The organism is Streptomyces sp. SCPE 10 (assembly GCF_051980735.1).
Classification (GTDB): domain Bacteria; phylum Actinomycetota; class Actinomycetes; order Streptomycetales; family Streptomycetaceae; genus Streptomyces; species Streptomyces misionensis.
In genome coordinates this window covers 7,108,648-7,166,318 of record NZ_CP197069.1, presented here as the reverse complement: position 1 = coordinate 7,166,318, position 57,671 = coordinate 7,108,648, and the positions used below count along the sequence as shown (strand labels likewise).

General features: G+C 74.7%; 36 protein-coding genes (2 of these 36 only partly in view). 11 read left to right on the top strand and 25 right to left on the bottom strand.

Features of this window, described 5'->3' with window-relative positions; all coding sequences use genetic code 11:
• Positions 1-116: the 5' end (the start) of a protein kinase domain-containing protein gene (locus ACSP97_RS32580; protein ID WP_440555593.1), read on the bottom strand. 2,107 nt of this gene lie to the left of the window's left edge; 116 of the gene's 2,223 nt are visible here — the first part of the coding sequence; the start codon lies at positions 114-116; the stop codon falls past the left edge of the window.
• 329 nt (positions 117-445) lie between these two features.
• Between ACSP97_RS32580 and ACSP97_RS32575 the strand changes: the two genes are divergently transcribed.
• From ACSP97_RS32575 to ACSP97_RS32560, 4 genes are all read left to right on the top strand, one after another.
• Complete coding sequence (locus ACSP97_RS32575) at positions 446-4,702, top strand: HAMP domain-containing protein (RefSeq protein ID WP_440555591.1); 4,257 nt, start codon at positions 446-448, stop codon at positions 4,700-4,702.
• Positions 4,703-4,811: 109 nt separating this feature from the next.
• The gene (locus ACSP97_RS32570; protein WP_355530798.1) at positions 4,812-7,190 is read left to right on the top strand and encodes a SpoIIE family protein phosphatase; all 2,379 of its coding nucleotides are present in this window, start codon (positions 4,812-4,814) and stop codon (positions 7,188-7,190) included.
• 166 nt (positions 7,191-7,356) lie between these two features.
• Positions 7,357-7,596 carry a DUF5133 domain-containing protein gene (locus tag ACSP97_RS32565; protein ID WP_358269891.1) on the top strand — a complete coding sequence of 80 codons (240 nt, stop codon included), beginning with the start codon at positions 7,357-7,359 and terminating at the stop codon, positions 7,594-7,596.
• A gap of 164 nt (positions 7,597-7,760) precedes the next feature.
• On the top strand, positions 7,761-8,798 hold the full coding sequence (locus tag ACSP97_RS32560; protein ID WP_358269890.1) for a C40 family peptidase: 1,038 nt from the start codon (positions 7,761-7,763) through the stop codon (positions 8,796-8,798).
• A gap of 105 nt (positions 8,799-8,903) precedes the next feature.
• On the opposite strand, the gene ACSP97_RS32555 is transcribed toward ACSP97_RS32560, so the two are convergent.
• From ACSP97_RS32555 to ACSP97_RS32545, 3 genes are all read right to left on the bottom strand, one after another.
• Positions 8,904-9,614, bottom strand: coding sequence for a hypothetical protein (locus ACSP97_RS32555; RefSeq protein ID WP_440555588.1), 711 nt, complete (start codon positions 9,612-9,614; stop codon positions 8,904-8,906).
• Between the two features lie 251 nt (positions 9,615-9,865).
• Positions 9,866-10,258 (bottom strand): (2Fe-2S) ferredoxin domain-containing protein, encoded by a 393-nt coding sequence (locus tag ACSP97_RS32550; protein ID WP_440555587.1) that lies wholly within the window; start codon positions 10,256-10,258, stop codon positions 9,866-9,868.
• Positions 10,255-12,237, bottom strand: a complete 1,983-nt coding sequence (locus tag ACSP97_RS32545; RefSeq protein ID WP_440555585.1) for a heavy metal translocating P-type ATPase — start codon at positions 12,235-12,237, stop codon at positions 10,255-10,257. Before ACSP97_RS32545 ends, ACSP97_RS32550 begins: the two co-directional genes overlap by 4 nt.
• A gap of 103 nt (positions 12,238-12,340) precedes the next feature.
• Between ACSP97_RS32545 and ACSP97_RS32540 the strand changes: the two genes are divergently transcribed.
• Positions 12,341-12,742, top strand: coding sequence for an ArsR/SmtB family transcription factor (locus ACSP97_RS32540; protein ID WP_355330071.1), 402 nt, complete (start codon positions 12,341-12,343; stop codon positions 12,740-12,742).
• A 183-nt stretch (positions 12,743-12,925) separates the two neighbouring features.
• Here ACSP97_RS32540 and ACSP97_RS32535 read toward each other — a convergent pair whose 3' ends face one another.
• The 11 genes from ACSP97_RS32535 to ACSP97_RS32485 all read right to left on the bottom strand — a co-directional run bounded on the left by ACSP97_RS32535 (position 12,926) and on the right by ACSP97_RS32485 (position 27,916).
• Complete coding sequence (locus ACSP97_RS32535) at positions 12,926-15,565, bottom strand: hypothetical protein (protein WP_440555583.1); 2,640 nt, start codon at positions 15,563-15,565, stop codon at positions 12,926-12,928.
• 72 nt (positions 15,566-15,637) lie between these two features.
• Entirely contained in the window at positions 15,638-16,561 is a 924-nt protein-coding gene (locus ACSP97_RS32530; protein ID WP_440555582.1) for an aKG-HExxH-type peptide beta-hydroxylase, read from the bottom strand.
• Positions 16,561-17,520, bottom strand: coding sequence for a JmjC domain-containing protein (locus tag ACSP97_RS32525; protein ID WP_355154421.1), 960 nt, complete (start codon positions 17,518-17,520; stop codon positions 16,561-16,563). The genes ACSP97_RS32530 and ACSP97_RS32525 overlap by 1 nt, the downstream gene beginning before the upstream one ends.
• A gap of 1 nt (position 17,521) precedes the next feature.
• Positions 17,522-18,790 carry an MFS transporter gene (locus ACSP97_RS32520; RefSeq protein WP_355154423.1) on the bottom strand — a complete coding sequence of 423 codons (1,269 nt, stop codon included), beginning with the start codon at positions 18,788-18,790 and terminating at the stop codon, positions 17,522-17,524.
• 2 nt (positions 18,791-18,792) lie between these two features.
• Positions 18,793-19,926 (bottom strand): hypothetical protein, encoded by a 1,134-nt coding sequence (locus tag ACSP97_RS32515; protein WP_355154425.1) that lies wholly within the window; start codon positions 19,924-19,926, stop codon positions 18,793-18,795.
• 127 nt (positions 19,927-20,053) lie between these two features.
• Positions 20,054-20,206 (bottom strand): hypothetical protein, encoded by a 153-nt coding sequence (locus tag ACSP97_RS32510; protein ID WP_167381455.1) that lies wholly within the window; start codon positions 20,204-20,206, stop codon positions 20,054-20,056.
• Between the two features lie 100 nt (positions 20,207-20,306).
• Positions 20,307-22,595, bottom strand: a complete 2,289-nt coding sequence (locus ACSP97_RS32505; RefSeq protein ID WP_440555581.1) for a lantibiotic dehydratase — start codon at positions 22,593-22,595, stop codon at positions 20,307-20,309.
• A 53-nt stretch (positions 22,596-22,648) separates the two neighbouring features.
• Positions 22,649-22,915 carry an acyl carrier protein gene (locus tag ACSP97_RS32500; RefSeq protein WP_355154429.1) on the bottom strand — a complete coding sequence of 89 codons (267 nt, stop codon included), beginning with the start codon at positions 22,913-22,915 and terminating at the stop codon, positions 22,649-22,651.
• Complete coding sequence (locus tag ACSP97_RS32495; RefSeq protein ID WP_440555578.1) at positions 22,912-24,102, bottom strand: threonine ammonia-lyase; 1,191 nt, start codon at positions 24,100-24,102, stop codon at positions 22,912-22,914. The genes ACSP97_RS32500 and ACSP97_RS32495 overlap by 4 nt, the downstream gene beginning before the upstream one ends.
• The gene (locus tag ACSP97_RS32490; protein ID WP_440555576.1) at positions 24,099-25,592 is read right to left on the bottom strand and encodes an amino acid adenylation domain-containing protein; all 1,494 of its coding nucleotides are present in this window, start codon (positions 25,590-25,592) and stop codon (positions 24,099-24,101) included. Before ACSP97_RS32490 ends, ACSP97_RS32495 begins: the two co-directional genes overlap by 4 nt.
• Positions 25,592-27,916 carry a lantibiotic dehydratase gene (locus tag ACSP97_RS32485; RefSeq protein WP_440555574.1) on the bottom strand — a complete coding sequence of 775 codons (2,325 nt, stop codon included), beginning with the start codon at positions 27,914-27,916 and terminating at the stop codon, positions 25,592-25,594. Before ACSP97_RS32485 ends, ACSP97_RS32490 begins: the two co-directional genes overlap by 1 nt.
• A 305-nt stretch (positions 27,917-28,221) precedes the next feature.
• Here ACSP97_RS32485 and ACSP97_RS32480 point away from each other — a divergent pair, with 305 nt between their 5' ends.
• From ACSP97_RS32480 to ACSP97_RS32470, 3 genes are all read left to right on the top strand, one after another.
• A complete protein-coding gene (locus ACSP97_RS32480) occupies positions 28,222-28,410 on the top strand; it encodes an MbtH family protein (RefSeq protein WP_440558504.1) in 189 nt (62 codons plus the stop codon).
• Positions 28,403-29,314 carry a 4'-phosphopantetheinyl transferase family protein gene (locus ACSP97_RS32475; RefSeq protein ID WP_440555572.1) on the top strand — a complete coding sequence of 304 codons (912 nt, stop codon included), beginning with the start codon at positions 28,403-28,405 and terminating at the stop codon, positions 29,312-29,314. Before ACSP97_RS32480 ends, ACSP97_RS32475 begins: the two co-directional genes overlap by 8 nt.
• A 139-nt stretch (positions 29,315-29,453) precedes the next feature.
• Positions 29,454-30,194 (top strand): peptidase E, encoded by a 741-nt coding sequence (locus tag ACSP97_RS32470; RefSeq protein ID WP_355150550.1) that lies wholly within the window; start codon positions 29,454-29,456, stop codon positions 30,192-30,194.
• Positions 30,195-30,225: 31 nt separating this feature from the next.
• On the opposite strand, the gene ACSP97_RS32465 is transcribed toward ACSP97_RS32470, so the two are convergent.
• Both ACSP97_RS32465 and ACSP97_RS32460 read right to left on the bottom strand, forming a co-directional pair.
• Positions 30,226-30,837 (bottom strand): helix-turn-helix transcriptional regulator, encoded by a 612-nt coding sequence (locus ACSP97_RS32465; RefSeq protein ID WP_355150552.1) that lies wholly within the window; start codon positions 30,835-30,837, stop codon positions 30,226-30,228.
• Entirely contained in the window at positions 30,834-31,436 is a 603-nt protein-coding gene (locus ACSP97_RS32460) for a helix-turn-helix transcriptional regulator (protein WP_070027716.1), read from the bottom strand. Before ACSP97_RS32460 ends, ACSP97_RS32465 begins: the two co-directional genes overlap by 4 nt.
• 496 nt (positions 31,437-31,932) lie before the next feature.
• On the opposite strand from ACSP97_RS32460, the gene ACSP97_RS32455 reads away from it, so the two are divergent.
• The 3 genes from ACSP97_RS32455 to ACSP97_RS32445 all read left to right on the top strand — a co-directional run bounded on the left by ACSP97_RS32455 (position 31,933) and on the right by ACSP97_RS32445 (position 38,382).
• On the top strand, positions 31,933-35,040 hold the full coding sequence (locus tag ACSP97_RS32455; RefSeq protein WP_440555569.1) for a type 2 lanthipeptide synthetase LanM family protein: 3,108 nt from the start codon (positions 31,933-31,935) through the stop codon (positions 35,038-35,040).
• A gap of 91 nt (positions 35,041-35,131) precedes the next feature.
• Entirely contained in the window at positions 35,132-35,329 is a 198-nt protein-coding gene (locus tag ACSP97_RS32450) for a hypothetical protein (RefSeq protein WP_355531867.1), read from the top strand.
• A gap of 137 nt (positions 35,330-35,466) precedes the next feature.
• Positions 35,467-38,382: an AAA family ATPase gene (locus ACSP97_RS32445; RefSeq protein WP_440555566.1), complete on the top strand. Its 2,916-nt coding sequence runs from the start codon at positions 35,467-35,469 to the stop codon at positions 38,380-38,382.
• Between the two features lie 83 nt (positions 38,383-38,465).
• Here the strand turns inward: ACSP97_RS32445 and ACSP97_RS32440 are convergent, their stop codons facing one another.
• The 8 genes from ACSP97_RS32440 to ACSP97_RS32405 form a co-directional block, all read right to left on the bottom strand.
• On the bottom strand, positions 38,466-39,713 hold the full coding sequence (locus ACSP97_RS32440) for an MFS transporter (RefSeq protein ID WP_440555564.1): 1,248 nt from the start codon (positions 39,711-39,713) through the stop codon (positions 38,466-38,468).
• A gap of 40 nt (positions 39,714-39,753) precedes the next feature.
• Complete coding sequence (locus ACSP97_RS32435) at positions 39,754-40,980, bottom strand: cytochrome P450 (protein ID WP_358305450.1); 1,227 nt, start codon at positions 40,978-40,980, stop codon at positions 39,754-39,756.
• Positions 40,977-48,242 carry an amino acid adenylation domain-containing protein gene (locus ACSP97_RS32430; protein ID WP_440555561.1) on the bottom strand — a complete coding sequence of 2,422 codons (7,266 nt, stop codon included), beginning with the start codon at positions 48,240-48,242 and terminating at the stop codon, positions 40,977-40,979. The genes ACSP97_RS32435 and ACSP97_RS32430 overlap by 4 nt, the downstream gene beginning before the upstream one ends.
• A 58-nt stretch (positions 48,243-48,300) precedes the next feature.
• Complete coding sequence (locus ACSP97_RS32425; RefSeq protein WP_440555559.1) at positions 48,301-54,594, bottom strand: amino acid adenylation domain-containing protein; 6,294 nt, start codon at positions 54,592-54,594, stop codon at positions 48,301-48,303.
• A gap of 242 nt (positions 54,595-54,836) precedes the next feature.
• Entirely contained in the window at positions 54,837-55,880 is a 1,044-nt protein-coding gene (locus tag ACSP97_RS32420) for a branched-chain amino acid aminotransferase (RefSeq protein WP_355531877.1), read from the bottom strand.
• A gap of 16 nt (positions 55,881-55,896) precedes the next feature.
• Positions 55,897-56,250 (bottom strand): nuclear transport factor 2 family protein, encoded by a 354-nt coding sequence (locus ACSP97_RS32415; protein WP_355150568.1) that lies wholly within the window; start codon positions 56,248-56,250, stop codon positions 55,897-55,899.
• Positions 56,247-57,407, bottom strand: a complete 1,161-nt coding sequence (gene ispG, locus ACSP97_RS32410; RefSeq protein WP_355150570.1) for a flavodoxin-dependent (E)-4-hydroxy-3-methylbut-2-enyl-diphosphate synthase — start codon at positions 57,405-57,407, stop codon at positions 56,247-56,249. The genes ACSP97_RS32415 and ispG overlap by 4 nt, the downstream gene beginning before the upstream one ends.
• A 54-nt stretch (positions 57,408-57,461) precedes the next feature.
• On the bottom strand, positions 57,462-57,671 hold the end of the coding sequence (locus tag ACSP97_RS32405) for a 1-deoxy-D-xylulose-5-phosphate synthase (RefSeq protein WP_440555557.1). Its footprint extends 1,605 nt past the window's final position; 210 of the gene's 1,815 nt are visible here — the last part of the coding sequence; the start codon falls outside the window, past its right edge; its stop codon occupies positions 57,462-57,464.

Sequence of the window (57,671 nt, the reverse complement as noted above, 5' to 3'; positions counted from 1 at the left end):
ACCTCGCGCCCGGAACGCGCCCGGCCCCGGTAGACCATGCCCATGCCGCCGGCCCCGAGCCGGTCGAGCAGCCGGTAGCCGCCGATGGACCTCGGGTCGTCCTTGTGTAGCGGCACGCGCCCCTCCCTCGGTCGCCCGGCAGTGCCGGGCGCCACAATACGGAACGGGCCGTGACCCTCGACGGGCCGCTCCGGGGCCCCGGCCGGCTCGCGGTGCGGCGGGTCCGGCCGGGCGGCTCCCGGCCGGCGTCCGGCCCGGCGGGCGCCGGTGGCCGGTCCAACACTTTGTGCGAGCCCGCGCAACTGGGTTAACCTGCGGCGTATTTTCCCCGTCGGGTAAATCCGTGAACTGGGGAAATGCACACCAATCGTCGGGTCAGGCCGCGTGCCCGGCGCTGGTTCCGGGCCCCTCCATGGGGCTCTTGGGGAGCGGAATGAGGGTGCGCATGGCCGGCAAGGCGACCGGGACGACCGACGCGGTCCCCGGCAACGAGGAACTGAGAAGACTGCTCGCGGGGCTGACCGCGGTCCGGGACGGAGACTTCGGCACCCGGCTGCCGGACGACTCCTCGGGGCTGATGGGCGACATCGCCACCGTCTTCAACGGCATGGTCGACCAGTTGTCCGTGTTCACCTCCGAGGTCACCCGGGTGGCGCGCGAGGTGGGCACCGAGGGCACGCTCGGCGGGCAGGCGCAGGTGCCAGGGGTCTCGGGCACCTGGGCCGTGCTGACCGACTCGGTCAACGCCATGGCGGGGAACCTCACCACGCAGGTCCGTGACATCGCCCAGGTGGCCACCGCGGTGGCCAAGGGCGACCTGTCGCAGAAGATCGACGTGCCCGCGCGCGGTGAGATCCTCCAGCTGAAGGAGACCGTCAACACGATGGTCGACCAGCTGTCCGCGTTCGCCGACGAGGTCACCCGCGTCGCCCGCGAGGTCGGCACCGAGGGCCGCCTCGGCGGTCAGGCGCAGGTGCCGGGCGTGGCGGGGGTCTGGCGTGACCTTACGGATTCGGTCAACTTCATGGCCGGAAACCTCACCGCCCAGGTCCGCAACGTCGCCCAGGTGACGACGGCGGTGGCACAGGGCGACCTCTCCCAGAAGATCACCGTCGACGCCCGCGGCGAGATCCTGGAACTCAAGAGCACCATCAACACGATGGTCGACCAGCTGTCCGCCTTCGCCGACGAGGTCACCCGCGTCGCCCGCGAGGTCGGCACCGAAGGCCGCCTCGGCGGCCAGGCCGACGTCAAGGGCGTCAAGGGAACCTGGCGTGACCTGACGGACTCGGTCAACTTCATGGCCGGAAACCTCACCGCCCAGGTCCGCAACGTCGCCCAGGTGGCCACGGCGGTGGCGCAGGGCGACCTCTCCCAGAAGATCACCGTCGACGCCCGCGGCGAGATCCTGGAACTCAAGAGCACCATCAACACGATGGTCGACCAGCTGTCCGCCTTCGCCGACGAGGTCACCCGCGTCGCCCGCGAGGTCGGCACCGAAGGCCGGCTCGGCGGCCAGGCGCAGGTGCGGGGGGTGGCCGGCACCTGGAAGGACCTCACCGACAACGTCAACGTGATGGCCTCCAACCTCACGGGCCAGGTGCGTTCCATCACCCAGGTCGCCACCGCCGTCGCCAAGGGCGATCTCTCGCAGAAGATCACCGTGGAGGCCAAGGGCGAGGTCGCGGCGCTCGCCGACGTCATCAACACCATGGTCGACACCCTCTCGGCGTTCGCCGACGAGGTGACCCGGGTGGCGCGCGAGGTCGGCACCGAGGGCCGGCTCGGCGGCCAGGCCCATGTGCCCAACGTGGCCGGCACCTGGAAGGACCTCACCGACAACGTCAACTCCATGGCCAACAACCTCACCGGCCAGGTGCGCAACATCGCGCTGGTGACCACGGCCGTGGCCAAGGGCGACCTGTCGAAGAAGATCGACGTCGACGCCCGCGGCGAGATCCTCGAACTGAAGACGACCATCAACACGATGGTCGACCAGCTGTCCGCCTTCGCCGACGAGGTCACCCGCGTCGCCCGCGAGGTCGGCACCGAAGGCCGCCTCGGCGGCCAGGCCGAGGTCGAGGGCGTGTCCGGCACCTGGAAGCGGCTCACCGAGAACGTCAACGAACTCGCCGGGAACCTCACCCGGCAGGTCCGTGCCATCGCCGACGTCGCCAGCGCCGTCGCCGAGGGCGACCTGACCCGGTCCATCACCGTCGACGCCTCCGGCGAGGTCGCCGACCTCAAGGACAACATCAACTCCATGGTGGAGTCGCTGCGCGAGACCACCCGGGCCAACCAGGAACAGGACTGGCTCAAGACCAACCTGGCCCGGATCTCCGGCCTGATGCAGGGCCACCGGGACCTGCGCGTGGTGGCCGAGCTGATCATGGACGAGCTGGTGCCCCAGGTGTCCGCCCAGTACGGCGCCTTCTACCTCGCCGAGGACGGCGCCGCGGGGCCCGAGCTGCGGCTCGTCGGCTCGTACGGACGCCCCGACGAGGACGACCGGCCCGAGCGGATCTCCTTCGGCCGCTCCCTGGTCGGCCAGGCCGCGCGCAGCCGCCGCACCATCGCGGTGGACGAGCTGCCGCCCGGGTACGTCACCATCTCCTCCGGTCTCGGACAGGTCGTGCCGACCGCGCTGCTGCTGCTGCCCATCCTCTTCGAGGAGCAGGTGCTCGGCGTCATCGAGCTGGCCTCCGTCACCCGGTTCACCGCCGTCCAGCGGGACTTCCTCCAGCAGCTCGTGGACACCATCGGCGTCAACGTCAACACGATCGTCGCCAACGCGCGCACCGACGAACTCCTGGAGGAGTCGCAGCGCCTGACCAGCGAACTCCAGGCCCGTTCGGCCGAGTTGCAGGCCCGGCAGGAGGAGTTGCAGCGCTCCAACGCCGAACTGGAGGAGAAGGCGTCGCTGCTCGCCGAGCAGAACCGCGACATCGAGGGGAAGAACCTCCAGATCGAGCAGGCGCGGCAGGAACTGGAGGCGCGCGCCCAGCAGTTGTCGCTCGCCTCCAAGTACAAGTCCGAGTTCCTCGCCAACATGAGCCACGAGCTGCGCACCCCGCTCAACAGCCTGCTCATCCTGGCCCAGCTGCTCGCCCAGAACCCCTCCCGCAACCTCACCCCGAAGCAGGTGGAGTACGCGGGCATCATCCACTCGGCGGGCTCGGACCTGCTCCAGCTGATCAACGACATCCTCGACCTGTCCAAGGTCGAGGCCGGCAAGATGGACGTGACGCCGGAGCGGGTCCCGCTGCGCCAGCTCATCGAGTACGTCGAGGCCACCTTCCGGCCGATGACGTCCCAGAAGAGCCTCGGGTTCACCGTGACCACGTCGGCCGGCGCGCCCGCCGACCTGCTCACCGACGACTCCCGGCTCCGCCAGATCCTGCGCAACCTGCTGTCCAACGCGGTGAAGTTCACCGAGCAGGGCGGGGTCGAGCTGCGCGTCGAGCCCGCCGCCGACGACGAGGTGCCGCGGGACGTGGTGCGCGGCGGCGCGGTGGTCGCCTTCCGGGTGAAGGACACCGGCATCGGCATCCCGGAGCAGCAGCTGGAAAGCATCTTCGGCGCGTTCCAGCAGGCGGACGGCACCACCAGCCGCAAGTACGGCGGCACCGGGCTCGGCCTGTCCATCACCCGGGAGATCGCCCATCTGCTCGGCGGCGCCGTCACCGTCGACAGCACCCCGGGCAAGGGCAGCACCTTCACCCTCTACCTGCCCGTGGCGCGGCCGGACTTCGACGAACACCTGCACGGCGTGCGCGACACCGCCGAACCGGACGGGCAGGAACAGGAGACCGCCACGCCCCCGCGGGAACTGGAGGCGTCGGCACCGCGTGTCGCGGCCAAGCGGCAGCGCGCCCGCAGGCTGCTCGTCGTGGAGGAACGCCCGCGCGGCCTGCTGACCCTGGTCGCCGAGAGCGTCGTCGGCGACATGGACCACGGGCATGCCGACGGCATCCCGGTCGACATCATCACCGCGGTCGGCGCCCAGGAGGCGGCCGGTGCCCTCGCCGCCGAGCCCTGCCACTGCGTGGTCGTGGAACTGGGCGCCCCGGACGGGGAGTCGGCCCGGTTCCTGGCGGCGCTGCACGGCGACTCGGCCCTCGCCGGCGTCCCCGTGCTGGTGCACAGCTCCCACCGCGCGGAGTACCCGCCGGTGGAGCCGGGCGGCTCGCTGGAGTACCTCTCCAGCCTGGACGAGCTGCGGGAGCGGATCGCCCTCCACCTGTCGGCCGAGGAACCCGGCGAGGTGCTCACCTTCGTCCGCGGCGAGGAGTTGCAGCACGCTCCGGCGGAGCTGGTCGACGAGCAGACCCGCGGTCGTACCGTCCTGGTCGTCGACGACGACGCGCGCAACCTGTTCGCGCTCAGCGGCATCCTCGAACTGCACGGCTTCCGCGTCCTGCACGCGGAGAACGGCCGCAAGGGCATCGAGACGCTGGTGAACAACCCGGACGTGGAACTGGTCCTGATGGACGTGATGATGCCCGAGATGGACGGGTACGCCGCCACCGCCGAGATCCGCCGCATGCCGCAGTACGCCGACCTGCCGGTGATCGCCGTGACGGCGAAGGCGATGCACGGCGACCGGGAGAAGAGCCTCGCCTCCGGCGCCAGCGACTACGTGACGAAACCGGTGGACACGCGCGATCTCATCGCCTGCGTCCGGCGCTGGCTGCCCGCATGAGGCCCGCAGCGGCACCGCGCAACCGTCCGTCCGCAGGCCGAGGAGTACCCGTCCGGTGAACATCCAGCCATCCGCCGAGCCCGGTACCGAGACCGAGGCGGCGAGCGGTGTGCCCGCACCGCTGCCGCCGGTGGACGACGTGGCGGTCGATGTACCCGCCGGCTCCCCGGTCGGCAGGCTCGCCGCCACCGTGGAGCGGCTGCGCCACGAGGTGCGCACCGCGCAGGCCGAGGCCGAGGGCCGGGCGCTGATCGAGCTGGCCAAGGGCATCCTGGTCGAGCGGCTCGGCTGCGGTCCGGCCCAGGCCGGCCGGCAGCTCGCCGAGCTGGCCGAGCAGGCGCAGGTGACGTCGCTGGAACTCGCGGTGGACGTCATCAACCAGGCGGCCAGGGACCGGGTCGCGGAGGTGACCGAGGCCTTCCTGTCCACGGCCGCGGCGCCGTCCGGGCAGACCGAGGAGTCCCCGGCCGTGCGGCTGCGTGCCGCCGAGAGCGGTGTCCTGGCCGCCCACGACGCCCAGGCCATGGCCGACTCGCTGCTCGAACACGCCCTGCGCCCGCTCGGCGCCGTCGCGGTGGCCATCTGGGCGGCCGGTTCGGACGGTTCGCTCGCCCTGGCCGGCAGCGCGGGCTTCACGCCCGCCGAGGCGGCCCGTTGGTGCTATGTCCCGCCCGACGTGGCCACCGTGGCCCGGCGCGGGCTGACCGAACCCGACGGGCAGTGGCTGCCCTCCATCGCCGAGTCGGGGCTGCCCACCATCGGCCGGCGCGACTACCCCGACGGTGCCCGGATCGCCGTACCCGCCGGTGTGGGCGGCCGGATCCACGGCGTTCTGGAGATCGCCTGGCCCGGGTCCGAGGAGCCGCTGCCGCGGCCGGTGGTGCGCCAGGTGGAGACGCTCGCCGAGCTGTGCGCGCACACCCTGGAGGACTTCGTGCCCTCCGCCGGGACCAGTTGGGGGCCGCGGGTGGTGCCGGACGTGGCGGAGCTGATGGACCTGGCGGACGGGCTGCACGACCCGGCGCTGGTGCTGGTGCCGCACCTCGACGACGAGGGGCGGCTGGTCGACTTCCGCATCCAGCACGTCAACAGCCGTTTCCTCGACCCGGCGGGCAGGTCGCGGGCCGTCGTCGGCGGGGCCCTGCTGCTGGAGGCCTACCCGATGGCCGCCGGCGCCGGCGAGCTGTTCCAGCGCGTGGAGCGGGTCTACGCCACCGGCGAGCCGTTCCGCGCGCACCGGATGCGGCTGACCGCGCTGGTCGACCAGGTGCCGCTGTCCGCGGTCGCCGACATCAGCATCAGCCGCCACGGCTCCAGCGTGCTGCTCATCTGGCGGATCGAGGACGAGACGGCGCGCCTGGCCAGTCTGCTCCAGCACGCCCAGCGGCTCGGCCGGATCGGCGGCTTCGAGGAGAACCTGCTCACCAGCGAGATCACCTGGAACAGCCAGCTGTTCGACCTCTACGGGCGCCCGCCCACGAGTTCCCCGGTGCCGCTGGAGGACCTGCCCGCCTACTCCCACCCGGACGACGCCGTCCACATCGGGCGGTTCCTGCGCACCCTGCTGCACCAGCACCGACCGGCGTCCGCCGCCTTCCGGCTGCGGCGGCCGGACGGTGTCACCCGGCACATGCGCGTGGTCGCCGAACCGGTCCTGGACACCGCCGGGCAGCTGTTCGGCGTGCGCGGCGCCTACCAGGACATCTCCGCCCAGCACTGGACCGAGGTCGCCCTCGCCGCGACCCGCGACCAGCTCGCCCACACCGAGCAGCAGGCCGTCGAGCGCAACCGGCTCACCCTCCAGCTCCAGCACGCCATCATGCCGCCCACCCAGGCGCCGTTGCGCGTGCCGACCCTCGAGGTGGCGGTGCGCTACCGACCGGCCGAGACGGAGCATCTGGTCGGCGGCGACTGGTACGACGCGGTGGTGCTGCCCTCGGGGCTGGTGCTGCTGTGCGTCGGCGATGTGGCCGGGCACGGGATCGAGGCGGCCACCAGCATGGTCGTGCTGCGCAACGCGCTGCGCGGACTGGCCGTCACCGGGGCGGGTCCGGCGCAGCTGCTGTCCTGGCTGAACATCGTCGCCCACCATCTGACGGGCGCGGTCACCGCGACCGCCGTGTGCGGTCTGTACGACCCCGAGCGCCGTACGCTGCGCTGGGCGCGGGCGGGGCATCTGCCGCCGGTCGTGATGCGCACCGGCGAGGCCACGGCGCTGCCCCGGCTCAAGGGCCTGCTGCTCGGTGCCCTGCCGGAGGCGGAGTACGAGGAGACCGAGGTGCGGCTGGCCGCGGGCGACACCCTGCTGATGTACACCGACGGGCTGATCGAACGCCGGGACCGCTCGGTGGAGGAGTCCCTGTCCCATCTGCTGGAGACGGCGCGTTCGGCCCCCCGGACCCTGGACCAGCAGCTGGACCGGCTGCTCACGTACAGCAGGTCGGACACCGACGACGACACCTGCATCGTGGGCATCAGGGTGGGCTGACGGCGTACACCCGGTAGCGCGCCGGGGCCCGGGACCTGCCTTGGTGGCACAGGGGTCCGCTCTCGATGCATACGGTGATCGTTCGGGGGCACACGAAGCGCCGGAGGATCCGTTCGCGGGGTCCGGCCGGGGCCGTGTGCCCGCCCACCGAGAGAGGGATGTCGCTGTGTTGCTGCCTGCGGAGAAGGAACTGCGCGCGTTGCTGGCCCGCTTCGCCGAAGCTCGTTTCCGCCATGACCTCCAGCCCACCGGCCACTCCAGCCGGGAGCTGGAGGACACCTCGTACACGCTGTGCGTGATGACCGGCACCCGGACGGTGGACGAGGCCCTCGCCGCCGCCGACGCCATGCTGGAGCGGCTGCGCACCGAACGCGGGGAGGGCACACGGCCCGTCCTGGCCGCCTGACCCGCACGAACAGGCTCTTCCATGCAAACATTTGATCTAAACGAGAGGAAGTCATTAAGGTCTAGCTCCAACCCCCGTTGGTGATCACTCAGAGGGAGTGACGGCGGCGGGCCCCGCCCACCGATGTGCCGGCAGGCGGCTGAAGGAGCAAGGAGCTCGCCCCTGTGGCGTCCCATCGTCGACCCAAGCAGCCGAGCCGCACCCGTGTCACCGTACTGACCACCGCGGCCGCCGCCGCCGTCGCCCTCAGCGCGAACGCCGCCAACGCCGCACCGAGCGAGAAGCTCGGCAAGGACGAGGTCAAGGCGAAGGTCGACAAGCTGTACGAGCAGGCGGAGCAGGCCACCGAGAAGTACAACGGCGCCAAGGAGAAGCAGGAGAAGCTCCAGAAGGAGATCTCCACGATCCAGGACAACGTCGCGCGGGGCCAGGAGGACCTGAACAAGCTGCGCGACGGCCTGGGTTCACTGGCGACCGCGCAGTACCGTTCCGGCGGCATCGATCCCTCGGTGCAGCTCTTCCTGTCCGCCGACCCGGACGACTTCCTGGACAAGGCGTCCACGCTGGACCAGTTGAGCGGCCAGCAGGTCGAGGCCCTGAAGAAGATCCAGGCCAAACAGCGCGAACTCGCCCAGCAGCGCGCCGAGGCCACCGAGAAGCTCAAGGACCTCGCCGCCACCCGCACGGAGCTGGGCAACAAGAAGAAGGAGGTCCAGGGCAAGCTCGCCGAGGCGCAGAAGATCCTCAACACCCTGACCGCCAAGGAGAAGGCGGACCTCGCCGCCGAGCAGCAGCGCGCCAACCGCTCCTCCACCGAGCGGGTGGACCTCGGCAACGACGGCTCCGCCTCCGGCCGGGCCGCCGCCGCCTTCTCCGCCGCCCAGAGCCAGATAGGCAAGCCGTACGTGTACGGCGCCACCGGCCCCTCCTCCTTCGACTGCTCGGGCCTGACCTCCTGGGCCTACGCGCAGGCCGGCGTCTCCATACCGCGGACCTCCGAGGCGCAGTCGGGCATCGGGACCCGTCTCACGCGCAGCCAGCTCCAGGTCGGCGATCTGGTCTTCTTCTTCAACGACCTGCACCACGTGGGCCTGTACGCGGGCAACGGCCAGATCCTGCACGCACCGCGCACCGGCACGGTCGTGCGGTACGAGTCGATGGACACCATCGGCGGCCCGTTCATGTTCGGCGTCCGGGTCTGACCGCATCCGGCTTCGCGGACCCGTCGGTCCACGTTCGCGATGTGCACCCCGGCATCACCGCCGAGCCGGTGCCGAACCCGGTCTGCAGGCGGGACCCGCCCGAACTCACCGGACCGGCCTTCGGCGGTTGGCGGCAGGCGCCGCCGTGGCGGTGGCGTAGACGCCTTCGGCGTCCGGCCCGTCCCATGCGAGGTGCTGGGCCGGGGTGCAACCGGGCGGACCGGGCGGGCACGAAGGTTCGCCGCCGCGGGGGTTGCCGTCCGTCGGCAGGCCCTGATCACCACCCGGCCAGCCGATGATCACGGCAACCCAGCGTCCGCTCGGCGGAGGCTGGGCGACTGTCCAGGTGACCTGCCACTCGCGGTCCGTGACAATCTCCGCCTGGGGCGAGACAAGCCACTTCGCTCCCTTCGCCTGCCTGGTACGCGCAGCGGACGGCGTACCAGGCAGCTGGACGACGACATGGATCTCGGCAAGGTCCGGTAGATCCGACACCGTGCCCGAGAAGACGTACGTCTTGGCCGACGATGTGGCAGCACTCTCGGTCCACGAGGTGATGCTGACCCTGGGCGCCCGGGACGACGTCGACGCGGACGGCACGTGCGAAGACTGCTCAGGGCGCGCAGTGGACACAGCCGGGGGCGCCGCCGCGGACGAGCCGGGGTGTCCGTCATCCCGGTCGTCGCTCCATACGACCGGAACGAACGCGGCGATGACGGCGAACACACCGGCCAACACGGTACTCACGAGCGTGAAGAAACCACCCGCGATGGCGACCTTGGCGGCTTGGCTCCGTCCCCGGAACACGTTGTGCACCCGGCGCCACACCGAGGTCCGCCGCGCCCCCGGTCGAGGCGGCCGGGCAGGCGGAGGGCCGGGAGTGTCACTCGGAGGGGGCGGCGCGGTGGACAACGAACCTCCCGACGGTGCGGCGAATCAGAGGGCAAGCGTAGAGCTGTGACGGTCCTCCAGGGCATCGGCAAGCTTCTTCCGCCCGGCGACCGGGCCGCGTGGCGCGAGCCCCGTCCGGGCTCGGCCCCGCATGCGCGCCACCCGAACGTACGGGTTCACCGGTTCCGAGCGAACTCGTACAGGTCGAGCACGCCGGGCGGGTCCGCCAGGCCCGGGCCGCCGGCGGCGACCCACGCGGCGATGTCGGCGGCGGCGTCGATGTCGTTGACCAGGCCGAGCCACACCGGTCGGCCGCCGGCGGCCCGCCCGGCCGGGGACGGCTGCACCACGATCACGTCGGCGTGCTCGCAGGCGTCGAGGCAGCCGGTCACCCGGACCCGTCCGGTGCCGGACAACGCCTCGCGCAGCAGGCCGAGTTGGGCGGCGTGATCGACGCCGGGGAGCTTCTCGGTGCCGCAGCAGCAGCCGCGGCACACGGTCACGGTGCAGCGGTCGGGCCCCCCGGCCGCATCCGCGCCCCGGCCGGTCCCCCGGCCCCGGCGGCTCACCGGAGGCTCCCGCCGCGGGCACGGCGCCAGGCGCCGTCGGCGAGCAGCCGCAGGCCGTTGAGGCCGACGATGACGGTGGAACCCTCGTGGCCCGCGACGCCCAGCGGCAGGGGCAGGTTCCCGGCCAGGTCCCAGATCACCAGGCCGGTGATGAACACCGCCGCGACGACCAGGTTCTGCACGACCAGCCGGCGCGCCCGGCGGGAGAGGCGGACGAGTGCGGGGATGGTCGCCAGCTCGTCGCGGACCACGACCGCGTCGGCGGTCTCCAGGGCGAGGTCGGAGCCCGCGCGCCCCATGGCGATACCGGTGTGGGCGGCGGCCAGCGCGGGGGCGTCGTTGACGCCGTCGCCGACCACCAGCACCTTGCGCCCCGCCTGCTCCAGCTCCCGCACCACGGCCACCTTGTCCTGCGGCAGCAGCCCGGCACGGACGTCCGTGATGCCGACCTCGCCGGCCAGCCGGGCCGCCGCGCGCGGGTTGTCGCCGGTGACGAGGACCGGGGCGGTGCCGGTCAGTTCCGCCAGGGCGGCGACGGTGGCGGCGGCCTCGGCGCGCAGCCGGTCGGCAACGCCCAGCACGCCCACCGGCTCGCCGTCGAGGGTGACCAGCACGGCGGTGCGGCCCTCCTCCTCCAGGCCCGCGGCCACGGTCAGGGCCGGATGGCCCGGGTGGGCGTCGCCGAGGCGGGCGGGGCTGCCCACCGCGACGGTCCTGCCCTCGACGGTGGCGCGCACTCCGGTACCGGGCGCGGAGTCGAAGTCCCGCACCGGGGGGAGGTCCAGGCCGCGGGTGCGGGCGGCGGCCACGAGTGCGCGGGCCAGCGGGTGTTCGCTGGGGTGCTCGGCCGCCGCCGCCAGCCGCAGCACCTCGTCCTCCGTCAGCCCGGAGGCGGCCAGCGGGCGGATCTCCGTCGTCCTCGGCGTGCCCTCGGTCAGGGTGCCGGTCTTGTCCAGCGCCACCGCGTCGACCTGTCCGAGGCGTTCCATGACGACGGCGGACTTGACGAGGACGCCGTGGCGGCCGGCGTTGGCGATCGCGGACAGCAGCGGCGGCATGGTGGCCAGTACCACCGCGCACGGCGAGGCGACGATCATGAACGTCATGGCCCGCAGCAGGGTCGGCTGGAGCGCGGCTCCGAAGGCGAGGGGCAGCAGGAAGAGCGCGAGGGTGGCGGCCACCATGCCGAGGGAGTAGCGCTGTTCGACCTTCTCGATGAACAACTGGGTCGGCGCCTTGGTCTCGGAGGCTTCCTCCACCATGGCCACGATCCGGGCGATCACCGAGTCGGACGGGTCCCGCTCGACCTTCACCCGCAGCGCGCCGGTGCCGTTGAGGGTGCCGGCGAACACCTCGTCCCCGGCTTCCTTCGGCACCGGCAGCGGCTCGCCGGTGATGGTGGACTGGTCGACCTCGCTCGCCCCCGCCAGCACCCGGCCGTCGGCGCCGACGCGCTCGCCGGGGCGCACCAGGACGGTCTCGCCCACCGCGAGCCGCTCGGTGGGCACGGTCTCCTCCTCGCCGTCGTCGGCGACACGGGTGGCCGTGGCGGGGGCGAGGTCGAGCAGGCCGCGCACGGAGTCGGCGGTGCGGGCGGTGGCGATCGCCTCCAGCGCACCGGAGGTGGCGAAGATGACGATGAGCAGCGCGCCGTCGAGCACCTGCCCGATCGCCGCCGCCCCGAGCGCGGCGACCACCATCAGCAGGTCCACGTCCAGGGTCTTCTCCCGCAGCGCCTGGAGCCCGGCCCAGCCCGGTTCCCAGCCGCCGGTCGCGTAGACGGCCGCGAACAGCGTGCCCCAGGTCCATGACGGCGCCCCGGTGAGGTACAGCGGCAGCGCGACCAGGAACAGCACCAGGGCGGCGGTCGCCCAGCGGGCCTCGGGCAGGGCGAGGATCCGGGTGCGGCGGCGGGGTGCGGCCGCCTCGTGCGCGGTGCCGTCCGGCGCCGGGCGGGTGAGCGTGGATGAGTTCGACATGGGTCCTTCACGGTGGGCGGCACGGTGTCCCGACCCGACCACCGTAGCAGGAATGAATGAAGAGTCATTCATGCGTTCATGAATGGTGTCGTACCATGAACACATGGGTCATGGAGCCGCACAGCCGTCAGGACGCGTCCCGCGCAGGAGTCTGGACGCGGCGAGCGCCACCAAGGTGGCCACCACCCTCCAGGCCCTGGCGACCCCTTCGCGGCTGCTCATCCTCGCCCGGCTGCGCGAGGGCCCGCTGCCCGCGACCGAACTGGCCGCCGAGGTCGGCATGGAACAGTCCGCCTGTTCCCACCAGTTGCGGCTGCTGCGCAACCTCGGTCTCGTCGTCGGCACCCGCAAGGGCCGCTCCATCGTGTACTCGCTCTACGACAACCACGTCGCGGAACTGATCGACCAGGCCATCTACCACGTGGAGCACCTCCGCCTGGGCCTGACGGACACGGCCGCCCTCACCGAGCCGGAAGCGGAAGCGGCGGGCCTGCCGAGCGCCTGACCACACGCGCCGTTTCACCCGATGCGGTGACCCGGCCCCCTTGACCGGCCCCCTGCGCGCCCGCCGGCCTCGTCGACGCCGCCCCCGGCGCCGGCCGCGGGCGGCGGGGCGAGGTCCGCCGCCCGCTGCCCGACGGCGGCCGTCAGGGTCGTAGGACGCGGGCCCGCCGCAGGACCCTCCCGGCTACGCGGGCTCCGCGGGGCCGAACACCGCGACCTCCCGGCCGAATCCGGCCACGAGCCGGCCGGTCGGGGTCACGGCGAGCGCGCCGACCGGGAAGGGCAGCACCAGGTCGGGGCCGCTCGGGGTGCGGGTCGTCAGGTCCCAGGTGCGCACGATGCCGTCGTGGCCGCCGGTGAGGAGCAGGGGGCGGCCCTCGATCCGGGCGGTGGTCAGCGCGGTGAGGCCGTCGGCGCGGACGGGCTCGCCGACCGGGGCGCGGGTGGTGAGGTCCCGGAGGTGGACCAGGCCGTCCTCGCACCCCACCGCCAGCACCGGGCGTCCGTCGACCACCGCCGTCGCCAGCATCTCGATGGCCGGCGGCAGCTCGTCCTCCGGCTCCGCCGCGGATACGGCCCCGGCGGACGGTGCGAGCACGATCGGCGGGCCGAGCGGGGCGCCGGAGGCCGGGTCCCACAGCCGTACCGTGTCCTCGTCCGCGGTGACCGCCACCGGGCGTCCTTCGAGTTCCGTGGTGACCACGGCGGTCACGCCGGACTCGTGTCCGCTCAGCGGCCCGTGCAGGTCCTCCCCGGTGCCGAGGTCCCAGATCCGGACCGCGCCGTCCGTGCCGCCGGTGACGGCGACCGGACGGCCGTCCAGTGCCGTCGTCGCCACGGCGTGCACGTCGGCGTCGTGGTCGAGCCCGCCCCGCTCCGCTCCGCCGACGGGGTCCCAGAGGCGGGCCGTGCCGCCGTTCCCGGCGACGACCACGAGGGGTCGGCCGTCGACCACCGCGGCCGCCGTCCCGTACACCGGGTCGCCGGAGCCGGTGAGGGGCGTGCCCGCCGCGGCGCCGGTGGCCAGGTCCCACAGGCGGGCCGTGCCGTCCCAGCCGGAGCTGACGACGAGGGTGCCGCCGTCCGCCTCGATCGTCGTCACGGAGGTCACCGTGTCGCCGTGGCCGGGCAGCGGGTCGCTCACGGGGCGTTCGGTGTCCGGGTCCCAGCGGTGGACCCTGCCGTCGCCGGTGCCGATGAGCACCACCGGCCGCCCGTCCACTGTGGTCGCGGCCAGTGTCCGCACGCGGCCGAGCGGGCCGGCGAAGGCCTGGGCGCTCTGCCGTCCGGTGGCCGGGTCCCACAGCCGCACCATGCCGGTGGTGTCGCCGGTCACCACCACCGGACCAGCCCCGCCCGTCACCGCCGCCACGGTCTGCGGCCATGTGGTGGAGCCGCCGAGGCGTTCGCCGACCCGGGCACCCGACGCCAGGTCCCAGAGGGTGGCCGAGCCGTCGGAGCCGCCGACGACCACGACCGGACCGCCATCGGCCGACACCGTGGCCAGGGCCTCCACCGCACCGGTCCCGGTGGCCAGGGGCGCCCGGAGCCGGCGTCCCTTCGCGAGGTCCCAGACCCGGACGGTGCCCCCGAAGTCGCCGGTCACCGCGACCGGCCGCCGGTCGAGCACCGTCGTGGCGACCGCGGCCAGCCGGTGCGGGTAGGCGCTGCCGGGGCCGGCCGGCTCGCCCATCGGAGCGCCGACCGGTTCCCCGGTGGCCAGGTCCCAGACCCGCACGCTCTGGTCATGGCCGCAGGTGACGGCAACCGGGCGGTCGCGCACCGTCGCCGTGGCCACCCCGGTGACCCAGTCGGTGTGGCCGGTCAGGGGCGCGTGCCGGAGCCGTCGGGTGCGCAGGTCCCAGATCCGTACGGCCTTGTCGGTGCCGGCCGAGACGGCCAGCGGGCGGCCGTCCAGGTCGGCCGTCGCCACGGCGAGGACCCGCCCGGTGTGCTCGGCGAGCGGTTCGCCGACCGGTTCGCCGGTGGCCAGGTCCCACAGGCGTACGGTGCCGTCGTCGCCGCCGGTGACCACGACCGGGCGGCCGTCGACGGTGACCGGTCCCGCGGCGACCGCCGACACGCCGTCCGGGTGACCCAGCGTGCTCCAGCGGCAGCCGCCGAGCTGGACGCCGCTCGCCCACTCGACGCGCCGGCGCGCGGCCGGCTCGTCCGGCACCGGTACGGCATCGATCCGTGCCGCCAGGTCGAGGTCCCCGTAGCGGGCGGCGTCGAGTGCCAGCAGGTGGCGGCGCACGGCGGCGGGGGCGTCCCGGTGCCGGTGGGCCGAGGCCTGGTACACCGCGGCGCCGAGACGTCCGGGCCCCCAGGCCCTGGGCAGCAGGGTGAGCATCGTCGCCGGGTCGGCGTGCACCAAGAACCCCGGGTCCGCGAAGGGGATGGAGCCCAGGTAGACCTCCACGGCCTGGCGCAGCCCGGGGTCCGGTCCCTCGGCGGCGCGCAGCCACAGGGCGATGGCCTCCTCGGCCTCGCCGTTCTCGGACAGCAGTGTCCCGAGCCGTTCCTCGGCGAGCTGGCGGTAGGGGTCGACCGTCGACCCGACCGCGCCGCGCAGCAGTTCCTCGGCCTGCTCCCGGTCACCGCGCTCGCGTGCCCGGTCGGCCTCGTCGATCAGCGCCGCCGTGGCGATCATGTCCTCCGCCACGTGCGGCGGGAGGGAGGACAGGTCCACCAGTTCCTCGGGACGGGCCCACGCCCTGGGGTCTTCACCGGCCGGGCGGGCGGGTGCCTGGCGCTGTGGGCGCGCACGGCGCCCGCCGAACAACTTGCCTATCCAGCCGCGGTGTTGCTTCGAGTCGGTCATCCCTCTCCCCACGCTCCGGTCCGGTGGGGCTCACCCTACTGACCGGGCGGCGGGGGCAGTGGGTGGTGGTGGTCAGGGCTGGTGGGCGGTGGTCAGTTCCTTCTCCCAGTGGAGGAGGTCGTCGAAGTACCGCCGGCCGTCGTCCGTCCACTCGGCGGCCGGTTCCAGGGCCTCGATGGTGCCCCGCAGGCGCCGCAGCGCGTCGTCGCGCCGGGTGGCGACCTCGGCCGGAGCCGTGGGTTCCGCCGCCCAGCGGGCGAGGCCGTGGGCCATGCGGGCCAAAACGTGGGCGGCGTGCACGGCGCCGGAGACCGGACGCGGGTCGGGGCGCAGCGGGTGGCTGATCATGAGGTCGCCGTTGGTCACCAGGGTCGCGAAGAAGTTCCGCAGGTAGAGCGCGTGGTGGCCGGTCTCGTGCAGGAGTGCCTCGAAGGCGGCCGGGGTGCTCGCGATACTGGAGGAGCCGAGGTAGATGGCGCCGAAGGTCGGGCGGAGCGTGGCCGAGCGGAAGGCGCCGCCCTGGACGTGCACGATGACCCGGATCAACAGGTCCATTTCCAGGGCGGCTTCGGGCCAGACCCGGCGCAGGGTCGCCCGGGCGGCCGCCAGGTGGGCGATCCCCTCGGTGAGGTCCGGTGCGCCGAAGTCGGCCTCGCCGATGCCGTGGGTCTGCCGGATGTCGGCGAGCAGCTGGCCGGTGCCCCATCGGCACCAGTCGGGCAGCGCGTCCGGCCCGCCGGGCGCGAGGTGTTCGAGCGGCGGCATCAGGCCGGCGTCCGCCAGCGCGCCGGCCAGCTCCGCCACGTGGGCGGGGTCGGCGTCGTCGCCGGAGGTCGCCGCCCAGACCAGGCCGGGGTGCAGACAGGCGGGCTCGGTGCCGGCGGGCAGGGCGGATCCCAGGCGCCGCAGGATCTCCCGGTGGTGGCCGCGGACCAGGCTCATGGTGCCGGCCGGGGTGATGCCGACCCGGACCGCCTCGTCCTGCCCGGCCCCCATCAGGCGTCACCCGACGGGGAGTCCACCGCGAGGATCGTGCCGAGCGAGGCCGCCTCCGCCTTCTTGAGCTGCTGTTCGCGGGCCTGGAGGCGCCGCACCACCAGCGCGGAGATCAGCTCGTCGCTCAGTCCCTCCAGGGTGCGGAAGACGTCCTCCCGGACCTCCTTCCAGATCTCCTTGGAACCGCCGCTCAGCGCCTCGGACTTGCGAGGCAGCCGACCGCGCAGCGCGGGGCTGCGTTCGGCGGCGAGGTCGAGGACGTCGTGCAGGATCTGGGTCCAGGTGTCCTCGACGCCGTCGGAGAAGGCGATGTGGACGGAGCCCTCCGCTCCCGTGGTGCCCTCGTGGTAGAAGCCGCGGGGCAGGTAGAGGCAGTCGCCGGCGTGCAGGGTGACTTCGAGGCGGAGCGGGGTCTGCGGGGTGACGCCCGGCTTGGAGCGCTTGAGGGGCCACTTCATCGGCGGCTCGTGCAGCCGCCAGGTCTTGGAGCCGGCCAGCTGGCGGATGAAGATGCTGGCGAGGTCGTAGTGCGCCTCGGCGCCCTTGGAGTGCGGCGGGGTCAGGAAGGCGTTGGCGGCGACGGGCACCCCGAGGTCCTCGGACAGTTCGGAGCAGAACGCCTCCACCTCGGGGCAGTACGTGGACATCGCCTGGTAGACGAGGGTCGCGCCCTGCCGCATCTGGTCGACGACGTACCGGGGGTCCGCGAGCCCGGACAGCACCCGGCGCTCGTCGGAGCCGTCGTCACCGGGCTTGGCCGCGTGCCGGACCCCGATGTCCTTGCCGTGTTTCCAGAGCCTGATGTACGGGGTCCGCAGTCCTCGCTCGAACAGGAGCCGCTGGGCGAGGTCGGTCGAGAACACGTGGTCCAGCTCGCCCATGTCCCGGCTGACGTACGGCTCGGTGTCCCGGATGGACACCAGCTTCGACGGATCGTCGAGGAGCTTCTCCACGGCCATGTCATACCTCCACGTCTCCGAGAACCGGCTGTTCTTCGTGTTCTTCCTGATGGAAGTCGCGCACCCCGGGCACGGCCAGCACCAGCAGGGCGGCGCCGAGCTGTACGACGGCGGCGGCGACGAGTACGGTCGTGCGCCCCACCGCGTCCGCCAGCGGTCCGATGACGGCCAGGCCGAGCGGCAGCAGCGCGAGGCTGCACAGCCAGTCGACGGAGCTGATCCGGCCGAGGAGCGAGGGCGGGAACTGGCGTTGCAGGGCGGTGTGCAGAAGGGTGTTGAAGGGCATCATCGCGAAGCCCGCGATCATGTATCCGGCCACCACCCACCACAGCGAGAACGGGGTGAGCAGCACGAGCGGCACGAGCGTGAAGAGCGCGTTGAAGATCATCGCGCTGGTGCCGGGGTGCTTCAGCCTGATCCGTCCGACGACGATCGTGCCGATGAAGCCGCTGAGGCTGAACATGGCGATGACCAGGCCGTAGGCGGAGGGTCCGGCGAACCTCTCCTGTGTGATGACCGGCAGCAGCACCATGTGGGGCGCGACGACCAGCATGGTCTGTACCGCGGTCATGGTGAGGATGGCCGCGGTCCAGCGCACGCGGCGCACCGCCGCCAGTCCTTCGCGGATCTCCTGGACCATGGAGGAGCGGGACACCTGCCGCCGCATCGGCGGTTCGGTGACCGCGAGGACGCACAGCAGGCTGATCGCGAAGGTGGCCGCGTTGGCGGCGAAGGCCACCCGGGTGCCGACGGTGGCCACCAGTACGCCGCCGAGCGCGGGTCCGACGACTGCCGCCGCGCTCTCCATGCCGCCCCGCCAGACGTTGGCGCTGAGCAGCCGGTCCTCGGGCACGAGCGAGGGCACCAGACCGCCGTAGGCGGGTCGGAAGAACGCCTCTCCGCTGCCGACGAGGAAGGTCGTCACGGCGAGCGAGAGGGTCGCGGTGTCGAACGCGCCGAGGACCACGACGGTGATGGCCACCAGCCGGAAGCCGTCGGCGAGCATCATCGCGCGGCGCCGGGGCACGCGATCGGCCCAGACACCGCCGATGAGCACGAACAGGACGGTGGCGAGCATCCGGGCGCCGATCACCAGACCGACGTCGCCCGCGTCCCCGCCGCACTCGATCACCCGGAGGGACACGGCCACGTTGAAGAGCTGGTCGCCGACGGCGCTGACCGCCTGTCCGGCCCACAGGTACCGGAAGTCGCGCAGTTCCATGGCGCTGCCGGCCAGCCGGCCGGTCAACAGGGTTTTCGCGTTGGGCATGTTCAGATGATCGCGCTCGCGGCGGCGGGGTCGGTCAGTTCGCCGTAACCGAACCCGCAGCAGTCGCCCGTGATGTCCTCGTCACGCACCAGCCGGGGGTGTTCGTCCCCGGTGAGCGGGAGGTCGGCCAGGTCGACGGGTTCGGGGTCGTCGTCGATGTGGAGTTCCGCGCCGTCGGTGATGAGGTCGAGGTGCACCTTCTCTTCGTAGTCGACCACGGCGCGGTCCTGGTTGTGCTGGCCGAACCCGATGTGCACGCCGATACGGCGCTCGTTGATGTGCGAGTTGGCCGGGATGAACCGGTCGATGCCGTTGTTGGTGCCGAAACCCAGCTCGCCCACGCGCATGCCGTGCGGTTGCTTGAAGCAGAGTTCGACGAGTTCGCGTACGTCGTCGTCGCCGCCTGTGAAGCCGGTGGCGCGCCCGTCCGCGATGTCGACCGTGAGCGGGTGGTCCGCCAGCCGGGTGTCGATGCGGGTGATGACGTTGCAGTTGAGTGCCCCGTCCGCCACCAGCCGGCCGTCGATCCCGGCGGGGTAGGTGGCGATTTCCCCGGCGGGGAGGATGGTGAAGCCGCCCGGGCGCCAGACGCCGCGGTTGCTGATCCAGTCGTAGCGCTCGGCGTCGAGCCGGATGCGCAGGTCGGTGCCGCCCGGGCTGGTGACCCGGACGCTGCGGGCCTTGGTCAGGCGGGTCAGCAGTGCGGCGTTGCGGGCGCTGAGTTCGTCCGGTCCGAGGTTGAGGGCCTGCTCGAAGAATTCCCGTGACGCGCTGATGATGCGGACGATCATGCAGCGGTCGCTGCCGAACCGCTGCATCAGGTGCTGCAGCGGCGAGAAGTGGGACATCGTGTCGCGTTCGAGCGTGAAGACGACGAGCCGGCCGGTGAAGGAGGCGGGGTCCGGAACGGCGGATTCCAGGCGGGCGGCGAATCCGTAGTCCACGAGTGGCCGCATGCCGACGGCCTTGGCGGCGATGCCGCGCTGCTTGAGTCCGGCGACCAGCCAGGCGGCCGCCTCCCGGCTGTCCGGGGCGAAGACGACGACGCAATGGTCGCGCTCGGTGAGGCCGGCGTACCGGTCGAGGAGTGCATCGACTCCATCCCGCAGGTCGCGGCTGGGCTGGACGACGGTCACGGCGTGCTCCCCCTGGCTTCGGGTCGGGTCGGCGGTTCTTCCGGGCAAGGGGGGTTCCGGCCGCGGGCATCGCGCGCGGCCGGAACCCCTGGGGTCTTGCCAGGTGTCGGATGGCGCTCGCCGGTTGTCAGGTGGCGACGAACCACGCCATCAGCGGACCTTCTTCGCCGCTGCCGACCGGCACGAGGACCTCGGCCGACTCGGCCTCGGAGAGCTCGCGCAGCGCGTCCTCGACCAAAGACTCGTACGAGGGCGCTTCCATCGTCTCCGCTTGTGTCATCTTTGACTCCTCTCAGACAACAACAGTGCCGCGTGATGCTAAGCGTCATGCTCATGCCAGATCAATGGGAATTTGGCACTCACCTTCTGTTTGATCGCGGCTATTGGGGGTATCCCGCGCTGGTGTCGAAGGCGACGAATCTCAATTCCGAGGTGTAGCGGCGGTTTTCCTCGTCGGTGAGCCAGGACTGTTCCGGGGTCGGGAGCATTTCCGTGAACACGGCCGTTCCCCGCGGGTCCTTGCGGGCCAGGCGGCGCAGGGCCTTGGCGAGGATCGTGACGTAGACGGGGCTGTCGAAGTCGACGTAGAACGGCCGGGACTCGGTCGGCGAGACGACGAAGACGTAGCGGGGCAGGCCCAGCTGGGCGCGCCAGCGGCGGGCCCCGACGAAGCGGCGGGCCTCGTCCTTCTCGGCGGCGAACTCCGCGTCCGCGGCCGCCAGGCGCCAGGTCTCGCGCGCGACCACCAGGCGGTCGAGGGTGACGCGGGGAGTGTGGTCCGCGCTCGGCAGCAGTTGGAAGAGGTCCATCGACAGCGTGGTCAGGACGTGGGAGAAGACGTCGAGGGCGGGGAAGGCCGAGCCGTCCGGGAGGCGGACGACCAGCTCGCCGGCCCGGTCCTCCACGGTGGCGTCGGCGCTGCGGACCGTACGGGCGGGGTCGGCGGCGAAGTCGGCGAGGGCCACCTGCCGGTCCTGGGGGCGGACGAGGGTGTGGCGCACCCGCGCCGAGAGACGGGACCGGTGCTCCTTGGGGAGCAGGGGCATCAGCCGGGGGCCGGGGTGGTCGCGGTCGGTGAGCCGCAGGAGTTCGTCGACGTCCGGGTGCTGGTGGGTGAAGAGGGACGCGCCCAAGGTGTTGGCGGCCAGGTGGAGTTCGCCGAGGACGAGGGTGAAGTCGCCGCGTGCCACGGAGTCCGTGCCGTCGGCGGCGATCAGGATGTCCGGACTGAGGTAGCGGGCCGCCGTCCAGGCCTCGCCGGTGGCCGGAAACCGCTCCCGTACCGCCGCCTCGATGCCGGCCGACGTCAGCGTGACCCGGCGGGCGTCGGGCGGGGCCGCCAGGATCCGCTGCCAGCGCCGGGCGAACTCGCCCTGCAACTGCGTGGCCTTGGCACGGGCGGCGCCGTGCAGCACCGGCAGGCAGGCGAACCAGAAGGAGGCCAGATCGACCGGCCCCTCGGCGGCCAGCCGGTCGTGCACGCGGCGGATCTCCTCCCGTACCGTCGCGGCGAGTTCGGCGGTGAGCCAGGCGGCGCTGTCCATCAACAGCCCGAGCGGGCGCAGCGCTTCGAGCATCGCGGGGCCGAGGCGGGCGGTGGCGGACCGCCGGGTGTCGGAGTAGACCAGCGCGCGGCAGGGCGCGGTCGACGCGGACTTCTCCCGTACGGCGGCGGTGGCGGTCAGCTCGGTGAAGTCGTGTTCGAGCCCGGTCAGCGCCGCCACGAGGGTGTCCACGTCGCGGGCCGCCGCCACCCGTGCGCGGCCCCGTTCCAGCCGGTCCAGTGCCGCCAGCCCGCGCCGGCGGAGTGCGGGCGCGCCCACGGTTTTCAGCCAGGCGCGCAGGGCCCGGTCGGGGTGGGTGTCGGCGGGGAGTTCGAGGCGCCAGACCACCCAGCGGCGGGCGACCAGGTCGGCCAGGACGGCGGGGACGTCGGTGTCCGGGAGTTCGGCGGCGATCTCCCGGGCCGGGCGCACCCCGTCGCAGCGGGCGAGGACGGCCGCCGTCCCCGCGGGCACGGGCTGCGCGCGCCGGCCGGGCACCCGGACGCGGTCCCCCTCCAGCACCAGGAACGGCACCCGCCGGGGCGCGATCCACTCGCGCAGGGCGGGGTCGGCGTCCAGGGCCCTCGCGAGCGCGTCGATGCCCCAGGTGGCCCAGTAGACGGTGGACTTGGCGATCAGGCCGGTGCCGGGGTCCACGGCGAGGCCCGGGGCCGCGGAGTCCCAGCGGCCCCAGCCGACCGGGCCGAAGAAGCCGATGGTGTCGTTCTTCACGCAGAACCGCTGCCAGTAGTGCGCAACCAGCTCCTCGCGCTGACGCGGCATGCTGCTGCGGCTGTCCGCGCTCGGCGTCCAGCGCAGGAACGGGGCGATCCCGGAAGTGAGCACCGGCCGGTTCTGCCAGGCCACGGCCTCCCGGAAGGCCGGTGTCCGGGCGATGTCCTGCAAGGTGTGCGCGGTCGTCACGGCGGCGTCCGCGAAGAGGCGGGCGAAGCCGGTCCACTCGGGGCCGTCGAGCGGCTCGCCCGCCCCGAACTTGTCGGCGGCCTCGGCCAGTCCGGGCGGGGCGAGGCGGAGCACGCCGTCGGCGGGGAAGCCCGCCCCGCGCAGGGCGAACTGTTCCCACAGCCGCCAGCGGCCGAGGGACGGCACGAGGTCTTCGGTCATGGCACGGCTCTCCTTGGCGAGCGCGGGTGGACGGGGCGTCTGCGCGGGGCGGTTCAGGCCGTGCCGTAGTCGGCGTCGACGACCTCGGCCAGTTCCAGGGGCGTCGGGTAGGCGAAGACCAGGGAGACCGGGACGTCGGCGCCGAGGACCTCCTGGAGGCGGCCGGTGATCTGGAAGGCGGTCAGGGAGTCGCCGCCCGCCTCGTAGAAGTCGGTGTGCGCGGTGAGGTCGGGCAGGCGCAGCACGTCGCGGAAGATCTCGACCAGCAGGTCGGTGGTGGAGGTCGAAGAGGCGGTGGCGGTGGCGGCGTCAGTGGTCATGGCGTGGGCTCCTTCGGGTGTGCGCCGGTGTGGGTGTGGTGGTGCAGGCGGGCGGGGGTGTTGCCGCCCGAGACGATGGCCACGGCCCGTTCGCGGCGGCCGGCCCGGAGGGCTCCGGCCAGGGCGACGGCTCCGCTCGGCTCGGCGTCGACGCCGAGGCGGTGCAGCAGGGCGGTGGCGGCGAGGATCTCCGCGTCGCCGACGGCGATCAGGTCGTCGACGCGGTCGCGGATGATCGGGTAGGGCACGGCTCCCGGGCTCTGTCCGCGCAGGCCGTCGGCGACGGTCGCGCAGGCCGGCAGCCGGACCGGGTGCCCGGCGGCCAGGGAGCGGGCGTAGCGGGGGGCGAGGGCGGGTTCGACGCCGACCACGCGGACCGGGCGGTCCCCCGCGGCGAGGCAGAGACCGGCGAGGAGCCCGCCGCCGCCGGTGGGGACGTAGACCGTCTCGGTGCCGGGGGCGTCGGCCAGCACTTCGAGGCCGACGGTGCCCTGTCCGGCGACGACCAGGGGGTGGTCGGAGGACGGCACGAGGACGGCGCCCCGCTCGGCCGCGAGGGACCGGGCACGGTCCTCGCGCTCCGCCACCCCGCCCTGGACCTGGACGGTCTCGGCGCCGAACGCGCGGATGGCGGCGGCCTTCGCGGGGGCCGCACCCGCCGCGAGGACGACGGTCAGCCGGATGCCGAGGGTCCGGGCGATCCGGGCGAGGGCGATGCCGTGGTTCCCGGAGGACCCGGTGACGACCCGGTCGGCACCCAGCGCGAGGACGGCGTTGGCGGCCCCGCGCATCTTGAACGACCCGCCGAGCTGGAGGTGTTCGGCCTTCAGCAGCAGCTCGGTGCCGCTCGCCGTGGTCCTCGGGCCGGGCAGCAGGGGGGTGTGGACGACGTACGGGCCGATCCGCGAGGCCGCGGCCAGCAGGTCGGCCAGGCCGGGAAGCGGCCCGCCGGAGATGCCGCGGGGACCGGTCCCGGCCGCACCGCGACCGTGCCGGACCTCGCCGGGGCGCACCCCGGCGGTCCCGACGGCGACGGCACGGGCGGCCCTGAAGTCGGCCGTGACCGGCCCGTCCCCTCCCCGGGTCAGGCAGCTCGCGGCGGCCGCGCGCCCGGCCACGCCCGCTCCCCCCTCCGCGTTCCACCCGGCCGTGTCGGCGGCTCGGGGGGCGCCCGCCCACGCGCTCATGCCGTCCTCCCGCTCGCCAGCAGCCGGCGGTCGGTCTTGCCGCCCCGGGTGGTCGGGAGGGCGGTCAGACGCAGGAAGTGGCGGGGCATCAGGTGCGGGGGCAGGGAGCGGGCGAGGTGGCGGCGCAGCTGGGCGTCCGTGGTGGCCGTCAGTTCACCGGTGATGTGGGCGAGGAGGTGGACCCGGCCCAGTTCGTCGGTGTCCGGTGTCACCGCCGCGCCGGTGACGGCGGGGTGGGCGAGCAGCGCCCCCTCGATCTCGGCGGGGTCGACGCGGTAGCCGCGGATCTTGATCTGGCGGTCGGTGCGCCCGGCGTAGTGCAGGCCCTTCGGGCCCCACCAGCCGAGGTCGCCGGTGCGGTAGAGGCGGGCGCCGGGCGGGCCGAGCGGGTCGGGCACGAAGCAGGCGGCGGTGCGGGCCGGACGGCCGCCGTAGCCGCGGGCCACACCGGTGCCCCCGATGTACACCTCGCCCATCGTGCCGTCGGGCACCGGGGCCAGGTCCGCGTCGAGGATCCGTACGACGGCGCCCGCGCGGGGGGTGCCCACGACATCGGCGGCGGGGTCGGGCACGGTGGGCACGCCGTACCGGGTGGTGGTCATGGTGCACTCGGTGGGGCCGTACTGGTTGACGAGCCGGCCGGGGACGAGACCGCGTCCGCCCGCGGCGAGGAACGGCCGCAGGGACTCGCCGCTGACGGCGACCAGGGTGACCCCGGCGAGCGGTTCGGCGAGCTCCGCCCGGCCGGAGAGGTGGGTGAGGAAGGAGGGGGTGACGCTGAGCAGGGCGGTCACCCGGTGCTCCTGGACGGTGCGGGCGAACTCCGCGGGCCGCAGGAGCCGGGCCCGGTCCACGATCACCAGGCGTGCCCCCGCCAGCAGCGGTACGAAGGTGTCCCGGATGGAGGCGTCGTAGCCGAGGGGCGCCGTCTGCAGGGCGACCGTGTGCGGGCCGAGGCCGAACGCGTGGGCGGCGTCGCGCAGATAGGCGTCCAGCGCGCCGTGTTCGACCAGGACGGCGCTGGGTTCGCCGGTGCTGCCGGAGGTGTGGCTGACGTAGGCGAGGGCCCGGGGGCCGGCCGGGACGGCGGGCGGGCCGTCGTCGGCGGTGCCGGGCGGCTGGTCCAGCAGGACGGTGGGCAGATGGAGGCCGAGTGCCGGGGCCAGGGCCGAACGGGTCAGCAGCAGGCGGGCGCCGGCGCTGCGGACGAAGGACGCCAGCCGCTCCTTGGGCTGGTCGACGTCCAGGGTGAGGAAGGCGGCGCCGCAGCGCAGTACGGCGGCCATGGCGGCGACCGCGTCGGTGCCGTGCTCCACGGCGACGGCGCAGACCGTCTCGGGCCGGGCCCCGTGGGCGCGCAGCAGACGGGCGATCTCCTCGACGCGGGCGTCCAGTTCGCGGTACGACACCTCACCGGCCGGGGTGCTCAGGGCGATGCGTTCGGGGTGGCGCCGGGCGTGCGCGGCGATGTCGTCGGCGACCGTGCGCATCACTTCTCCCCCGCGTCGGCGACGGTCAGGTCGACGGCCACGAACCGGAGTTCGGAGGTGTAGCGCCGGCCTTCGTGGTCGGTGAGCCAGGCCTGCTCGGGGGTGGGCAGCATCTCGCTGACCTTCAGCCGGGCCCCGGGGTCCTTGCGGGCGAGCCTGCGGGCCGCCTTGGCGAGGATGGTGACGTAGACGGGGCTGTCGAAGTCGACGTAGAACGGCCGGGGTTCGGTCGGCGAGACGACGAAGACGAACCGGGGCAGCTCGTTGCGGCGCTGCCAGTGCCGGGCCCGGACGAAGCGGGCGGCCTCCGCCTTCTCCTCCGCGAAGTCCATGTCGCCGACGGGCAGTTGCCAGGTCTCGCGGGCCACGGTCAGCCGGCCGATGGTGATGCGCGGGGTGTGGTCGCCCTCGGGCCGCAGGGTGAAGCGGTCCATGACGCGCTGGGTGAGGGTGTTGGCGTAGGCGTCGAGCACGTCGTACGCGGTGCCGTCGGGCAGGACCGCGGTGAGCCGGCCGGCCCGTTCCTCGATCCGGACGTCGGCGCCGAGCACCGTGCGCGGGCGGTGCGGGTCGCCGGTCTGGTCGACCAGGGCGACGTAGTGGTCCTCGGGCCGGTCCAGCGAGGGCCGGCTGCGGGTGGACCACTTCAGCGGCAGTTCCTTGGGCAGCATGGGCAGCAGGCGCGGGCCGGGGAAGTCGCGGCCGGTCTCGGCGACCAGCTCGGACCGGTCGGGGTGCTGGTGCACGAAGAGGGAGGCGCCCATGGTGTTCAGCGCGCAGTGCATCTCGCCGAGGACGAGGTCCACGTCGCCGCGGGCGAGGGCGTCGGCGTCGTCGGCGACGACCAGTACGTCGGGGCTGACGTAGCGGGCCAGCGACCAGCCGTCGCCGGGCTCGTCGAACTCCTCGCGCACCCGGTCGGCGACTTCGGCGGTGGTCAGCCGCACCCGGCGGGCGTTGGCGGGCAGGTCGAGGACGCGGGCCCATTTGGCGCGCAGTTCGGCCTGGATCGTGTCGATGAGGTGGCTCGCGTCGGGGTGCGGGGAGGGCAGGGTGTGCAGCCACAGGGTGGCCAGGTCGACCGGTTCGCCGTCGGCGCGCAGCCGGTCGTACACCGCGTGCAGGCGGGCGCGGACGGTCTCGGCGAAGCAGTTGGTCATCCAGCGGGCGGCGGTCAGGCACAGCTGGAGCGGTTCCAGGTGGGCGAGCAGTCCGGTGCCGAGGGTGGCGGTGGCGGCGCGGCGGGCGTCGGAGTACACCAGCCCCCGGCAGGGCGCGGTGCGTTCGCCCTTGGCGCGCTGGGCCTCGCTGTCGGTCAGCGCCGCGAAGTCGTCCTCCAGCGCGGTGATCGCGGCGGTCAGGGCGGCGGCGTCGGTGCCGGCCGCGCGTACCGCGTCCCGGCCGCGTTCCAGCACGGCGAGACGCTCCAGCGCCCTGTCCCGGGCGGCGTCGTCGGGGACGCGCTCCAGGATGGCGCGCAGGGCGCGGTCGGGGTGGGTGGCGGCGGGGACGTCCAGCCGCCACTGCACCCAGCGGCGGCCGACCAGTTCACGCACCACCTCGGTCACCTCGTCCTCGGGGCGGCCGAGTTCGGCGGCGATGGTGTGCACGGGGCGGGTGCCGTCGCAGCGTTCCAGCACGGCCCGCGCGCGGGCGTCGATCGGCTGGACGGGGCGTCCGGGGACCCGTACGGCGCCGTCCGCGCAGCGCACGAAGGAGACCCGGCGCGGCGGGATCCAGCGCATCAGCGCGCCGTCCGTCGCCAGGACCTTCGCGAGGGCGTCGATCGCCCAGCCGGAGAAGTACACCTCCCGCGCGGCGAGGAAGTTGTCCCCGGGGCTCACGGCGACGCCGCCGCTCCCGGTGAGGTCCCAGCGGCCCCAGCCGACCGGGCCGAAGAAGCCGATGGTGTCGTTCTTCACGCAGAACCGCTGCCAGTAGTGCGCGACCAGCTCCTCGCGCTGACGCGGCATGCTGCTGCGGCTGTCGGCGCTCGGCGTCCAGCGCAGGAACGGGGCGATCCCGGTGCGCAGCACGGCCGGGTTCTGCCAGGCGAGCGCGGCCTGGAAGCGGGGCCGGGCGGCGATCTCCTGGAGGTGCCGGGCGGTGTCCACGGCGGCCGTCGCGAGGTCCTCGGCGAAGGCCCGCCACTCCGGTCCGGACAGTTCGGCGCCGGGGCCGAACTTGTCGGCGGCCTCGGCCAGTCCGGGCGGGGCGAGGCGCAGCACGCCGTCGGCGGGGAAGCCGGGGCCGCGGAGCGCGAACTGCTCCCACAGCCGCCAGCCTCCGCCCGGCAGCAGGACAGGTGCGTGCTCGTCCGACATCGCGTGCTCCTTCCGGAAGGGGGTGCTCGGGAATCGCTGTGTCCCGGCGGGGCGCCGGGGTGCCGGGCGGCCCCCGACCGGACAGCACGGTCCCGTGCCGGGGCCGTAGGTCACCAGGGAAGATCCGGCAGCAACGGGTGCCGCCGGTTCGGCGCGTTCGTCCCTGACCCGGCCGCACGGCGCGCGGCACGCTTGCGGCGCCGGCCCTTCTCCGCGGCCGGACCGACATCTGCGGGAGGTTCACCGTGACGCAACCCAACTCCGCGCACTCCGGCGGCGACGAGGCCCGTCCGGGCGCCGACGACGTGTATCTCGTGGTGCGCAACGACGAGGAGCAGTACTCGATCTGGCGGGCGGACCGCGAGCTGCCGGCCGGCTGGTACCGGGAGGGCCGCAGCGGCAGCCGGCAGGAGTGCCTGGACCACATCGACATGATCTGGACGGACATGCGCCCGCTGAGCCTGCGCCGCCGGCTCGCCGGGGCCGATGTCTGAGGCCCGGCCGGCGCCGCTGTCGTCACCGCCGGCCGCCCCTCCCCCGCCGGCCCGTCCGGCCGGTGCCCCGCCGCCGTCGCGGCCGGCGGTGCGGGCGGGCGGCGGTGCGCCGGCCGCGCTGCTGCCGGTGTCGCCGCTCGACGCCGGTCCGGCGGCCGTGCCCGGCCGGGCACGGCCGCCGGACCGGGTGGACCCGCTGTGCCCCGCCGTACTGGACCTGCCCGGCCCGCTGCACCGGCCGTACGTCGCGCGCCCCCGCGCGCTGCGCGGGCCGCTGGAGCTGTACCTCGCCGAGGTCGGGGCGCAGGACGAGCGGGCGCTGCGGTGGGCGCAGGAGTTGCTGGACGGGGAGGAACGGGCGCGGGCCGGTGCGTTCCGGCGGGCCCGGGACCGCGACGCCTATGTGATCGCCCACGCGACCCTGCGCGCCCTGCTCGGCCCGCTGCTGGGGGTGCGGGCGGACGAACTGCCGTTGATGCGCGAGCCGTGCGCGGGCTGCGGTGCCCCGCACGGCCGGCCGGCGCTGCGCGCCCCGGGGCTGCACTTCTCCCTGTCGCACAGCGGGGACCTGGTGCTGGTGGCGCTCGCCGGCACACCGGTCGGGGTCGACGTGGAGGGGCTGGCCTCCGCGGAGGCGGTGCGCAGCGCGCAGTGCGCGCTGCACGCGACGGAGGTGGCGGAGCTGGCGCGGCTCCCGGCGTACGAGCGGCCGGCGGCCTTCACCCGGACATGGGTCCGCAAGGAGGCCTACCTGAAGGGTCTGGGCACGGGGCTGGTGCGCGATCCGGCCCTGGACCACGTCGGCACCGGGGACCGGCCCGTTTCGCCGTCGCCGCGCTGGACGCTGCGGGACGTGCTCGTCCCCGCGGGGTACGCGGCGGCCGTGGCGCTGCGCCGGGAGTGACCCCGCGACCACCCGAACACATGCGAAGGGGACCGGCCCGACGGCCGGTCCCCGCCGCGTTTCCCGGACTCCGGCGGTGGCGCCCCACCTTCACCACTCCCCCACGTTCAAAGCGCCACCCCCACGCTACGATCGCCGCGTGACCGCACCGGAACCCACCATCGTCGCCACCTCCGGAGGGCACCGCGTCGGAACGCGTACGCGGGTGCTCTTCGACGCCCTGGTGCACCACGCGGTCGATCTGTCCGGTGTGCACGGCAGGCGCCCCCGTGTCCTGTACGTGGGCACGGCGATCGGGGACGCCGAGCACGTCGCGGCGCGGATGAGCGAGGCGGCCCGGGTGGCCGGGTTCGACCTGACGCCGCTGCACCTGTTCCCCATGCCGAACGTCGAGGACGTCGAGGGGACGGTGCTGGACCACGACGTGGTGTGGGTGATGGGCGGCTCGGTGGCCAACCTGCTCGCGGTGTGGCGGGTGCACGGTCTCGACGCGATCATGCGGCGCGCCTGGCGGGCGGGGGTGGTGCTGGCCGGTGTGAGCGCCGGTTCCATCTGCTGGTTCGAGGGCGGCGCGACGGACTCCTTCGGGCCCGAGCTGCGGCCGGTGACCGACGGCCTCGGTCTGCTGCCGTACGGCAACGGCGTGCACTACGACTCCGATCCGGGCCGGCGCCCGCTGATCCACCGGCTGGTCGCCGACGGCACCCTGCCCACCGCGCACTGCACCGACGACGGGGTGGGCCTGGTCTACCGGGGCACCGAACTGGTCGAGGCGGTCGCGGAGTTGCCGGACCGGGGCGCGTACGTCGTGCGCCGGGAGGGCGAGCGGGCCGTGGAGGAGCGCATGGTGCCGCGGCTGCTGCCGTCCGCCGGCCGCTGAACGGCCGCGGCCGCCCCTCGGCCCGCGCACGTCAGATCAGCCCGTGGCGCACGGCGCGGGCCACCGCGTGGGCGCGGTTGCGGGCCTGCAGACGGGCCATGATCTCGTAGACGACGTTCTTGACGGTGTGTTCGGAGCAGTGCAGCAACCGGGCGATGCCCGCGTTCCCGTGCCCCTCCGCCATCAGCCGCAGCACCGAGAACTGGCGGGCGGTCAGGGCCGGCGGCCGGTCCTCCCGCGGCCCCGGCTCGCCGCGGGCGGGGCCCGAGGTCAGCAGGTGGGAGAGTTCCGGGTAGGGGATGCTCGGGTGCGGCGCCCCGGCACGGCGGACGGCGGCCGCCAGGCTCTCCTCGGTGAGGTCCGCGGTCCTGAGCACCACGACCCCGGCGCGCAGCGCCCCGAGCAGCCCGGCCCTGCCGACCGTGTCGCACACGAGCAGCAGCGGCCTGGGCACCCGCAGCCCGCGCAGGGCCTGTTCGGCGTCGTCGGCGACGACGACGGTGACGGTGCCGGGTGCGCCGGGGCCGGGGGCGCAGTCGAGTCCGGCGCGGTGGGCGAGGGCGCGCACGCGGTTGGCGTGCCGCGAGGGCAGGACGCAGAGGGTGGTGGGCACGCCGGGGGCGGCGGTCAGGGTGGCGGTCACAGCAGGCCCGCCCGGAGCGCGTAGGCGACGGCGTGGGCGCGGTTGCGCAGCCGGAACCGCTGGGTGATGTCGTGCACCACGGTGGTGACGGTGCGGGGCGAGTAGGCGAGGCGCTGTGCGATCTCCGCCGTCTCGTGTCCGTCGGCGACGAGCCGCAGCACCGAGCGCTCCCGGTCCGAGAGGGCGCCGCCGGCCCAGCCGGTCCGGCCGTGGTCGGGCCGGTCCAGGACCTGTTCGAGCAGGTCAGTGGGGACGGTGCAGTCGTCCTGGGCGGCGGCCAGCACCGCGTGGGCCAGGCGGGACGCGTCGGCCTCCCGGCGCGGCAGCAGGCCCCGGGCGCCGGCGGCGAGGGCGTGCAGGGCGTCGCCGGAGGCGAGCGCGCCGGCCACCAGGACGACGGCGGGACGCTGCCCGTGCGCACGGGTGGTGCGCACCATGTCGAGTTCGGCCGGGCCGAGCCGGTCCACGGTGAGGACGGCGACCCGGGCCTCCGCGGGCTCGCACACGGCCAGTTCCGGGCAGGCGAGCAGGGTACTGCGGGTGCCGGCCTCCAGGACCGGGTCCAGGGCGACCACACCGACGGGTACGGGGACTCCCATCTGCTGCTCCTTGAAGGTCGTCCGCCCGGTCGTGAACGCCGGGGCGGTTCGTGGTTTCTGCGCTCCACCGTGCCGTCGGGGGGTGGGGGCGGGCATCGGTAGTCGGTCCCCACCTTTCCGGGGGCGGGTGCGGGGGACGCCGGGACGGTGGGGGTGTCCGCCCGGTCCGGCGGGCCGTCCTGCCCGCCGCTGCCGCCGGTGCGGGGCCGGACGCCGGACGCGGGCGCGGCCGTGCCCGCCGCGGGATGGGGGGTGGGGGCCGCCACTCATGGGGGATCGGCCCGGCGGGGGGTGGGTGCGGGGGCCGTGGGGGTCTGCGGGGCGCGGTTGCCCCGCGGTCGTACAGGGGTCTGGGTAGTCGCCTTCCCACCTGCGCTTTCCCCGGGTCGGGGCGGGCCGGGCGGGTGCCGTCCCCACCCGTGGGGAGGGGGCCGCGCAGAATATGGGGGTCACTTCCCCATGTGGGGGTCGCCCGGTGTCTGCGACCTTCGTTGACGTGACTGAGACCGCCAGCCTCCCGACTCCCCGGAGCGCCGGCCTGCCGCTCGACTGGTGGGCCCCGGCGCTGTCCCTCGCGGAGCGGCTCGCCGCCCCCGGACGCCCGGCCGCGACCGCCGACCCCTACGCCCCCGTGCGCGCCCCCTGGGCCGCCGGGGACGCGGAGGGCTTCGCGCTGCGGCTGGCGCACCTGGGGGTGGACGGTGCCACGGCGGCGGCCCTCGCGGCGGAGCCCGCCGGGCGGCTCGCGGCCCGGGCGGTCAAGCCCGGTTGGGCCACGTACGTGGAGGCCGCCGTGGCGGCCGCCGCCGAGCAGCCCGGGGAGCCGGACACGGACGGCGCCGGGCCCGCGGCCTTCGCCCATGTGGTCGGGCCGCTCGTCGCCCCGGTCGCCGGCCGGCTGGCCGACTCGTCGGCTGGTCTGCCCGGCGCCGAACGGGCGGTGTGGCGGGCGGAGTTCGGCCGGTGGCTGACGCGGCAGCTGGCCGGGGCGGCCGCCCGCACGCTGGTGCGGGAGCTCGACGCGGCCCGCCGCGCCGGGCGTCTGGAGGGTGCGGGTCCGCGCGAGCGGTTCGCGGCCTTCGTCGCGCACACCGGCACCCGGCGGGGCCTTCGCGAACTGTGCGCCGCCTACCCGGTGCTGGCCCGGATGCTCGGGCAGACCGCGCTGGACGCGCTGGACGCGACGGCCGAACTGGTGGCGCGCTTCCGGGCCGACCGGGAGGACCTGGTCGCCGGTCTCCTCGACGGCCGTGACCCGGGTGCGCTCGTCCGGGTGGAGCTGGGGCTCGGCGACGCCCACCAGGGCAACCGGTCGGTGGCGGTCCTGCACTTCGCGGGCGGCGCGCGGATCGTGTACAAGCCGCGTCCGCTGGGCCAGCACGCTCTGCTGGACGAGCTGGCGGCCTGGCTGGACGCCAAGATGCCGGGGCTGGCGCTGCGCACCGCGCGCACCGTGCGCCGGGAGGGCTACGGCTGGCTGGAGTTCGTGGCGCACCGCTGGTGCCGGTCGGTGACCGAGACCGACGCCTTCTACCGCCGCCAGGGCGCGCTGCTGGCGCTGCTCTACGCGGTGGACGGTGCCGACATGCACTACGAGAACGTCATCGCCTGCGGGGACCAGCCGGTCCTGGTGGACGCCGAGACGCTGCTGCACACCGGGCTGGGGCAGGCCATGACGGCCGGTGCCGACCCGGCCGCGGACGCCCTGCACGGCTCCGTGCACCGCACCTGTCTGCTGCCCCATCTGCTGATCGGCGAGCACGGGGCGCTGGACATCTCCGCGCTGGGCCGGTCCACCGACGGCACCTTCCCCAGTGAGGGGCTGCGCTGGGAGGACAGCGGCCTGGACACCATGCGGGCGGTGCGCGGACCGCTGCTCAGCCCGGCGGGGCAGAACCAGCCGCTGCCCGGCGGGCGCCCGCTGGAGGGCGCGGACCACCGGGCGGCGCTGCTCGACGGCTTCCGTACGGCCTACGCGGCGATCGCCGCACACGGCGCCGAACTGGCCGGGGACGAGGGTCCGTTGACGGCCGGCGCGGACAGCCCGGCGCGGCTGATCGCCCGCTCCACGCGGCTGTACGCGACGCTCCTTGAGGAGTCCACGCATCCGGCGCTGCTCGGTGACGCGCTGGCCCGGGACGGGGTGTTCGCGGTGCTGTGGACCGAGTCCGAGCACGACGCGGCCCGCCGGCGGCTCGTCGAGCACGAGACGGCGGACCTGTGGCGCGGGGACGTCCCCCTGTTCTCCCATCGGCCGTCCGGTACCGGGGTCCGGACGGCCGACGGGACCTGGCTACCGGACGTGCTGCCCGAGGCGAGCCTGGCCGCGGTCCGCAAGAAGATCGCGCGGATGGACGAGATCGACTGCCGCGACCAGGAGTGGATCGTGTCGGCGACGCTGGCGGCCCGGGGCGCCGCTGCCCCGGCGGGCCGGCCGCGGTCGGCACTCGCGGTGGCGCCCGTGCCGGCCGTCGTGCCCGACGCCTCACGGCTGCTGGCCGCGGTGTGCGGGATCGCCGACGACATCGCCGCCCGTGCGGTGCGCGACGGCGGCCGGGCCAACTGGCTCGGTCTGGAACGGGTGTCCGGGCCGCACTGGGCGGTGCTGCCGATGGGCGCCGGGCTCGCCCAGGGCTACTGCGGGGTCGCGCTGTTCCTCGCCCACACGGGCGCCCTGACCGGGGCCGGCCGGTACACCGCGCTGGCCCGGGAGGCGGTGCGGCCGCTGCCCGCCCTGTTGAAGGCCCTGGCCGCCGACCCGGAGCTGGGCGCGGCGGCGGGCCCCGGCGCCTACGACGGTCTCGGCGGCGTCTGCTACGCCCTGGTCCGGCTGTCCGCGCTGCTGGACGGGGAGCTGACGGACTGTCTGCCGGACGCGCTCACCGCGCTGGCGCACGCCGCGGCCGGCTGCCCGGACCCTGGGCTGGCGGGCGGTACGGCCGGGGCGCTGGCCGCCGCCGTCGCCGTGCACGAGGCGGCCGGGTCGCCCGAGGCGCTGCGGCTGGCGGACGAGCTGGCGGACCGGCTGCGCACGGTGGCGCCGGGCCCCGGCGCCGAGACCGGCTTCGCGGACGGCACCGCCGGGATCGCCTGGGCGCTGCTGCGGTACGCCGCCGCACGGCCCGAGCGGTCCGCGGCGCACACCGCCGCCGCGCGGACCCTGCTCGACGCGGCCGTCCGGCAGCACGCCGGGGCCGACCTGTCCTGGGCCCGCGGGCTCGCCGGGGTGGCGGCCGCCGCCCGGACGCTCCCCGGCGACGCGGCCCGGCACACCGACCGCGCGGCGACCGCCGCGCTCGCGGACCGGCTCCGGGACGCCGAGGTGGGGCCCGACCTCAGCCTCGCCCAGGGCGCCCTCGGCACCCTGGAAGCCCTGGCCCTGTTCGCCGCACGGGGCGACGGGCCGGCCGCCGGGACGCTGACCCGGCGCACCGGACAGGCGCTCGCGCTGGTCGAGGCGCAGGGCCACCGGTGCGCCACCCCCGACCAGGTTCCCTCCCCCGGGCTGCTGACCGGACTGTCCGGCATCGGCTACGGGCTGCTGCGCCTGGCCCATCCCGACACCGTGCCCTCCGTCCTGCTCCTCGGCCACCCCGGCCACTGACCACCACGCTCACCCGCACTTCGGCACCACGGCACTTCCTCCGCCTCCACCCCGTGCGCGACGCACGGACCACCAGAAGGGGTTCACCGTCATGGACAAGCACCTCGCCGTCACCGCCGCCGACGCCGCCGAGACCGCCGCCGAGGAGCAGGACGCGGCGGGCGGGATCACCCTCAAGGGCCGCAACCGCGCCTGCGCCCGGGCCCGGGTGCTGGCCGGGATGGTTCTGACCAGCGGCCTCGTCATCACGCTGAGCACCATCGACACCTCGGTCTCCGCTCCCCGGTGACCGGCTGCCGGCCCTGACCCGGCGTGATGGCGCGGGCCCGTCCGACGGGTCCGCGCCGCCGTGTGTGAGGGGGCCGGTGCGAGCCGTGACCATTGCATCTGCCCCAGGTCCCGATATTCCGATTATCATCAGCGTTCATGCGTTCCCATGCGCCTTCCCTGGTCGGGCGGGACCCCCAACTTGACCTGCTCGAACGCGCGTTGACCAGCGCCCAGCAGGGACGCGGCGGTGTGGTCTTCCTGGTCGGAGAGGCCGGGGTCGGCAAGTCGCGGCTCGCCGCCGAGGTCGTGGGCGGCGCGCTGGACGCCGGCCTGCGGGTCCTGCGGGGCCGCAGCAGCACCACGGGCCCCGCGGTGCCGTTTAGGCCGCTGACCGAGGCCCTGATGTCGCTGTTCCGCGGCGGCGCGGACATGGACGACCTGGCCCTGGGCCCGTACCGGCCGGTGCTCGGGCGGCTGATCCCCGACTGGGACACCGGGGAGCGCGAGGCCAGCTCGATGGTGATCCTGGGCGAGGCGGTGCTGCGGCTGCTCCTCGCGGCCGGGCGCGGACAGGGCCAGCTGCTGCTCCTGGAGGACCTGCACGACGCCGACCCGGAGACGCTCGGCGTCCTCGAATACCTCGTGGACAACCTGGAGTACACGCCCGTCCTGCTGCTCGCCACCGTCCGTACGGACTTCAGCGACGCCCTGGACCTGGCCCAGTCGGCGCGCCGGCGCGGTGTCGCCACCCTGCTGGAGATCCCGCCGCTGACCCGGGCGCAGGCGCACGAGATGATCGCCGCCCAGCTGGGGGTGGCGGACCCGCAGGAGGTGCCCGAGGCGGTGCTGCGGCGGCTGTGGGAGGACAGCGCGGGCAGCCCCTACCTGGTCGAGGAACTGCTCCAGACCATGATCGGGTCGGGCACCCTGGTGCAGGGCCCGGACGGCTGGCGGGCCGTCGGGGATCTGCGCAGCGATGTCTCCTCGACGCTGGCGCGGGACATCCTGCGCCGCATCGACCGGCTCGGCGCACAGGGCCTGACTCTGCTGTCGGCGGCCGCCGTGCTCGGCCGGCGCTTCCCGCTGACGGTGCTCCAGCGGATGAGCGGCGTGGACGACCGGGCGCTGCTCAGCCATCTGCACGCGGCCGTGGCCGCCCGCCTCGTCATCCCGGACGAACCGGCCCCCGACTGGTACTCGTTCCGGCATTCCCTCACCGTGGAGGCCCTGTTCACGCACATGACGCCGGGCCAGCGGGCGGAGCTGGCGCGGCGGGGCGCGGAGGCGGTCGAGGAGCTGCATCCCGACCTCGGCGGCGACTGGTGCGCGCTGGCGGCGGGGCTGCGCAGCGAGGCCGGGGACCGCACCGAGGCCGGGCGGCTGTTCGCGGACGCGGGCGGCCGGGCCCTGTCGGCCGGGGCGCTGGGCTCCGCCGTCACCCTGCTCAGCCGCGCCGAGGGCCTGCTGGCCGACGCGGGCGACCCGCAGGCACGGGCCGCGGTGCTGGAGAACCTGCTGCCGGCGCTCGCCGAGGCGGGCGACTTCGCCCGCGCCTTCGAACTGGCCGAGGATCTGCATGTGCTGGGCGGCTCGGGGCTGAGCCCGGTCCGGCTGGCCACGCTGCACTCCCGGCTGGCCAAGGTCGCCCACACGGCGGGCCGGTGGAGCGACGGCAACCGGCAGGTGGCCCGCGCCCGGGAGGTGCTGGCCGCGGCGCCCGACGAGACGACGGCCGCCGCCGTCGACGTGACGGCAGCCTATCTGGCCCTGGACACCCCCGGCCCGGACCGCACCCAGCACGCGGAGAAGCTGGCCCGGTCGGCCGCCGACACCGCCGAACGGCACGGGCTGCCCGTGGTCGCCTGCCAGGCGCAGGAGTTGCTGGCGACCGTGGCCCGCGAACGGAACCCGGAGGAGTCCGAGGCGATGCTCCGGCAGGCCCTGGCCACGGCGGAGCGCCACCGGCTGCCGCTGCAACGGATGTACGCGGCCACCCGGCTGGGCGGCAACGCGTGGCTCGCCGAGGGCGACACGGCGGGCCTGCTGGCGGCGCGCGAGGAGGCGCTGCGGCTCGGCTCGGTCAACATCGTGCACACCGTCGAGGGCATCCTCGTCCTCGACGCGGTGCTGCGCGGCCGGTACGACAACGCGCGTGCCTCGGCCGCCGAGTGCCTGGCCGTCGTGCGCCGGCTGCGGCTCGCGCCCGCCGTGCGGTACGTGCTCATGGCGCAGGGCGTCCTGGAGGCGCACCACGGCAACCGCGCCGGGATGGAGGCGGCGCTCGCCGCGTTCGCGCAGTGGGACGGGGCCGGATCGCAGGAGGAGCCGCTGAGCCACGGGCTGGCCCGCGCCTTCTGCGCGCTCCTGGAGGAGGACCGGGAACTGGCCCGGCGGGACCTGGACACGGTGCTGGCGCTGGAGGCGGACAACCCCTCGACCTACCACCTGAGCGGCACCCACGGCCTGGTGCTGCTGCTGGACGTGCTCGCCGGACGCGCGGACCGGGCCCGGCACGCGGAGGTCACCGCCACCGCCATGGCGCGGATGCGCTGGAACCGGCAGTTCGTGCTGCTCGCGGAGGCCGTGCTGCTGGGCCGGGAAGGCGAGGGCGCGGGGGCCGCGCGGGCGGTCGACGCGGCGCAGGCGGTGGCCGAGCCGTACCCACTGGCCCGGCACCTGGGGCTGCGGCTGATCGCGGACGCGGCGCACGACGACGGCTGGGGCGACCCGGTGGGCTGGCTGCGGCGGGCCGAGCAGTACTTCCACGAGCGGGACGTGCCGGCCGTGACCGGCGCCTGCCGGGCGGGCCTGCGCCGGCTCGGCGCCCCCGTGCTCCAGCACCGCACCGGCAGCAGCGGCATCCCGGACCAGCTGCGCGTCCAGGGCGTCACGGTGCGCGAGTTCGAGGTGTTCCGGCTGCTCGCGGAGCGGCTGTCCAACAAGGACATCGCCGACCGGCTGTTCATCTCGCACCGCACGGCCGAGAAGCACATCGCCAGCCTGATCACCAAGACGGGAGCGGCCAACCGCGCGGACCTGTGCGCCCGGTCGGCCGCCCTGCGGGAGGGTTAGGGCCTGTCTTCCGGATCTTGTCGGGGTCGCGGGGGCTGGAAGGTTCCGTTGACCCGGGCCGACCTGATCCGGACGAAAGGCCCCTAGCGCATCTCGCGCACCGCCTTGGACGCCAGCACCGCGAGTCCCGTGAGGGCGAGCACGGCGGCGACCAGGCCGAAGAGGGCGAACGTGTCGATCCGGGCCAGCGCGCCGCACACGATCAGGGAGAGCGGGGCCACCGCGTAGCCGAGGACCATGTCGACGGAGATGACCCGGCTGAGCACGTCCCCGGGGATGTTGCGCTGGATCCAGCTGAGCCCGAACACCCCCTGGAAGCCGATGGCGAAGCCCATGGCCAGGACGGTCGCGACGACCGCGGGGGTGCTGTGCACCAGCCCCAGCGCGGCCATCCCGGCGGCCAGCCAGCCGGCCAGGGCGGCCACCAGCAGCCCGACCCGGGGCCTGCCGCCCAGCGTGCCGCCCGCGAGCGTGCCGAGCATCGCGCCGCCGGCGAGGGAGCCGTTGAGCACGCCCAGGGTGGCCGAGCCGCCGCGCAGCACCTGGTCGGCGAGGGTGGCGAAACCGACCGTGAAGGGCCCGGCGTAACAGAAGTTGACGGCGGTGTCGAGGGCGACGACGGTCCGCAGCCGCGGGTCGCGCAGGGTGAAGGCGACGCCCTCGCGGATGCGGGCGCCGAGGGAGGGCTGCCCGGTGTCCGTCTTCCTCGGTGCCGGGGCCGTGCGGGCCCGGGGCCGGATGCGGGACACGCACCAGCCGCACAGGGCGAAGCAGACCGCGTCGACCAGGAACGCGACCGGCGCCCGGGTCAGCGCGATCACCACGCCCCCGACCGCCGGTCCGACCACGGCGGCCGTGCGGGAGCCCGCGCCCAGCAGGGCGTTGGCGGGGGTGAGCAGGCTCTCGTCGACCACCGAGGGCAGGATCGACACCCGGGCGGGCTGGAAGAAGGCGTCGACGGCGCCGAACGCGGCGGCCGCCGCGCACAGCATCCACACCGTCAGGTGCCCGCCGAGCCCGGCCAGTCCGACCCCGGCCATCAGGACGGCGCGGGTCCAGCTGGAGGCGATCATCAGGGTGCGGGTGGACCAGGAGTCGCCGAGGCTGCCGCCGACCAGGGTGAGCAGGGTGCGGGGTACGGCCTGGAAGGCGAGGACGTAGCCGAGGGTGAGGGTGGAGCCGGTCAGGCCGAGGGTGATCCAGGAGAAGGCGACGACGCTGAAGCCGTCGCCGAGCAGGGACAACGACTGTCCCAGCCACAGCAGTTGGAAGGGCCGCTGCCGGGCGGGGGCCCACAGCCGGGGGCCGGCGCCGGCGAGGGTGGTGGCCATGGTGTGCCTTTCGTCGTGCGGGACGCGCGCGGCGCTCCGGTCAGTAGCGGACGGGCAGCGCGGTGAGGCTGCGGTTGAGGAGGGAGGGCTGCCAGGTGAGGGCGCCGGGGTCGGTCAGGGTCAGGCCCGGGTGGTCGCGGACCAGCGTGCCCACCGCGGCGACGGCCACCAGCCGGGCCAGCGCGGCGCCGATGCAGAAGTGGGCGCCGAAGCCGAAGCCGAGGTGGGTGGCGCCGGTGCGGCGCACGTCGAACCGGCCGGGGTCCGGGAAGCGGGCCGGGTCGCGGTTGGCGGCGGCGGTCACCAGGAAGATCCGGTCGCCCGCCCGCAGGGTGTGCCCGTCCAGCTCCAGGTCGCGGACCGTGGTGCGGATCGACATCTTGGACGGCCCGTCCAGTCGCAGCGTCTCTTCCACGGCGCCCTGCGCCAACGCGGGGTCCTCGCGTACGGCGGCGAGTTGCGCGGGCCGGGTGTGCAGGGCGAGGACGGTGTTGGCGATGAGGTTGCTGGTGGTCTCCCCGCCGGCAAACGCCATCTGGGTGAGCATGCCGACGAACTCCTGCTCGGTGACGGACTCGCCCACCCGGCCCTCCGCCAGCACCTGGCTGATCAGGTCGTCGGCGGGTTCCGCGCGCCGCCGGGCGACCAGGGCGGCGAGGTAGTCCTCCAGGCTGACCAGTGCCTGGAGGGAGGCCCGGTACTCGCTCTCCTCCTGGGCGGTGCCGAGCACGAGGTCGGCGACGCGGGCGTTCCAGTACCAGAAGGCGGCGGCGTCGGTGCGGGGGATGCCGAGCCAGCGGGCGAACACCAGCGCGGGCAGCGGCTTGGCCACGTCGGCCATGAGGTCCCCGGTGCGGCCGGGGACGGCCTTGCGGGCGAGGACGGCCCGGGTGGCCTTCTCGGTGAAGGCCCGGTAGCGGGCCACCGCACGCGCGGCGAACGCCTCCTGGAAGACCTGGCGCAGTCTGCGGTGCTGCGGCGGGTCGTTGAACACCATCCAGCGGGACAGGATCCCGAAGGCCCGCTCGGCGTCCTCGCGGGCGCCCTGCGGTACGGCGTCCATCAGGGGCCGCACCCGGTCGGCGGAGACCGCGGGGTCGCGCAGGCAGCGCATCACCTGGTCGTAGCCGGTGACCAGCCAGGCGTGGTGCATCGGGCTCCAGTGCACCGGGGCGTGCTCGCGCAGGGCGTCGAGCCGGTCGTAGGGGTCGGCGATCATGTCCGGGGCGAGCAGGTAGCGCTCCTGGAAGGGGGCGGCGGTGGTCATCGGTTCTCCTCCGTCCGCTCCTGGAGCGCGACGAGGATGTCGGCGATGCCGGACACCCGCGGCGCGGCCATCATCGACATGTGGTCGCCCTCGCTGATGTGCAGGGTGAGTCCGTCGCCGGCCAGTTCGCGCCAGCGCTCGACGTAGGTGTCGTAGTCGACGTCCAGGCCCGGCATGGTGCGTCCCCGGGGCAGTCCGGCCGCCTCGCTGCCGACCACGAGGTGGATGTGGCCGGGGTAGGGGCGGACCTCGTAGCCGGCGAGGGCGGCGAGCAGCGAGTGCCACACCTCGATGGGCGCGTTCTCGACGAGGGCCGCCTCGGCGGGGCTCATGCCGGCGCCGAGCAGGGTGGCGGTGAGTTCGGCGGTGGCCCGGTCGCGCTCCGGGGAGGGCGGCAGCTGCCGGATCCGGTCGCGCTGGCGCCAGGCGGTGCGCAGGTCGTCGGTGACGCCGTCGAGGCGGGCGCGGGCGGCCGGGTTGGGCAGGTAGGGCTCGATCAGGACCAGCGGCGCGACCGGGTGGCCTGCCCGGTGCAGCTGGGTGGCCATCTCCAGGGCGATGTTGGCGCCCATGGACCAGCCGAGCAGGGCGTGCGGGTCCCGCCGGGCCCGGTCCGTGATCTCCGCGACGTAGTTGGCCGCGATCCCGGTGACGGTGCTGGGGTCGACCCCGCCGAGCAGCCCGCGCGCCTGGAAGGCGTGCACGGGCCGGCCGGGCGGCAGGGCCCGGGCGAGCGGCACGAACCAGGCGGCGCTGCCGCCGGTGGGGTGCACGCACCACAGCGGCTCGCCCGTGCCCTCGCGCAGCCGCACCTCGGAGGTGACGGCGCTGGGCAGCCCGTCTCCGGCGGCGCGGGCGGCGTGCGCGGCGAGCTGGGCGATGGTCGGGTGCTCGATCAGGTCGCCGACGGAGACCGTGAGGCCGCGGGCGGCGGACATCAGGGAGACGCGGACGGTGGACAGGGAGCTGCCGCCGATGCGGAAGAAGTCGTCGTGGACGCCGATGCGGGCGAGGCCGAGGACCTCGCGCCAGATCTCGGCGAGGATCTTCTCCGCCGGGGTGGCCGGGGCCACGTACGCGGTGTCGGAGCGGTCGAGTTCGGCGGGCGGCAGCGGCAGCGCCCGCTTGTCGATCTTGCCGCTGCGGTTGACGGGCAGCTCGTCGAGGAGCACGAACCGGGCGGGGATCATGTACGAGGACAGCGAGGCGCGCAGGGCGCGGCGCAGTTCCTCGGGCGTGGGGCGTCCGGGGCCCCGCGGGACGAGGTAGGCGACGAGCGCGGGTTCGCCGCCGGGCAGGTCGGTGCGGTGCAGGACGACGGCCTGGCGCACCTCGGGCAGGGCCCGCAACGCGTGCTCGATCTCGCCGAGTTCGATGCGGAAGCCGCGCAGCTTGACCTGGGAGTCGCGGCGGCCGAGCCATTCCACGGAGCCGTCGGCCCGGTGGGTGCCGAGGTCGCCGGTGCGGCACAGCCGTTCGCCGGGGAGCCCGTAGGGGTCGGGGACGTAGGTGGCGGCGGTGAGCGCGGGCCGGCCGAGGTAGCCGCGGCCGACGGCCCGGCCGCCGAGGTAGATCTCGCCGGGGACGCCGGCCGGGACCGGCTGGAGGTCGTCGTCCAGGACGTGGATGCGGGTGTTGCGGATCGGGGTGCCGATGGGCGGATGGCCCTGGCCGGGGCTCAGTTCGGCGGCCACGGACCACACGGAGGTCTCGGTGAGGCCGTAGACGTTGTGGAAGCGGCGGCCCCGTGACCAGACGTCGGCGAGTTCGGCCGGGCAGGCCTCGCCCGCGACTTGGAGCACCCGCAGTTCGGGGAAGTCGTCCTCGCCGAGCACGGCGAGGGCGCTGGGCGGCAGCATGGCGCAGGTGACGCGGGCGCGGCGCAGGGTGCGGGCGAGGTCGGGGCCGGGCCGCAGGTCCTCCTTGGCGGCGGTGACCAGCCGGCCGCCGTTGGCGAGGGACCAGGTGAGTTCCAGGACGGAGGCGTCGAAGCCGAAGGAGGCGAACTGGAGCACCCGGTCCTCGGGGGTGGGGCGGACCAGGTCGCGCTGGCCTTCGAGCATGTTGGACAGGCCGCGGTGCGGGAGGGCGACGCCCTTGGGGGTGCCGGTGGAGCCGGAGGTGTAGATGATGTAGGCGAGGGTGTCGGCGTCGGGTTCGCGGCCCGGCACCGGGTCCAGCGGGGCGGCGGGGACGTCCAGATGGATCACGGGGCCGTCGAAGGGCACCGTGCCGTCGAGGGACCGCTGGGTGAGCAGGACCCGCATGCCGCTGTCGTCGGCCATGAACCGGAGCCGATCGGTGGGGTGTTGGGGGTCCAGGGGCAGGAAGGCGCCGCCGGAGCGGAGCACGCCGACGGCGGCGCGCACCAGGTCGGGGCCGCGTTCCGCGCAGATGCCCACCACGGTCTCCGGGCCGACCCCGAGCAGCCGCAGCCGACGGGCCAGCTGTTCCGCCTGCTCGTGGAGTTCGCCGTACGTCAGCTGCCGCCCGTCGTGTTCGACGGCGACGGCGTCCGGGGTGCGGGCCGCGTGTCCTGCGATGTGCTCGTGGAACAGCAGGGGTGAGGAGGGGAGTTCGGGTCCGCGCGCCCACTTCTGGAGCGCGGTGGTGCGGGCCTCGCCGGTGAGGGCGGGCCGGGTGACCCGGGCGTCGGGCGCGGCGACCATGGCCTCCAGCTGGGCGCGGTACACGTCGGCCAGCTGCTCGGCGGTGGCGGGGGCGACGAACTCCGGGTCCACGTCGAGGGTGAAGGCATTGACGCTGGCGTTGACCAGCAGCGGGAACATGGTCCGGGCGATCTCCAGGGAGTCGTCCCAGGAGTCGTGCGACAGCCGGTGGAAGTTGACGTAGTTGAAGACGGCGTCGGTCAGGTCGGGTTCGGTCGGCCGCAGCCGGGCGATCCCGACCAGCGGCACCCTGCGGTGCGGCAGCATCTCCTGCTCGGCCGCGAACACGTCCCGCAGATAGGCGCGCCAGCTGCCGCGCGGGCGGGCGACGCCGAACGGCACGGTGTTCAGGAACAGTCCGCGCATCCGGTCCGCGCCGGGCACCTCGGGCCGTCCGTTGGTGACCAGGCCGATGCTGTGGCCGAGCACGCTGTCGTCGCGGTCGGCGAACAGGCTCATGGTGTGGTGGAAGGCGGTGAGCAGCACGGTGCGCCGGGGCACTCCGGCGTCCTTGGCCAGCTTGCCGATGCGCTCGGCGAGGTGGGCGTAGGACCGGCGGACCTCGTGCACCGGCTGCCGGCCGGTCCCGGCGCCCCGGGCGCGCCGCCGGAAGGTGACCGGGCGCAGGTCGGCGAGGCGTTCGCGCCAGTACGCCAGCGACTCCTCGCTGTGCAGGGCGGCCCGCTCCAGGGCCACGTACTCGGCGAACGGCGGGGCCTGCGGCGGCCGGGGCGCGGTGGCGTGGGCGACGGCCTCGCGGTGCAGGGCGAGCAGGTCGGCGACGAGCGAGGTCAGGCTCCAGCCGTCCAGCACGACGTGGCAGTCGGTGAGCACGAGCCGCAGGTCGTGGTCGGTGACATGGTGCAGGTGGATGCGGACCAGGGGCGCGGCGGCCAGGTCGAAGCGGCGCTCGAACTCGTCGTCCACGAACCGGCGCAGCCGGGCCCGCTGCTCCTGGCGGGGCAGGCCGCGCAGATCGGTGTAGCCGACCCGCAGCCGGGCGTCGCGGTGGACGAGCTGGAGGGGTTCGCGGTAGGTGACGAGGTCGACGGAGCTGCGCAGGATGGGGTGCCCGGCGACCACCGCGTCCACGGCGGCCTGGAACGCGTCGAGGTCGAAGCCCTCGGGCACGGTGATCTTCAGGTCGGTGACGTTGTGGTAGGCGCCGCGCCGGGGGTCGGCGAGCATCTCGTGCAGCATGCCGGCCTGGAGCATGGTGAGCGGGTAGGCGTCGTCCAGGCCGTCGGGCAGCCGGCTCGCGTCGGCGGGGTCGAGCTGGGAGAACGGGGCGACGGGGACAGGTGCGTCGACGGCGTCGGTGACGAGGGCGGCGAGGTCGGCCAGGGTACGGGTGCGGAAGACGTCGGCGACGGTGAAGCCGAGCCCGGCGAGCCGGCCGAGGCCCACCAGGCGCAGCGCCAGGATGGAGTCGCCGCCCAGCTCGAAGAAGTTGTCGGTGCGGCCGACGTGTTCGGCGCCGAGCACCTGGCTCCACACCCCGGCCAGCGCCTGCTCCACCGGGCCCTGCGGCGGCACATGGGCGCCGGGTCCGTTCGAGGCGGGGGCGACGGCGGTCAGCGCGTTGCGGTCCACCTTGCCGTTGGCGGTCAGCGGCAGCCGCTCGTGGCGGACGAACAGCGCGGGGACCATGTAGTCGGGCAGGGTCAGCCGCAGCCCCTCGCGCAGGGCGGGCGGGTCGAGCGGGCGGCCCTCCGGGGTGACGACATGGGCGACCAGGCGGGCGGTGTCGCCGTCGCGGCGGGCCACCACGGCCACGTCGGCGACGCCGGGCAGGGCGCGCAGGGCGGTCTCGATCTCGCCGGGTTCGATGCGGTAGCCGCGGATCTTCACCTGGTGGTCGGCGCGGCCCACGTAGGCCAGCTCGCCGTCGGGCAGCACCCGTACGAGGTCGCCGGTGCGGTACATCCGGGCGCCGGGCGCGCCGAAGGGGTCGTCGAGGAAGCGTTCGGCGGTCAGCTCGGGCCGGTTGCGGTAGCCGCGGGCCACGCCACCGCCGGAGACGTACAGCTCGCCGGTGCTGCCGGGCGGCACCAGCCGGCCCCAGGGGTCGAGGACGTATCCGTGCTGTCCGGTGAGCGGGCGGCCGATCGGGGAGCGGACGGCGCCGTGGACGTCCCGCTCGGTGATGGTGCGGAAGGTGACGTGCACCGTGGTCTCGGTGATGCCGTACATGTTCACCAGGGCGGGCCGGTGCCCCGGGGTGGTGAACCAGTCCCGGTAGTCGCGGACGTCGAACGCGTCGCCGCCGAACACCACGGTGCGCAGCGGGAGTTCGGCGAAGCCGTGGCCCGCGTCCCGGAGGTGGGCGCGCAGGCCCTTGAAGGCGGCGGGGGTCTGGTTGAGGACGGTGACGCCCTCCTCGCGCAGCACCCGGTGCACGGCGGCCGGGTCGCGGACCTCGTCCGCGCCGAGCACGACCACGCGTCCGCCGCTGGTCAGCGGCGCCCACAGCTCCCACACCGAGAAGTCGAAGGCGGGCGAGTGCATCAGCGTCCACACGTCGTCCGGGCCGAAGTCGAAGTGCCGGTCGGCGGCGGCCAGCAGCCAGGCCAGGTTGCCGTGGGTGATCTCCACGCCCTTGGGGCGGCCGGTGGAGCCGGAGGTGTAGATGACGTAGGCGAGGTCGTCGGGGGCCGGCAGGACGTCCTCGCCGGCCGCGCCCGCCCGCTGTTCCTCCTCGTCCACCAGGAGCAGCTGGACCGGCAGTTGGCCGACGGCGTCGCGGGTCGCGGTGTCGGTGACGATCCACTCGATGCCGGAGTCGTTGACGGTGAACTCGCGCCGGGCCTTGGGGTGGGAGGGGTCGAGCGGCAGATAGGCGGCGCCCGCGCGCCAGACGGCCAGCAGGGCCACGGCCAGTTCGGGGGTGCGGTCGAGGCAGACGCCGACCAGGGAGCCGCGGGTGACCCCGGCCGCGCGCAGCCGGGCCGCCAGGCGGGAGGCGCGCGCGTCGAGCCGGGCGTAGGTCAGCTCGTGCGTTCCGCTGACGGCGACGGCGTGCGGGGTGCGGGCGATGTGCTCGGCGAGGCGGTCGGGGGCGGTGCGCGGGGCCGGGTGGAGGTCGGCGCCCGTGTGGGCGGGCCCGTCCGGGCCGAGCAGGTGGGCGCGTTCGGCGGGGGTGAGCGGGTCGATGGCGCTCAGCGGTGTGTCGGGGGTGGCGCAGAACGCCTCCAGCAGGTTCACGGTGTGCCGGGCGAGGGCGCCGATCGAGGCCGCCTCGAAGAGGTCGGGCCGGTACACGAACGCCAGCTCGGTGCGGCCGTCGCCGTCGCGCAGGTCGAGGGTGAGGTCGAACTTGGCGGTGGTGAGGTCGATCCGGTACGGCGTCCCCTCGGCCGCGCCCAGGTCGAAGCGGGAGGCGGTGGTGTCGGTGTGCGTGTAGAGGACCTGGACGAGCGGGTTGCGGGTGAGGTCGCGCTCGGGGCTGAGCGCGTCGACGACCCGCTCGAACGGCAGCGACTGGTGGGAGAAAGCCTCCAGGACCCGCTCCCGGGTGCGGGCGAGCAGCGCGGCCGGGGTGGGGTCGTCGGACAGGTCGCCGCGCAGCACCAGGGTGTTGACGAAGAACCCGACGAGCTGTTCGGTCTCGGCCCGTTCGCGGTTGGCGACGACGGTGCCGACGGCGATGTCCCGCTGCCCGCTGTGGAAGGCCAGCGCGGCCTGGAAGGCGGCCAGCACCGTCATGTACGGCGTCGTCCCCGCGCGCCGGCCGAGTTCGGCGAGCCCGTCGGACAGCGCGGGCGGCAGGGTGACGGTGTGGGCGGCGCCCCGCCCGCCGGGGGTGTCGGCGCGGGGGTGGTCGGCCGGCAGCTCCAGCGGGGTGAGGCCGGCCAGCCGGGTGCGCCAGTGGTCGAGGGCGGCGGACTGGTCGGCGGACCGCTGCCAGAGGGCGTAGTCCGCGTAGTCCAGGGGCAGTTCGGGCAGTTCGACGGGGCGGCCCCCGGTCTCGGCCAGGTACAGCTCGGTCAGGTCGCGGACGATCAGGCCGAGGGACCAGCCGTCGGAGACGATGTGGTGCATGCCGAGGACCAGCACGTGGTCGTCGTCGGCGGCGCGGACGAGGGTGGCGCGGAAGGCGGGTTCCCGGGCGAGGTCGAAGGGGCGCAGCGCGGCGGTGTGCGCGGCGGCGGCCAGCCGTCGCTCGCGCTCGGCGCCGGGCGCGGCGGTGGCGTCCACCACGTGGAGGCAGTCGGCGTCCGGCGGCAGGATCCGCTGGTACGGAACGCCCTCGTGCTCCGGGAAGACCGCCCGCAGCTGCTCGTGCCGGTCGGTCAGCCGGGTGACGGCCGCGCGCAGGGCGGGCACGTCCAGCGGGCCGGTGAGGCGCCAGGCGGCGGGCAGCAGATAGGTGGCGGCGCCGGGGTCGAGGCGGTCCAGGAAGTACAGGCGCTGCTGCGCGGGCGACAGCGGGATCCGCTCCGGGCGGGGCCGGACCCGCCGCGGGCCGTCGTCGCGTACGGCGGTCCGGCCGCGCAGCCGCTGCTCCAGCAGGCGCCGGGCGGCCGGGGACAGCCCGCCGGCCGGGGCCTGGCCGGTGGCGGCGGGGCCGGGGCGCACGTCGGATGTGGTCATGAGGGCACTCCGATCTGAACTCTCTGGGAAGGAAGCGTGGTTCGGGGCGGTGACGCCCTCAGAAGTCGGCGGTGAGCGAGAGGTCGATCTCGTCGTCGCTCATCTGCGAGATCAGCTCCAGCAGCCGGCGTTCCACCTCGACGGCGAGGCGGCCCACCGTGGGATGTTCGAAGAGGTCACGGACCTGGAGCGGGCAGTCGAAGGCGGTGCGCAGCCGGGAGGCGACCGCCACCGCGCGCAGCGAGTGGCCGCCCAGCGCGAAGAAGTCGTCGTGGACGCCGACCCGGGGCAGGTCCAGCACCTCGCACCAGATCTGGGCGACGACCGTCTCGGCCGGGGTCCGCGGCGCCACGAAGGCGTGCGGTTCGCGGGCAGCGGGTTCGGGCAGGGCGGCGGTGTCCAGCTTGCCCTGCACGGTCAGCGGCAGCGCGTCGAGGAGCACGAGCGCGGACGGCACCAGGTAGTGCGGCAGTTCGGCCCGGCAGTGGGTCTCCAGCGACTCCTCGGAGAGGCCGTCGCCCACGACGTAGCCCACCAGGGCGGGTTCGCCGCGCAGGGTGCGTACGACGACCGCCGCGCCCCGCACCCCGGGGTGCCGCCGCAGCACCGCCTCGGCCTCCTTGGGTTCGACGCGGAACCCGCGGATCTTCACCTGGTCGTCGTTGCGGCCGAGGAACTCCAGCTCGCCGCTGGGCAGTCGGCGTACGACATCGCCGGTGCGGTAGAGCCGGCCGCCGAGCGCGCCGAACGGGTCGGGCACGAACCGCTCGGCGGTCAGCCCCGGCCGCCCCAGGTATCCCCGCGCCAACTCGCTTCCGCCGACGAGGAGTTCGCCGGGGACACCGGCCGGGGCGAGGTCGCCCGACGGGTCGACCACATAGGCGTGGCGGCCGCCCAGCGGCCGGCCGATGGGCACCCGGCCGGCCGGGGCGGTGGCCACGGTGTGCGCGGTGGCGGAGATCACCGCCTCGGTGGGGCCGTAGGTGTTGAGCACCGGCACCCGGGGCAGGTGCGCGAACCAGCGCTCCAGGGGGTCGGCGGGCAGTGCCTCGCCCCCGGTCACCAGCAGCCGCAGGGTCGCCAGGCGCGGGGCCAGCAGGTCCAGCCGGGAGACCAGCTCCGCCCAGTAGGACGGGGTCAGCTCCATGACGGTGACCCGTTCGGCGGCGACCCGTTCGGCCAGCTCCTCGGGGGCCCAGATCTCGTCCGGGCGCACGATCACCGTGGCGCCGGTGCTCAGCGCGGGCAGGATCTGCTCCAGGGAGGCGTCGAACGAGGTCGAGGCGAAGGTGAGCACCCGGTCGTCCGCGGTCAGCGCGAACCGCTCGCAGGCGGTGGCGACATGGGCGTCGAGGGCGTGGTGCTCGACGCCGACGGCCTTGGGGCGGCCGGTGGAGCCCGAAGTGAAGATGACGTACGCCAGGTCGCCGGGGTCGGCCGTCCACCGGGGGCCGTCGGGCCGGGGCCGTACGTCCTCCACGGCGACGGCCGTCACCCCGAGGGCGGTGACGAGGTCGCGGGTGCGCGCGTCGGTCACCACGTGCCGTGCCCCGGCCTCCCGGAGCATGTAGCGCAGCCGCTCCTCGGGCAGCAGGGCGTCGAGCGGGACGTAGACGCCGCCCGCCCGCCAGACGGCGAGCATCGCGGCCACGGACCACACGCCCCGGGCGACGCACACCCCGACGGGGTCGCCGGGGGCCACTCCCCCGTCGGCCAGCGCGGCGGCCAGTCCGCCGGTCAGGGCGTCCAGCCGGGCGTAGTCCAGCGTGGTGCCCTCGCAGACGACGGCGGGGGCGTCCGGCCGGCCGGCCACCCGCAGCCGGGGCGCCGCCGGCACCTCCCGGCCCGCCGTCGCCACCAGGACGTCCCGCTCTCCCGGGGACAGCAGGCAGGCGGCGTCGACGCGGGCGCCGGGGTCGGCGAGGACGGCCTCCAGCAGCCGGCCGACATGGCGGGCGAAACGGGTGGCGGTGGCCGCCTCGAACAGGTCGGCGGCGTACTCGACGTTCAGGGCGAAGCCGCCGGGCCGCACCACGAAGGTGGCCGTGAGGTCGAACTTGGCTGATTCCCAGGGGAGTTGGAAGTCCGCGGAGTCGAGTCCCGGCAGTCCGGAGCCGCCCGTGGAGCCGTCCTGGACGTCCACCATGACCTGGAACAGGGGGTTGCGGGACAGATCGCGTTCGGGGCGCAGCCGTTCCACGACCCGCTCGAACGGCACCTCCTGGTGGTCGAAGGCACCGAGTACGACGTCCCGCACCCGGTCCACCAGCGCGGCGAAGGCGGGCCGCCCGGACAGGTCCGTGCGCAGCACGACGGTGTTGACGAAGAAGCCGATCAGCGGCTCCAGTTCGAGGCGTCCGCGGCCTGCGACGGGGGTGCCGACGGGGATGTCGGTCTGCCCGGACCAGCGGGACAGCACGGCCTGGGCGGCGGCCAGCAGCACCATGAAGCGGGTGGCGCCGCGCTCGCGGGCGAAGGCGTCCACGCGTGCCACGAGTCCGGCGGGCAGCTCCACCTCGACGGCGCCGCCCCGGCCGGTGAACGCGGCCGGGCGGGGCCGGTCGGCGGGCAGCTCCAGGGTGGGCGCCTGGGCCAGCGTCCGTTCCCAGTAGGCGAGCTGGTCCTCCAGTGCGCCGCTGTCGGCGCGCTCGCGCTGCCAGACGGCGAAGTCGCCGTACTGCACGGGCAGCGGCGGCAGTGCGGCGGCCCGCCCCGCGCGCCGGGCCGCGTAGTGCCGGGCGAGTTCGTCCAGCAGGACGCCCTTGGACCAGCCGTCGGTGACGGCGTGGTGCAGGGCGAGCAGGACCACGTGGTCGTCCTCGGCCAGCTCCCACACACCGGCCCGCAGCAGCGGCGGCCGGGCGAGGTCGAAGCGGCGCGTGGCGAGGTCCGCGGCCCGCCGCCGTACGGCGTCCAGCCGGGCCGTCTCGTCCGGGCCCGCGGGCGCGGCCTCCCAGTGCAGCGGGACGGCCATGGGGTCGCAGACCTGCTGCACCGGGCGGCCGTCGGACTCGATCAGCGCGGTGCGCAGCACCTCGTGCCGGGCCACCAGGTCGTCCAGCGCCTGCTGCCAGGCGGCGCGGTCGAGTCCGCCGCGCACCCGCCGGCAGTACCAGAGCAGATAGGAGTCGCCGCGGTCGGAGGTGCGGTCCAGGAACCAGAGGCGTTCCTGCGCGAAGGACAGCGGCAGCGGCCGGGTCCGGTCCACGGGGACCACCTCGGTGGTGCCGGACACGTGGGCGCCGGCCACGCGGGGGGCGAAGCCGCGCACGGTCGGATGCTCGAACAGGGTGCGCAACTCGACGTCCCGGCCGAGCCGCCCGGCGATCCGGGAGACCGCCATGGTGGCGAGCAGGGAGTGGCCGCCCAGGTCGAAGAAGCTGTCGTCGATGCCGATCTCGTCCACTCCCAGGACGTCGGCCCACACCTCGGCCACGAGCCGTTCGGTCTCGTCGCGGGGCGCGGTGCCCGCGGGGTCCCCGGCCGTGCGGGACCGCTCGGGATCGGGCAGGGCGCCCCGGTCGAGCTTGCCGGAGACGCCGACCGGGAGGGCGTCCAGGACGACGATGTCCGAGGGGACGGCGTAGTGCGGCAGCCGACGCGCGCACCAGGCCCGCAGCTCCGCCCGGTCGAGTGGGGTGGGCGCGTCGGGGGCGGGGACGACGTAGCCGATCAGGGCGCGTCCGGTGGCGCGGTCGGGGCGGGCGGCGGCCGCGGCGACCAGCGGGCAGGCCCGCAACGCGGCCTCCACCTCGCCGAGTTCGATCCGGAAGCCGCGGATCTTGACCTGGTCGTCGCGGCGGCCCGCGAACTCCAGTTCGCCGCCGGGTGTCCAGCGCACGAGGTCGCCGGTGCGGTACAGGCGGTGGCCGGGCGGGCCGTAGGGGTCGGGCACGAAGCGTTCGGCGGTCAGCGCGGGCCGGTTGAGGTAGCCGCGGGCCACCTCGGTGCCGCCGATGAGGAGTTCACCGAGGACGCCGACCGGGACCTGCTCGTCGTCGGTGTCCACCACGTACACCCGGCGGTCGCCGAGCGGCCGGCCGATGGGCACGCTGTCGGCGGCCGGCTCACCGGCGTCGTGGGTGGTGGCGGTGACGGTGGTCTCGGTGGGCCCGTAGGCGTTGCAGACCCGCGCCCACGGCACGGCGGCCCGCCAGACGGCGAGGGTGTCGGCGGGGACCGTCTCGCCGCCGAGGACCAGCAGCCGCAGCGGGGCGAGGGCCGCGGCCAGCCGCCGGTCGAGGCTGAGGGCCAGTTCGGACCAGTAGGTGGGCGGCACGTTGACCACGGTCAGGCCGTACCGCTGGACGATCTCCGGCACCTGGGTGGGCAGCCAGGGCTCCTCGGGGCGCATCACGACGGTGGCACCCGAGGTGAGGGCGGGCAGCACCTGGTCGAGGGAGGCGTCGAAGGAGAAGGAGGCGAAGGCCAGCACCCGGTCGGCGGCGGTGATGCCGAGGCGCTGCCGGGCGGCGGCCACGTGGGAGGCGAGCGCGGCGTGTTCGACGCCGACCGCCTTGGGCCGGCCGGTGGAGCCGGAGGTGAAGATGACGTGGGCGAGCTGCCGGGGGTGGGGCCGCGGGCGGGGGCCGCCCGGATCGGGTGCGACGGTGGTGACGTCGACGGCGACGGGGGCGAGCGGGCCCGCGGCGGCGGCCGTGGCCGGTTCGGCGACGACACAGTGGAGCCCGGCCTCCTCGGCCATGAACGCCAGCCGCTGCGCGGGCAGTTCGGGGTCGAGGGGCACGTAGGCGCCGCCCGCCCGCCAGATCCCCTCGATGGCGGCGACCGACCACAGGCCGCGGCGCAGCAGCACGCCCACCGGGCTGCCCTCGGCGACACCCGCCTTCCGCAGGGCGACGGCGAGTCCGCCGGACAGGGCGTCGAGTTCCGCGTAGGTGGCGCTGTCGTCGCCGCACCGCAGCGCGGTCGCCCCGGGCCGGCCGGTGAACGCGACCGGTTCCGGGGGCGCGGCGGGCCGGTCGGGGGCGTGGTGCCACTCGGGCCGGGGGCGGGCGGGCGCGCCGGGCCCGGCGGGCAGGGCGCGGGCCAGTTCGTGCAGCGGGGCGGCGGGGTCGGCGAGGACGGCCCGCAGCAGTGCCACGTACGCCCGGGCGAAGGCGCGCATGGTGGCGGCGTCGAACAGGGCGGTGGCGTACTGGAGGATGGCGGCGATGCTGCCGTCCGTGCGCAGGGTCAGGTCCAGGAAGACGTCGAGGGGCGTCTCGGTCAGCGGCGGCTCGACCAGGGTCGCCTCCAGGCCCGGCATCCGCACCGGCCGGATCGGGGAGTTGAGCAGGGTGAAGGAGGCCTGGGCGAGCGGGTGCCGGGACAGGTCGCGGGAGCCGCCCAGCGCGCCGACCACCAGGTCGAAGGGGGCCTCGGCGTGCGAGAGATCGGCCGGCACGCGCGTGCGCACCCGCTCCAGGAGCGTGTCGAAGCCGGGCCGGCCGGACAGGTCCGTGCGCAGCACGACGGTGTTCACCAGCGGGCCGATCAGCTCGGCGGCACCCCGCTGGGCGCGGTCGGCGAGGGTGCTGCACACGGCGACGTCGGTGCGGCCCGACCAGTGGCCGAGGAGCGCCTGGTAGGCGGCGAGCAGCACCATGTAGCGGGTGGCCCGCCGGGAGCGGGCCAGGTCGTCGACGGCGGTGACCAGGTCGGCGGGCAGGTCGAAGCGGACGACGTCGCCGGCGCCGTCCCAGCGGCGGGGCCGGGGCCGGTCGGTGGGCAGGTCCAGCGGGGTCAGCCCGGCGAGCCGGTCCCGCCAGTGCCCGAGCAGCCGCTCCAGCCGCTCGCCGGTCAGCCGTTGCGCCTGGGCGCGGGCGAGGTCGGCGTACTGCCGGGCGGGCGGGGCGACGGCCTCCCCCCGGTACCCGGCGGCCAGTTCGTCGAGGAGCACGCCCCAGGACCAGCCGTCCACGGCGATGTGGTGGACCTCGATCAGCAGCAGGTGCTCGTCGTCGGCGACGCGGGCGAGGGTGGCGCGCACCGGGTGCTCGGCGCCGAGGTCGACGGGCCGGCCCAGGCAGTGGGCGTACAGGTCGGCGGGCCCGGCCGCGGTGATCCGGCGCAGCGCGGGCCCGCCCGGGGCGTCCACGACCGGCACCGGCTCGCCGTCGACGGCGGTGAACCGGGTGCGCAGCACCTCGTGCCGGGCCACGATCCCGGCGAGCGAGCGTTCCAGGCGGTCGGCGTCGAGGGTGCCCCGCAGGCGCAGGACCAGCGGGAGCATCGAGCCGGTGGCGGAACCCGCCAGCTGGTCCAGGAACCACAGCCGTCGCTGGGCGAAGGATGCCGTGCGGGTGTCCACGTCGTGCGGTGCCCCCTCGGGGGCCGGGCCTGTTGTCACTGTGAGCCTCCCAGCCGTGTTTCCCAGCAGCGTGCCGCCGGTCGCGCACGGCCCCCAGGGAAGAAGAGGCAGCGGTGTGAGCAGAGTCGGCTGCGGTTCCGGGGAGGTGGCGGAAGGTCGGGGGCGGTCGTCCGGGGTCGGTCTCGCCGGCCGCCACCGGCCGGGGGCAGCGCGAAGGGCGGCACCGGGAGTGGTTTCCCCGGTGCCGCCCTCCGGCGCGCGCCCGCGTGCGCGTCGGTCTCCTACCGGCCGGTGTGGATCCGCAGCCATCCGTGCGGGTCCGGTACCCGGCCCTGGTGCAGGTCGCTCAGCGCGTCGCGCATCTCCAGGGTCAACGGGCCAGGCTTGCCGCCGCCGATCGTCCAGCGGTCGGTGCCGTCGCACACCTCGCCGACCGGGGTCACCAGTGCCGCCGTGCCGCAGGCGAACGTCTCCGTGACGAGGCCGGACGCGCTCTGCGCGCGCCACTGCTCGACGGAGACCCGCTCCTCGCGCACGGTGTGGCCGCGCCGGGCGGCGAGGGTGAGCAGGGTGTCGCGGGTGACGCCGGGCAGCAGGGTGCCGGTGAGCGGCGGGGTGACCACTTCGGCGGTGGGGCCCGAGCCGCGGACGAAGAAGAGGTTCATGCCACCCATCTCCTCGACCCAGCGGCGCTCCACCGGGTCGAGCCAGACCACCTGGTGGCATCCGGCGTCGGCCGCGGCCTGCTGCGCCAGGAAGGCGCCCGCGTAGTTCCCGGCGCACTTGGCCTGCCCGGTGCCGCCGGGGGCGGCCCGGGAGAACTCCCGGCTGACGAGCACCGACACCGGGTCGGGCCGGTCGGAGAAGAAGCCGCTGGTGACGAAGCCCAGCAGCAGGAAGGTGAAGGCGCGCGCGGGGCGCAGTGCCAGGCAGGGCTCGCTGGCGAAGAGCACCGGCCGCAGGTAGAGGCTCAGGGTGGGGTCGTCGGCGGGCAGGGCCGCGCCGTCGGCGCCGACGAAGGCGTCCACGGCCTCCAGGAAGAGCTCCTCGGGCAGTTCCGGCATGGCGAGCCGGCGCGCCGATCGCCGGAAGCGGTGTGCGTGGGCGTCGGGCCGGAAGGTGGCGAGCGTCCCGTCCGTCCTCCGGTGGGTCTTGAGCCCCTCGAACACCACCTGCCCGTAGTGCAGTCCGGCCATCGCGGGGCTGAAGGCCAGGTCGCCGTGGGGCAGCAGGCGCGGGCGGCCCGCCCAGCCGTGCTCGGCGGTCCATTCCAGCAGCACCATGTGGTCGGTGAACCGCTCGCCGAAGCCATGTCCCGTCGTCACCGGGGTGCTCCTCTCGTCAGACCAGCGGGGCGTAGAAGAAGGTGTCCCGGCTGCGGAACCTGCCGGTGTCGGTGAAGGTGAAGAAGTCCGCGAACCGCAGCGAGACCGTGCGGCCGTCGTGCAGGGTCCCCTCGAAGGTGCCGTGCACCGCGGCCCCGTCCGCGTGCACCAGCGTGGTGGACAGGGTGTGCCGGCCCTCCTTGATGACGCGCTGCTCGCGGTAGAAGCGCTCCAGCTCGGTCCTGCCGACCAGCGGGTCGTAGCCGGGGCGGCGGTAGACGGCGTCGCGGTCGAAGAGTTCGACGAGGGCAGGTACGTCGCCGACGTCCACGAGTTCGTAGTAACGGCGGATGTGCTGTTCGGTGTTCATCTGCGGCCTCCTTCGGCTGATGCCGTCAGCGGGCTGGGGGCGCGGCCCGGGTCGGCCTCGGCCAGCCGCAGGGCCTCCTCGATCAGGGTTTCGACGATCTTCGACTCCGGTACGGTGCGCACGACCTCGCCCTTGACGAAGATCTGCCCCTTGCCGTTGCCGGAGGCCACGCCGAGGTCCGCTTCCCGGGCCTCGCCGGGGCCGTTGACCACGCAGCCCATCACGGCGACGCGCAGCGGGACTTCGAGCCCGTCCAGACCGGCGGCGACCTCGGCCGCCAGTCTGTAGACGTCCACCTGGGCGCGGCCGCAGGAGGGGCAGGAGACGATGTCGAGCCGGCGCGGGCGCAGGTCCAGCGAACGCAGGATCTGCTGGGCGACCTTGACCTCCTCCACCGGCGGCGCGGACAGCGAGACCCGGATGGTGTCGCCGATGCCCTGGCGCAGCAGCGCACCGAAGGCCACCGCGGACTTGACGGTGCCCTGGAAGGCCGGACCGGCCTCGGTGACACCCAGGTGGAGGGGGTGGTCGCAGGACTCGGCGAGGAGTTCGTAGGCGCGGATCATGACGACCGGGTCGTTGTGCTTCACGGAGATCTTGAGGTCGTGGAAGTCGTGTTCGGCGAACAGGCTCGCCTCCCACAGGGCAGACTCGACCAGGGCCTCCGGGGTGGCCTTGCCGTGTTTGGCCAGCAGCCGAGCGTCCAGCGAACCGGCGTTGACGCCGATCCGGATGGGCGTGCCGTGGTCCTTCGCCGCGCGGGCGATGTCCTTGATCCGGTCGTCAAACCTCTTGATGTTGCCGGGGTTGACCCGGACCCCGGCGCAGCCGGCCTCGATGGCGGCGAAGACGTAGCGCGGCTGGAAGTGGATGTCGGCGATCACGGGGATCTGCGACTTGGCGGCGATCAGCGGCAGGGCGTCCGCGTCGTCCTGCGAGGGGCAGGCCACCCGCACGATGTCGCAGCCGGCGGTGGTGAGTTCGGCGATCTGCCGGAGGGTGGCATCGACGTCGGCGGTGACGGTGGTCGTCATGGACTGCACGGAGACGGGGTGTTCGCTGCCCACGCCCACACCGCCGACGTCCAGTTGGCGGGTCGGCCGGCGTGGTGCGAGGGCCGGCGGGGGCATCGGCGGCATGCCGAGCTGGACCGTCATGGGGTTCTCCTGATCCGGTGCGGGAATCGGGGTGCGGGATCTGCCGGTGCCGGTCTACTGGTCGGCGCCGACGGGCTGGGGGGCCGGGCCGTCGATGCGGATGTCGTCGTCGCGGTGGGCGAGCGCCTCGACCACGGCGCGGGCGATGCCGCGTCCGGTCAGTCCGCACGCGGCGAGGATGTCGCCGCGCCGGCCGTGGTCCAGGAAGCACTGGGGCAGCGCGAGGGTGCGGGCCGGAGTGCGGGCGCCGGCGTCGGCGAGGGC

Excerpts from the sequence above, each read along its gene's own strand:
- ACSP97_RS32575 (WP_440555591.1), top strand. The coding sequence starts at position 446 with ATGGCCGGCAAGGCGACCGGGACGACCGACGCGGTCCCCGGCAACGAG.
- ACSP97_RS32545 (WP_440555585.1), bottom strand. The coding sequence starts at position 12,237 with ATGTCGAACTCATCCACGCTCACCCGCCCGGCGCCGGACGGCACCGCG.
- ACSP97_RS32540 (WP_355330071.1), top strand. The coding sequence starts at position 12,341 with ATGGGTCATGGAGCCGCACAGCCGTCAGGACGCGTCCCGCGCAGGAGT.
- ACSP97_RS32535 (WP_440555583.1), bottom strand. The coding sequence starts at position 15,565 with ATGACCGACTCGAAGCAACACCGCGGCTGGATAGGCAAGTTGTTCGGC.
- ACSP97_RS32530 (WP_440555582.1), bottom strand. The coding sequence starts at position 16,561 with ATGGGGGCCGGGCAGGACGAGGCGGTCCGGGTCGGCATCACCCCGGCC.
- ACSP97_RS32525 (WP_355154421.1), bottom strand. The coding sequence starts at position 17,520 with ATGGCCGTGGAGAAGCTCCTCGACGATCCGTCGAAGCTGGTGTCCATC.
- ACSP97_RS32520 (WP_355154423.1), bottom strand. The coding sequence starts at position 18,790 with ATGCCCAACGCGAAAACCCTGTTGACCGGCCGGCTGGCCGGCAGCGCC.
- ACSP97_RS32510 (WP_167381455.1), bottom strand. The coding sequence starts at position 20,206 with ATGACACAAGCGGAGACGATGGAAGCGCCCTCGTACGAGTCTTTGGTC.
- ACSP97_RS32505 (WP_440555581.1), bottom strand. The coding sequence starts at position 22,595 with ATGACCGAAGACCTCGTGCCGTCCCTCGGCCGCTGGCGGCTGTGGGAA.
- ACSP97_RS32500 (WP_355154429.1), bottom strand. The coding sequence starts at position 22,915 with ATGACCACTGACGCCGCCACCGCCACCGCCTCTTCGACCTCCACCACC.
- ACSP97_RS32495 (WP_440555578.1), bottom strand. The coding sequence starts at position 24,102 with ATGAGCGCGTGGGCGGGCGCCCCCCGAGCCGCCGACACGGCCGGGTGG.
- ACSP97_RS32490 (WP_440555576.1), bottom strand. The coding sequence starts at position 25,592 with ATGCGCACGGTCGCCGACGACATCGCCGCGCACGCCCGGCGCCACCCC.
- ACSP97_RS32485 (WP_440555574.1), bottom strand. The coding sequence starts at position 27,916 with ATGTCGGACGAGCACGCACCTGTCCTGCTGCCGGGCGGAGGCTGGCGG.
- ACSP97_RS32475 (WP_440555572.1), top strand. The coding sequence starts at position 28,403 with ATGTCTGAGGCCCGGCCGGCGCCGCTGTCGTCACCGCCGGCCGCCCCT.
- ACSP97_RS32460 (WP_070027716.1), bottom strand. The coding sequence starts at position 31,436 with ATGGGAGTCCCCGTACCCGTCGGTGTGGTCGCCCTGGACCCGGTCCTG.
- ACSP97_RS32450 (WP_355531867.1), top strand. The coding sequence starts at position 35,132 with ATGGACAAGCACCTCGCCGTCACCGCCGCCGACGCCGCCGAGACCGCC.
- ACSP97_RS32445 (WP_440555566.1), top strand. The coding sequence starts at position 35,467 with ATGCGTTCCCATGCGCCTTCCCTGGTCGGGCGGGACCCCCAACTTGAC.
- ACSP97_RS32440 (WP_440555564.1), bottom strand. The coding sequence starts at position 39,713 with ATGGCCACCACCCTCGCCGGCGCCGGCCCCCGGCTGTGGGCCCCCGCC.
- ACSP97_RS32435 (WP_358305450.1), bottom strand. The coding sequence starts at position 40,980 with ATGACCACCGCCGCCCCCTTCCAGGAGCGCTACCTGCTCGCCCCGGAC.
- ACSP97_RS32430 (WP_440555561.1), bottom strand. The coding sequence starts at position 48,242 with ATGACCACATCCGACGTGCGCCCCGGCCCCGCCGCCACCGGCCAGGCC.
- ACSP97_RS32415 (WP_355150568.1), bottom strand. The coding sequence starts at position 56,250 with ATGAACACCGAACAGCACATCCGCCGTTACTACGAACTCGTGGACGTC.
- ispG (WP_355150570.1), bottom strand. The coding sequence starts at position 57,407 with ATGACGGTCCAGCTCGGCATGCCGCCGATGCCCCCGCCGGCCCTCGCA.